The organism is Caballeronia sp. AZ1_KS37, assembly GCF_023631165.1.
Taxonomy (GTDB): domain Bacteria; phylum Pseudomonadota; class Gammaproteobacteria; order Burkholderiales; family Burkholderiaceae; genus Caballeronia; species Caballeronia zhejiangensis.
Map to the genome: position 1 here is coordinate 57,672 of NZ_JALQDP010000029.1, position 56,938 is coordinate 114,609.

The 56,938-nt window shown below is 63.4% G+C and carries 55 protein-coding genes (2 of these 55 only partly in view); 39 read left to right on the forward strand and 16 right to left on the reverse strand.

The window, feature by feature from the left end; translation table 11 throughout:
• Both NCS00_RS15765 and NCS00_RS15770 read left to right on the forward strand, forming a co-directional pair.
• Positions 1–1,368, forward strand: the 3' portion of a protein-coding gene (locus NCS00_RS15765) for a carboxyl transferase domain-containing protein (protein ID WP_250440465.1). 240 nt of this gene lie to the left of the window's left edge; the window shows 1,368 of its 1,608 coding nt (coding positions 241–1,608); its start codon lies beyond the left edge, outside the window; the stop codon is at positions 1,366–1,368.
• A 17-nt stretch (positions 1,369–1,385) separates the two neighbouring features.
• Complete coding sequence (locus NCS00_RS15770; protein WP_250440466.1) at positions 1,386–3,389, forward strand: acetyl/propionyl/methylcrotonyl-CoA carboxylase subunit alpha; 2,004 nt, start codon at positions 1,386–1,388, stop codon at positions 3,387–3,389.
• On the opposite strand, the gene NCS00_RS15775 is transcribed toward NCS00_RS15770, so the two are convergent.
• Entirely contained in the window at positions 3,379–3,906 is a 528-nt protein-coding gene (locus NCS00_RS15775) for an OmpA family protein (protein ID WP_167561848.1), read from the reverse strand. The genes NCS00_RS15770 and NCS00_RS15775 overlap by 11 nt on opposite strands.
• 174 nt (positions 3,907–4,080) lie before the next feature.
• Here NCS00_RS15775 and NCS00_RS15780 point away from each other — a divergent pair, with 174 nt between their 5' ends.
• Positions 4,081–5,169, forward strand: coding sequence for an AI-2E family transporter (locus NCS00_RS15780; protein WP_250440467.1), 1,089 nt, complete (start codon positions 4,081–4,083; stop codon positions 5,167–5,169).
• A 48-nt stretch (positions 5,170–5,217) separates the two neighbouring features.
• On the opposite strand, the gene NCS00_RS15785 is transcribed toward NCS00_RS15780, so the two are convergent.
• The 3 genes from NCS00_RS15785 to pcaH form a co-directional block, all read right to left on the reverse strand.
• Positions 5,218–5,523, reverse strand: a complete 306-nt coding sequence (locus tag NCS00_RS15785) for a DUF2288 domain-containing protein (protein ID WP_008353766.1) — start codon at positions 5,521–5,523, stop codon at positions 5,218–5,220.
• Between the two features lie 87 nt (positions 5,524–5,610).
• Positions 5,611–6,219, reverse strand: a complete 609-nt coding sequence (gene pcaG / locus NCS00_RS15790) for a protocatechuate 3,4-dioxygenase subunit alpha (RefSeq protein WP_250440468.1) — start codon at positions 6,217–6,219, stop codon at positions 5,611–5,613.
• 6 nt (positions 6,220–6,225) lie between these two features.
• Positions 6,226–6,927, reverse strand: a complete 702-nt coding sequence (gene pcaH, locus NCS00_RS15795; RefSeq protein ID WP_033536333.1) for a protocatechuate 3,4-dioxygenase subunit beta — start codon at positions 6,925–6,927, stop codon at positions 6,226–6,228.
• A 115-nt stretch (positions 6,928–7,042) separates the two neighbouring features.
• Here pcaH and pcaQ point away from each other — a divergent pair, with 115 nt between their 5' ends.
• Entirely contained in the window at positions 7,043–7,981 is a 939-nt protein-coding gene (gene pcaQ, locus NCS00_RS15800) for a pca operon transcription factor PcaQ (RefSeq protein ID WP_034471860.1), read from the forward strand.
• Between the two features lie 203 nt (positions 7,982–8,184).
• Positions 8,185–8,553: a response regulator transcription factor gene (locus tag NCS00_RS15805; RefSeq protein ID WP_250440469.1), complete on the forward strand. Its 369-nt coding sequence runs from the start codon at positions 8,185–8,187 to the stop codon at positions 8,551–8,553.
• 7 nt (positions 8,554–8,560) lie between these two features.
• Here NCS00_RS15805 and NCS00_RS15810 read toward each other — a convergent pair whose 3' ends face one another.
• Complete coding sequence (locus NCS00_RS15810) at positions 8,561–9,274, reverse strand: lysophospholipid acyltransferase family protein (protein ID WP_008353761.1); 714 nt, start codon at positions 9,272–9,274, stop codon at positions 8,561–8,563.
• Positions 9,275–9,427: 153 nt separating this feature from the next.
• Between NCS00_RS15810 and pip the strand changes: the two genes are divergently transcribed.
• Positions 9,428–10,417, forward strand: a complete 990-nt coding sequence (gene pip / locus NCS00_RS15815; protein WP_250440470.1) for a prolyl aminopeptidase — start codon at positions 9,428–9,430, stop codon at positions 10,415–10,417.
• Between the two features lie 12 nt (positions 10,418–10,429).
• On the opposite strand, the gene NCS00_RS15820 is transcribed toward pip, so the two are convergent.
• Positions 10,430–11,650 carry an EAL domain-containing protein gene (locus NCS00_RS15820; RefSeq protein ID WP_144403698.1) on the reverse strand — a complete coding sequence of 407 codons (1,221 nt, stop codon included), beginning with the start codon at positions 11,648–11,650 and terminating at the stop codon, positions 10,430–10,432.
• Positions 11,651–11,975: 325 nt separating this feature from the next.
• On the opposite strand from NCS00_RS15820, the gene NCS00_RS15825 reads away from it, so the two are divergent.
• The 3 genes from NCS00_RS15825 to NCS00_RS15835 all read left to right on the forward strand — a co-directional run bounded on the left by NCS00_RS15825 (position 11,976) and on the right by NCS00_RS15835 (position 16,853).
• The gene (locus NCS00_RS15825) at positions 11,976–12,398 is read left to right on the forward strand and encodes a hypothetical protein (RefSeq protein ID WP_008353757.1); all 423 of its coding nucleotides are present in this window, start codon (positions 11,976–11,978) and stop codon (positions 12,396–12,398) included.
• Positions 12,399–12,952: 554 nt separating this feature from the next.
• A complete protein-coding gene (locus NCS00_RS15830) occupies positions 12,953–13,729 on the forward strand; it encodes an N-acyl amino acid synthase FeeM domain-containing protein (protein ID WP_175979147.1) in 777 nt (258 codons plus the stop codon).
• Positions 13,730–13,883: 154 nt separating this feature from the next.
• Complete coding sequence (locus tag NCS00_RS15835) at positions 13,884–16,853, forward strand: putative bifunctional diguanylate cyclase/phosphodiesterase (RefSeq protein WP_008353755.1); 2,970 nt, start codon at positions 13,884–13,886, stop codon at positions 16,851–16,853.
• Between the two features lie 10 nt (positions 16,854–16,863).
• Here the strand turns inward: NCS00_RS15835 and NCS00_RS15840 are convergent, their stop codons facing one another.
• Positions 16,864–17,073 (reverse strand): hypothetical protein, encoded by a 210-nt coding sequence (locus NCS00_RS15840; RefSeq protein ID WP_008353754.1) that lies wholly within the window; start codon positions 17,071–17,073, stop codon positions 16,864–16,866.
• Between the two features lie 172 nt (positions 17,074–17,245).
• Here NCS00_RS15840 and NCS00_RS15845 point away from each other — a divergent pair, with 172 nt between their 5' ends.
• On the forward strand, positions 17,246–18,475 hold the full coding sequence (locus NCS00_RS15845; protein ID WP_250440471.1) for an ROK family transcriptional regulator: 1,230 nt from the start codon (positions 17,246–17,248) through the stop codon (positions 18,473–18,475).
• Between the two features lies 1 nt (position 18,476).
• Here NCS00_RS15845 and NCS00_RS15850 read toward each other — a convergent pair whose 3' ends face one another.
• A complete protein-coding gene (locus NCS00_RS15850) occupies positions 18,477–19,100 on the reverse strand; it encodes a LysE family translocator (protein ID WP_250440472.1) in 624 nt (207 codons plus the stop codon).
• 129 nt (positions 19,101–19,229) lie between these two features.
• On the opposite strand from NCS00_RS15850, the gene NCS00_RS15855 reads away from it, so the two are divergent.
• From NCS00_RS15855 to hutI, 3 genes are all read left to right on the forward strand, one after another.
• Positions 19,230–19,694, forward strand: coding sequence for an Lrp/AsnC family transcriptional regulator (locus NCS00_RS15855; RefSeq protein WP_008353751.1), 465 nt, complete (start codon positions 19,230–19,232; stop codon positions 19,692–19,694).
• A 155-nt stretch (positions 19,695–19,849) separates the two neighbouring features.
• Positions 19,850–21,526 carry a urocanate hydratase gene (gene hutU / locus NCS00_RS15860; protein WP_250435582.1) on the forward strand — a complete coding sequence of 559 codons (1,677 nt, stop codon included), beginning with the start codon at positions 19,850–19,852 and terminating at the stop codon, positions 21,524–21,526.
• Entirely contained in the window at positions 21,523–22,743 is a 1,221-nt protein-coding gene (hutI, locus tag NCS00_RS15865) for an imidazolonepropionase (RefSeq protein ID WP_008353748.1), read from the forward strand. Before hutU ends, hutI begins: the two co-directional genes overlap by 4 nt.
• A 65-nt stretch (positions 22,744–22,808) precedes the next feature.
• Here hutI and NCS00_RS15870 read toward each other — a convergent pair whose 3' ends face one another.
• Positions 22,809–23,060, reverse strand: coding sequence for a GlsB/YeaQ/YmgE family stress response membrane protein (locus tag NCS00_RS15870; RefSeq protein ID WP_008353746.1), 252 nt, complete (start codon positions 23,058–23,060; stop codon positions 22,809–22,811).
• 204 nt (positions 23,061–23,264) lie between these two features.
• On the opposite strand from NCS00_RS15870, the gene NCS00_RS15875 reads away from it, so the two are divergent.
• Complete coding sequence (locus tag NCS00_RS15875) at positions 23,265–23,753, forward strand: hypothetical protein (RefSeq protein WP_008353745.1); 489 nt, start codon at positions 23,265–23,267, stop codon at positions 23,751–23,753.
• 97 nt (positions 23,754–23,850) lie between these two features.
• On the opposite strand, the gene NCS00_RS15880 is transcribed toward NCS00_RS15875, so the two are convergent.
• Together NCS00_RS15880 and NCS00_RS15885 are read right to left on the reverse strand one after the other, a co-directional pair.
• Positions 23,851–25,665, reverse strand: coding sequence for an OmpA family protein (locus NCS00_RS15880; RefSeq protein ID WP_250440473.1), 1,815 nt, complete (start codon positions 25,663–25,665; stop codon positions 23,851–23,853).
• Between the two features lie 140 nt (positions 25,666–25,805).
• A complete protein-coding gene (locus NCS00_RS15885) occupies positions 25,806–26,042 on the reverse strand; it encodes a hypothetical protein (protein ID WP_008353743.1) in 237 nt (78 codons plus the stop codon).
• Between the two features lie 150 nt (positions 26,043–26,192).
• On the opposite strand from NCS00_RS15885, the gene NCS00_RS15890 reads away from it, so the two are divergent.
• Positions 26,193–26,489 (forward strand): YciI-like protein, encoded by a 297-nt coding sequence (locus NCS00_RS15890; protein WP_008353742.1) that lies wholly within the window; start codon positions 26,193–26,195, stop codon positions 26,487–26,489.
• A gap of 13 nt (positions 26,490–26,502) precedes the next feature.
• Here the strand turns inward: NCS00_RS15890 and NCS00_RS15895 are convergent, their stop codons facing one another.
• Together NCS00_RS15895 and NCS00_RS15900 are read right to left on the reverse strand one after the other, a co-directional pair.
• Positions 26,503–27,495, reverse strand: a complete 993-nt coding sequence (locus NCS00_RS15895; RefSeq protein WP_250440474.1) for a LysR family transcriptional regulator — start codon at positions 27,493–27,495, stop codon at positions 26,503–26,505.
• Between the two features lie 187 nt (positions 27,496–27,682).
• Entirely contained in the window at positions 27,683–28,948 is a 1,266-nt protein-coding gene (locus NCS00_RS15900) for a mechanosensitive ion channel family protein (RefSeq protein ID WP_250440475.1), read from the reverse strand.
• A 218-nt stretch (positions 28,949–29,166) separates the two neighbouring features.
• Between NCS00_RS15900 and NCS00_RS15905 the strand changes: the two genes are divergently transcribed.
• From NCS00_RS15905 to NCS00_RS15985, 17 genes are all read left to right on the forward strand, one after another.
• Positions 29,167–30,141, forward strand: a complete 975-nt coding sequence (locus tag NCS00_RS15905; RefSeq protein WP_250440476.1) for a MurR/RpiR family transcriptional regulator — start codon at positions 29,167–29,169, stop codon at positions 30,139–30,141.
• Positions 30,138–31,112: an isoaspartyl peptidase/L-asparaginase family protein gene (locus NCS00_RS15910; RefSeq protein ID WP_008353738.1), complete on the forward strand. Its 975-nt coding sequence runs from the start codon at positions 30,138–30,140 to the stop codon at positions 31,110–31,112. Before NCS00_RS15905 ends, NCS00_RS15910 begins: the two co-directional genes overlap by 4 nt.
• Complete coding sequence (locus NCS00_RS15915) at positions 31,109–33,001, forward strand: dipeptide ABC transporter ATP-binding protein (RefSeq protein ID WP_250440477.1); 1,893 nt, start codon at positions 31,109–31,111, stop codon at positions 32,999–33,001. Before NCS00_RS15910 ends, NCS00_RS15915 begins: the two co-directional genes overlap by 4 nt.
• A 49-nt stretch (positions 33,002–33,050) precedes the next feature.
• Complete coding sequence (gene gsiB, locus NCS00_RS15920; protein ID WP_008353735.1) at positions 33,051–34,601, forward strand: glutathione ABC transporter substrate-binding protein GsiB; 1,551 nt, start codon at positions 33,051–33,053, stop codon at positions 34,599–34,601.
• Between the two features lie 46 nt (positions 34,602–34,647).
• The gene (gsiC, locus tag NCS00_RS15925) at positions 34,648–35,568 is read left to right on the forward strand and encodes a glutathione ABC transporter permease GsiC (protein ID WP_008353734.1); all 921 of its coding nucleotides are present in this window, start codon (positions 34,648–34,650) and stop codon (positions 35,566–35,568) included.
• A 7-nt stretch (positions 35,569–35,575) separates the two neighbouring features.
• Positions 35,576–36,466, forward strand: coding sequence for a glutathione ABC transporter permease GsiD (gene gsiD / locus NCS00_RS15930; protein ID WP_008353733.1), 891 nt, complete (start codon positions 35,576–35,578; stop codon positions 36,464–36,466).
• Complete coding sequence (locus NCS00_RS15935) at positions 36,463–37,473, forward strand: DmpA family aminopeptidase (protein WP_250440478.1); 1,011 nt, start codon at positions 36,463–36,465, stop codon at positions 37,471–37,473. The genes gsiD and NCS00_RS15935 overlap by 4 nt, the downstream gene beginning before the upstream one ends.
• Positions 37,470–38,288, forward strand: coding sequence for a M55 family metallopeptidase (locus tag NCS00_RS15940; RefSeq protein ID WP_250440479.1), 819 nt, complete (start codon positions 37,470–37,472; stop codon positions 38,286–38,288). The genes NCS00_RS15935 and NCS00_RS15940 overlap by 4 nt, the downstream gene beginning before the upstream one ends.
• A gap of 57 nt (positions 38,289–38,345) precedes the next feature.
• Entirely contained in the window at positions 38,346–38,594 is a 249-nt protein-coding gene (locus NCS00_RS15945) for a hypothetical protein (protein WP_033536342.1), read from the forward strand.
• 32 nt (positions 38,595–38,626) lie between these two features.
• Positions 38,627–39,004, forward strand: a complete 378-nt coding sequence (crcB, locus tag NCS00_RS15950) for a fluoride efflux transporter CrcB (protein WP_008353729.1) — start codon at positions 38,627–38,629, stop codon at positions 39,002–39,004.
• A gap of 168 nt (positions 39,005–39,172) precedes the next feature.
• Positions 39,173–39,652 (forward strand): GNAT family N-acetyltransferase, encoded by a 480-nt coding sequence (locus NCS00_RS15955; protein ID WP_008353727.1) that lies wholly within the window; start codon positions 39,173–39,175, stop codon positions 39,650–39,652.
• Positions 39,653–39,774: 122 nt separating this feature from the next.
• The gene (hutH, locus tag NCS00_RS15960) at positions 39,775–41,304 is read left to right on the forward strand and encodes a histidine ammonia-lyase (protein ID WP_008353726.1); all 1,530 of its coding nucleotides are present in this window, start codon (positions 39,775–39,777) and stop codon (positions 41,302–41,304) included.
• Complete coding sequence (hutC, locus tag NCS00_RS15965) at positions 41,301–41,996, forward strand: histidine utilization transcriptional repressor HutC (protein WP_008353725.1); 696 nt, start codon at positions 41,301–41,303, stop codon at positions 41,994–41,996. The genes hutH and hutC overlap by 4 nt, the downstream gene beginning before the upstream one ends.
• A gap of 2 nt (positions 41,997–41,998) precedes the next feature.
• Complete coding sequence (locus tag NCS00_RS15970) at positions 41,999–42,571, forward strand: HutD/Ves family protein (protein WP_250440480.1); 573 nt, start codon at positions 41,999–42,001, stop codon at positions 42,569–42,571.
• Between the two features lie 31 nt (positions 42,572–42,602).
• Complete coding sequence (locus tag NCS00_RS15975) at positions 42,603–43,982, forward strand: formimidoylglutamate deiminase (RefSeq protein ID WP_250440481.1); 1,380 nt, start codon at positions 42,603–42,605, stop codon at positions 43,980–43,982.
• Between the two features lie 8 nt (positions 43,983–43,990).
• Entirely contained in the window at positions 43,991–44,797 is an 807-nt protein-coding gene (hutG, locus tag NCS00_RS15980) for an N-formylglutamate deformylase (RefSeq protein WP_250440482.1), read from the forward strand.
• Positions 44,798–45,115: 318 nt separating this feature from the next.
• Positions 45,116–45,439: a DUF4148 domain-containing protein gene (locus tag NCS00_RS15985; RefSeq protein ID WP_033536343.1), complete on the forward strand. Its 324-nt coding sequence runs from the start codon at positions 45,116–45,118 to the stop codon at positions 45,437–45,439.
• 178 nt (positions 45,440–45,617) lie between these two features.
• Here NCS00_RS15985 and NCS00_RS15990 read toward each other — a convergent pair whose 3' ends face one another.
• A complete protein-coding gene (locus tag NCS00_RS15990; protein ID WP_250440483.1) occupies positions 45,618–46,340 on the reverse strand; it encodes a TetR/AcrR family transcriptional regulator in 723 nt (240 codons plus the stop codon).
• A gap of 382 nt (positions 46,341–46,722) precedes the next feature.
• Between NCS00_RS15990 and NCS00_RS15995 the strand changes: the two genes are divergently transcribed.
• From NCS00_RS15995 to NCS00_RS16020, 6 genes are all read left to right on the forward strand, one after another.
• Positions 46,723–48,003, forward strand: a complete 1,281-nt coding sequence (locus tag NCS00_RS15995) for a Zn-dependent hydrolase (protein ID WP_008353719.1) — start codon at positions 46,723–46,725, stop codon at positions 48,001–48,003.
• An 87-nt stretch (positions 48,004–48,090) separates the two neighbouring features.
• Complete coding sequence (locus NCS00_RS16000) at positions 48,091–49,425, forward strand: NAD(P)-dependent oxidoreductase (protein WP_250440484.1); 1,335 nt, start codon at positions 48,091–48,093, stop codon at positions 49,423–49,425.
• Positions 49,426–49,446: 21 nt separating this feature from the next.
• Positions 49,447–50,733: an NAD-dependent dihydropyrimidine dehydrogenase subunit PreA gene (gene preA, locus NCS00_RS16005; protein ID WP_008353716.1), complete on the forward strand. Its 1,287-nt coding sequence runs from the start codon at positions 49,447–49,449 to the stop codon at positions 50,731–50,733.
• Positions 50,734–50,806: 73 nt separating this feature from the next.
• The gene (locus tag NCS00_RS16010; RefSeq protein WP_175979164.1) at positions 50,807–52,294 is read left to right on the forward strand and encodes an NCS1 family nucleobase:cation symporter-1; all 1,488 of its coding nucleotides are present in this window, start codon (positions 50,807–50,809) and stop codon (positions 52,292–52,294) included.
• Positions 52,295–53,037: 743 nt separating this feature from the next.
• Complete coding sequence (hydA, locus tag NCS00_RS16015; protein ID WP_250440485.1) at positions 53,038–54,501, forward strand: dihydropyrimidinase; 1,464 nt, start codon at positions 53,038–53,040, stop codon at positions 54,499–54,501.
• 129 nt (positions 54,502–54,630) lie between these two features.
• Positions 54,631–55,395, forward strand: a complete 765-nt coding sequence (locus tag NCS00_RS16020) for a CDP-diacylglycerol diphosphatase (RefSeq protein WP_250440486.1) — start codon at positions 54,631–54,633, stop codon at positions 55,393–55,395.
• Here the strand turns inward: NCS00_RS16020 and NCS00_RS33690 are convergent.
• On the reverse strand, positions 55,379–55,789 hold the full coding sequence (locus NCS00_RS33690; protein WP_502801582.1) for a hypothetical protein: 411 nt from the start codon (positions 55,787–55,789) through the stop codon (positions 55,379–55,381). The genes NCS00_RS16020 and NCS00_RS33690 overlap by 17 nt on opposite strands.
• Before the next feature lie 184 nt (positions 55,790–55,973).
• Here NCS00_RS33690 and NCS00_RS16030 point away from each other — a divergent pair, with 184 nt between their 5' ends.
• Positions 55,974–56,225, forward strand: a complete 252-nt coding sequence (locus NCS00_RS16030; protein ID WP_175979168.1) for a hypothetical protein — start codon at positions 55,974–55,976, stop codon at positions 56,223–56,225.
• A 148-nt stretch (positions 56,226–56,373) separates the two neighbouring features.
• On the opposite strand, the gene NCS00_RS16035 is transcribed toward NCS00_RS16030, so the two are convergent.
• Positions 56,374–56,938 carry the 3' portion of an aspartate carbamoyltransferase gene (locus NCS00_RS16035; protein WP_033537153.1) on the reverse strand. The gene runs 719 nt beyond the window's last position, so the window shows 565 of its 1,284 coding nt (coding positions 720–1,284); its start codon lies off the right edge, out of view — the gene reads right to left on this strand; it ends in the stop codon at positions 56,374–56,376.

Sequence of the window (56,938 nt, forward strand, 5' to 3'; positions counted from 1 at the left end):
ATGTACAACGATGACGCGCCCGGCGCGGGCATCATCACCGGCATCGGGCGCATTGCGGGGCAGGAGTGCGTCGTCGTGTGCAACGACGCGACGGTCAAGGGCGGCACGTACTATCCCGTCACCGTGAAGAAGCATTTGCGCGCGCAGGAGATAGCGGAGCAGAACCGCCTGCCGTGCGTGTATCTCGTCGATTCGGGCGGCGCGAATCTGCCGAATCAGGACGACGTGTTTCCCGATCGCGATCACTTCGGCCGCATCTTCTACAACCAGGCGAACATGTCGGCGCAAGGCATCGCGCAGATCGCCGTGGTGATGGGCTCGTGCACGGCGGGCGGCGCGTACGTGCCCGCGATGAGCGATGAATCGATCATCGTCAAGAATCAAGGCACGATCTTTCTCGGCGGTCCGCCGTTGGTGAAAGCCGCGACGGGCGAAGAAGTCAGCGCCGAAGATCTCGGCGGCGGCGATGTCCATACGCGTCTGTCCGGCGTCGCCGATCATCTCGCGCAGAACGACGCGCATGCGCTCGGCATCGCGCGCAGCATCGTCGGCAATCTGAATCGCGTGAAGACGCCGACGCTCGCATTGAAAGAACCGCTGCCGCCGCGCTATGACCCGCAAAGCGTCTACGGCGTGATTCCCGTCGATACGCGCAAGCCTTTCGACGTGCGCGAAGTGATCGCGCGCATCGTCGACGATTCCGCTTTCGACGAATTCAAGGCGCGCTACGGCACGACGCTCGTCTGCGGTTTCGCGCATATCTGGGGGCATCCGGTCGGCATCGTCGCGAACAATGGCATTCTCTTCAGCGAATCCGCCTTGAAGGGCGCGCATTTCATCGAACTGTGCGCGCAACGCAAGATTCCCCTCGTGTTCCTGCAGAACATCACGGGCTTCATGGTCGGCCGCAAGTACGAGAACGAAGGCATCGCGCGCAACGGCGCCAAGATGGTGACGGCGGTCGCGACCGCCAAGGTGCCGAAGTTCACGGTGATCATCGGCGGCTCGTTCGGCGCGGGCAATTACGGCATGTGCGGCCGCGCGTATTCGCCGCGCTTTCTGTGGATGTGGCCGAACGCGCGCATCTCGGTGATGGGCGGCGAGCAGGCCGCGTCCGTGCTCGCGACGGTGCGGCGCGACGGCATCGAGAAGAAGGGCGGCACGTGGTCGAAGGAGGACGAGGAAGCGTTCAAGGCGCCGATCCGCGATCAATACGAAGTGCAAGGGCATCCGTATTACGCGAGCGCGCGTCTGTGGGACGACGGCGTGATCGATCCCGCGCAGACCCGCGACGTTCTGGGCCTCGGATTGGCCGCGACGATGAACGCACCTATCGAAGAAACACGCTTCGGCGTGTTCCGCATGTGACCTCGGGATGTAACGCCATGTTCAACAAAATACTCATAGCGAACCGCGGCGAGATCGCATGCCGCGTCGCGGCGACGGCGAAGCGCCTGAACGTCGGCAGCGTCGCGGTGTATTCGGACGCCGATGCCAAAGCGAAACACGTCGATGTCTGCGATGAAGCGGTGCATGTCGGCGGATCGGCGGCGTCGGAGAGTTATCTGCGCATCGAGCGCATCGTCGATGCAGCGAAGAAAACCGGCGCGCAAGCAATTCATCCGGGCTACGGATTTCTTTCGGAAAACGAAGCATTCGCGAACGCGTGCGAAAAAGCCGGACTCGTGTTCATCGGACCGCCCGTCGAGGCGATCAGCGCGATGGGTTCGAAAGCCGCCGCGAAAGCGCTGATGCAATCCGCATCGGTGCCGCTCGTGCCCGGTTATCACGGCGACGATCAGGATCCGTCGCTGCTTCAGCGCGAAGCGGATCGCATCGGTTATCCGGTGCTGCTGAAAGCGAGCGCGGGCGGCGGCGGCAAGGGCATGCGCGTCGTCGAGAGAAGCGAGGATTTCGCGGCGGCGCTCGCGTCGTGCAAGCGCGAGGCGGCGTCGAGCTTCGGCAACGATCGCGTGTTGATCGAGAAGTATCTGCTGCGTCCCCGTCACGTCGAAGTGCAGGTTTTCGCGGACAAGCACGGCAACGCGGTCTATCTCTTCGATCGCGATTGCTCCGTGCAGCGGCGCCATCAGAAAGTATTGGAAGAAGCGCCCGCGCCCGGCCTCAACGACGAAACCCGTCGCGCGATGGGCGAGGCTGCGGTCGCGGCGGCGCGCGCCGTGAATTACGTCGGCGCGGGCACGGTCGAATTCATCCTGACGCAGGACGGCCAGTTCTACTTCATGGAGATGAACACGCGCCTGCAGGTCGAGCATCCGGTGACAGAGATGGTCACGGGCCTCGATCTCGTCGAGTGGCAACTGCGCGTGGCGGCGGGCGAGCCGCTGCCGTTGAAGCAAAACGAGCTAAAGGTGCATGGCCACGCGATCGAGGCGCGCATCTACGCGGAGAATCCGTCGCGCGGCTTTCTGCCGTCGACGGGCACGCTCAAGCACGTGCGCATGCCGCACGCGGTTGAGTTTTCGATCGATGGCGACGTGCGCGTCGATAGCGGCGTGCGTCAGGGCGATGCCATCACGCCGTTCTACGATCCGATGATCGCGAAGCTGATCGTGCATGGGCGCGACCGTCGCGACGCGCTCGCCCGCATGGCGCGCGCGCTGGCGGAATGCGAGATCGTCGGCTTGTCGACGAACGTCGAGTTCCTGCAGCGCATCGTGAAGAGCGAGCCGTTCGCGTCGGCTGATCTCGATACGGGCCTGATCGAGCGTCATCACGATGCGCTCTTCGCGCCGACGCACGTCTCGCGCAAGAAGGGGCTCGCGCTCGCATGCGCCGCGCTGCTCACGCGCGAGGGCGGCGAGGCGCACGGACATTCGCCGTGGGATGCGCTGTCGCACTGGCGCATGGCGGGCGGCTACAGCCAGGATTTGAACTGGCGCGCGCTCGATACCGACGAAACGCTCAAGGTCGTGTTCACGAAGAACGGCGAGAAGCGCCTGCGTCTCGACGATGCCAGCGCGCGCTTCGACTGGTCGCATAGCGGCGAGACATCGTTCGCGGTGCAACTCGACGATGCGCTGATCAAAGGCCACGTATTCACCGACGGCGACGTCTTCCACGTCTTCCACGAAGGCGCGGCGTTCCAGTTCGAATGGCAGAACCTGATGGCGCACGCGGGCGATGCCGAGCACGAAGGCCGTCTCACCGCGCCGATGCCCGGCAAGGTGATCGCGGTGCTCGTGGAAACGGGCGCATCCGTGACGAAGGGCGCGCCGCTGATGGTGATGGAAGCGATGAAGATGGAGCACACGATCGTGGCTCCGGCGACGGGCAAGATCGGCGAGATTCTGTTCGAGGTCGGCGATCAGGTCGCCGACGGCTCGCAATTGCTCGTGCTGGAAGTCGAGCAGGCCGCTAGCGCTTGACCTTGGCGGGCGCGCCGAGCAGCGTCTCTTCGCTCTCGGCGCGCACGAGAATTTCCACGCGGCGATTCAGTGCGCGCCCTTCACGGGTGTCGTTCGTCGCGATGGGCCGCAGATACGCCATGCCCTTCGTCGTGATGCGTTCGGCGGGCACGCCGCGCGCGATCAACGCCTGCGCGACGGCATCGGCGCGCGCCGCCGACAGTGCGCGGTTATAGGCGAGCGAGCCTTCGTTGTCGGTATGGCCTTCGATCAGCACGGGCCGCATGCTGCGCTTCAACACTTGCGCCGCGCGATCGAGCATCGGCGAATCGCTGCGGCGAAGCGTCGATTCATCGGTATCGAAGAGCGGCGTGTTCGGCAAGCGCATCTCCACGCCTCCCTTGACCGGCAACATCGTGATGCCGTATTGCGCGTTCAACCGGTCTTCCTTCGACCGATTGAGCCCGCTTGAACATCCGGCGAGCAGCGCGAGCGACACACATGCGCCCACCGTTGCGCGCGAAGCCATTGCCTTCATTGCATAGTCCTGCATCGAAATCGAGTCTCGATTATAGGGAGCGCGAAAGGTGCCTTCTGTAAATAACGTTGCCTGACTGCGCGCATCGAGTGGAATGATTCGTGCGTGATTACAATGCTGGCGAGCTTTCATGTTTCGCCGGTCATCGATCTCACGAACAGAGCCTCATCATCCATGCCGATCCAGCCGCGCAACGACCCGACCCCGGACTCATCCGAGCGCACGCGAAAGATGCAGCGCACCGCTTCCGCCGCGCTCTATGCCGTGCTCGTTCTGGTCGCGCTCTATACGGCGCGTACCTTCATTCCGGCGGTCGTCTGGGCGAGCGTGATCGCGATTGCGCTGTGGCCGGCTTTCGGCTGGCTCGAACGCCGGCCCATGTTCAGACGGCATCACAACGTGCTTGCTGTCGGGCTGACCGCGGCCATCGGCCTGCTTTTCGTCGTGCCGTTTTTCATCGTCGCGGCGCAGACGGTGAGCGAAGCGCGCGACATGCTCCACTGGTTCCACGAAGTGCTGCGCACCGGCCTTCCGATGCCCGCGTTCATCGAGCATCTGCCGATGGGTTCGCAACAAGTCGCGCGCTGGTGGCAGCAGAATCTCGCGACGCCGCTCGAAGCATCGCCCGCAGTGAAGAACCTGCATAGCGCGACGGTCGTCGCGATGACGCGGCACTTCGGCGGGCGCGTCGTGCATGGTTTCGTCATCTTCGGCTTCATGCTGATGACGCTCTTCTTCGTGTTTCTCGCGGGTTCGAAGCTCGGCGAGCAACTGCTCGCGGGTTCGCGCCGCGCGTTCGGCCCGGATGGCGCCGCGATCGTTCGCCGGATGGCCGAATCGGTGCGCAGCACGGTCGTGGGGCTCGTGGTCGTCGGCTTGGGGGAGGGCGCGCTGCTCGGCGTCGCCTATGCGGTGACGGGCGTGCCCCATGCGACACTGCTGGGCATGCTGACGGCCGTCGCGGCGATGCTGCCGTTCTGCGCGCCGATCGTCTTTCTCGGCTCGGCGCTATGGCTGCTCGCGCAAGGCTCGACCATCGCGGCGGCGTGCGTCGCCGTGTTCGGGCTGATCGTGGTGTTCGTGGCGGAGCACTTCGTGCGGCCGGTGCTGATCGGCGGATCGGCGCGGCTGCCGTTTCTGCTCGTGCTGTTCGGCATTCTCGGCGGCGCGGAGACGTTCGGGCTGATCGGCCTTTTCATCGGCCCGGCGCTGATGACGATTCTCGTCGTGCTGTGGACGGATTACGTCGACAACCGCAGTTAGCGCTTCAGCGCTTACTGCGGTGTCGCGAGGCAGCGCGACTGCATCCGTTCACCCGCGTTCCTGGACGCACACCCACGGCGACAGCACCACCGCCCACAATTGCGGATCGCGCGCGGCGACATCGGCGGCGGTCTCGGCCTGCATGCGTTCGACGAGTCCCGCCGAAAGCCATTGCGTGACCTGCTGCTTGTCGTCGTTGGCGATGGCTTCCGCGACGCTTACGAGATCGAGATCGCCCTTCACCCAGATGAGCTTGCCTTGCGCGAAAAAGCGCTCCAGCTCGGACCAGCCGATCTGGGCGGTTTCGGCGAGAAGCTTGACGTAGAGCGGGCTGGGCGTGGGAGCGTCGGACATGGAAAGAGTGCGGAGAAAAACGAAAGGCGTCCGACACTATAGCGCAGTGCCGGACGCCCTCGTTTCGAACGACTGCTGCGAGAAACTTTACAGATCGAAGAAAACCGTCTCGTTCGGGCCGCGCAGATGGATGTCGAAGCGATAGATCGTGCCCGACGAACCCGGCTTGGCCGACGCGCCCGCTTCGCGCTTCGCGACAAGCGTATGACGGCGCTCCGCCGGCACGCTCTGCAGCACGGGGTCCTTCGCGTTGGCTTCGGTTTCGTCCTCGAAGTAGATGCGCGTGTAGGTGTGCAGCAGCATGCCGCGCATCAGCACGATGACATCGAGGTGCGGCGCGGAATCGTCGGCGGTTGCGCCCGGCTTCACCGTATCGAAGATGAAGCGCAGCTTCGGATCCGTGCCCGTGCCGCAGCGCGCGAAACCGCGAAAGCCCGACTCCCGCGCTTCCTGCGCGCTCTGCACGTAGCGGCCGTTCGCATCGGCCTGGGCGATTTCGATCAGCGCGTCGTTGACGGGCTTGCCTTCCGCGTCGAACACGTTGCCGACGACGGCGATATGCTCGCCCGGCACTTCACGATCCGCCGCCGATGCGGTGAAGAGGCTCTTCAGATCGAAGTTGTACTGCTCGGGAACGAGGCCGTAAGCGAAGTACGGTCCGACGGTCTGCGAAGGGGTCTGTTTCAGCGTGGTCATGTTCGGTTACTCCGTCGGCGTTTGGTCCGGGCCGCGCAGCACGATGTCGAATTCGTAGCCGAGCGCGTAGTTTTCCTGCGTCGTGTCGATCGAAAAGGCCGAAACCAGACGCTTGCGAGCGTGCTCGGGAATGCCTTGGTAGATCGGATCGAGATCGAGCAGCGGATCGCCGGGGAAATACATCTGCGTGACGAGGCGCGAGCCGAAATATTCGCCGAAGAGCGAGAAGTGGATGTGCTGCGGACGCCACGCGTTCGGGTGGTTGCCCCACGGATACGCGCCCGGCTTGATCGTCATGAAGCGATAGCGGCCTTCGTCGTCGGTCAGGCAGCGGCCCGCGCCGAGGAAGTTCGGATCGAGCGGCGCATCGTGCTGGTCCGCCTTGTGCACGTAGCGGCCGGCGGCGTTCGCCTGCCACACTTCCACGAGCGTGTTGCGCACCGGACGGCCGCCTTCGTCGAGCACACGGCCCGTCACGATGATCCGCTCGCCGAGCGGTTCGCCGTTTTTCGCGGCGTTACGGGTGAGGTCGTTGTCGAGCACGCCCAAGTCTTCAGCACCGTAGACCGGCACGCGGCGGTTGCGCAGATTTTCCTTCAGCGGAATGAGCGGCAAACCGGGGCTGCGCAGGACCGACGACCGGTAACCCGGCGACAGATACGCGGGATGGGATTCCCAGTCACGCGGTGTGAGGATGGGGGAGGTCATGTCGACTGTCTCCTGTATTTGTGGAAGTTGAATAGGATGTTTCTGACGGCTACTTTATAGAACGACACAAGTTATGGAAAATGATGTTTCGTGCCATCTTGCATAACGGATCGTCATGGATACCGATTTCACCAACACCCGCGTCAAGTTCCGGCATCTCCAGTGTTTTCTGGCCGTCACGCAACTCGGCAGCGTGCAGCGCGCCGCCGATAGTCTGTCGATCACGCAGCCCGCCGTTTCCAAAACGATCGGCGAGCTCGAATCCATTCTAGGCGTGCGGCTGTTCGAGCGTGGGCGGCGCGGCGCGGTGCCTACGCGCGAGGGCCGGCTCTTCGCGCCGCACGCGAGCGCGTGCGTGGCGTCGCTGCGCGAGGGCGTCGACATGCTTCTGCGGGAACGTGGCGACGTGCCGGGATCCATTTCGATAGGCGTTCTGCCGACGGTCGCGCCGGTGCTGCTTTCGCCCGCGCTGACATCGTTCCGGCAGCAGTGGCCGGCGGTGTCGCTGTCCGTCTGGACCGATTCCAACGCGCTCTTGCTGGAAAAGCTGAAGGCGGGCGACGTCGATCTCGTCGTCGGACGCTTGTCCGAGCCGGAAGCGATGCACGGGCTGTCCTTCGAGCAGATTTATCGCGAGCCGCTCGCGGTGGTCGTGCGCCGCGAGCATCCGCTGACGCTCGAAACGCCGCTCACGCCCGCGCTGCTCGCGCGCTTCGTGATCGTCGTGCCGCCTTTCGGCACGCTGATCCGTCAATCGGCGGAAAGCGTGCTGACCGCGTTCGGCGCGCACGCGCTGACGGCGCTCGTCGAAACGTTGTCGGTGTCGCTTGGGCGCGCGCTCGCGATGAACAACGACGCCGTGTGGTTCGTGCCGGCCGGCGCGGTCGAGCAGGACATCGGCCTCGGACTGCTCGCCGCGCTGCCGATGCCCTTCGCGGGCACCGACGAGCCCATCGGCCTGATCCGCCGCAACGACGCCGCGCGCACGCCGGTGGAAGAAGCGCTCGTCGACGCACTGCGCGACGCCGGCCGCTCGCGCGCCGGGAGCAAATGACCGCCGACGCCGGGCGGCGCGCAAGTTGCTGAAGCAGCATTTACCGCGCAGATTTGGCGCGAAAGAAATACTATGACAAAAAGCTGCAGATAAGCGGTGACGGCAACCATCGGCCTTGGCGGCAGTCACTACCGATGTTGCCGGCAGCCTTTGTCCTGCACCTCCCGCCGCACAAACGCGCCGCACTCGAACAAGTTCGCAAGATGAAGACTGTACTGCTCGTCGACGACGACCCCGCCACCATCGAAGCCTGGACCATCTCTATGCAAGGCGAGGATTGCAATGTCTTATGCGCGTTCGACGGCAACAAGGCGTTGTCGATACTCGGCGAACAGAGCGTGGACATCGTCGTATCGGACTGGATGATGCCGGGCTTGGGCGGCGCGCTGCTCTGCCAGACGATGAAGAACGACGCGTCGCTCGCGCACATTCCTTTCCTGATGATTTCGGGGCATCCGAACCCGCCGGCGTTCGTCAGCTACGACGGCTATTTGCGCAAGCCCGTCGACGTGGGGACGCTGATCGCCGCGGTGAACCGCTTGTGCGCCGCAAAGAAACGTCCGCCGTATTGAGCGCCGTCTAGCGCAACACGGCGAGCGCATCGTCCATTTGCGACTGCGCGAGGCGGTTCAATTCCTGCGGAATCTGGCAGTCGAGCGGCAGGCAGGGCGTGACGATCACGCGGATATGCCCGCCGCGATCCGGCCACCCTTTCGCCGGCCAGACCTTGCCCGCGTCGTGGACGACAGGTACGACCGGCACCTTCGTCGCGCACGCGAGACGCACGCCGCCCGACGCCAGCTTGAGCGGCGCATCGTGCGCGACGCGCGTGCCTTCCGGAAAGATCACGACGGAATCGCCCTTTTTCAGCCGCGCGGCGCATTCGCGCGTCACGGCCGTATGCGCCTGACGGATCGAGCCGCGGTCGAGGCTCACCATGTCGAGCCCGCGCAGCACCCAGCCGAAAAACGGAATGTTCATGAGTTCGTGCTTGAACACGAAGCTGATGCGTCGCGGAAAGAGCGCCATGAACGAAAGCGTTTCCCACGTCGATTCGTGACGCGACAGGATGATGCACGGCCCGTCGGGCAGATGCTCCAGACCTTCGATCGAGCACGTCACGCCGGTGATGACGCGCATCATCACGACCATCGCGCGGCACCAGAGCTTCGCGAGCCGGTAACGTCCGTTGCGGCCGACGAACGGAAAGAGCGGCAGGATCAGAATCGACCAGACGATGCCGCTGCCCAGCAGATAGGTTGCAAAGAGCCACTTGACGAGGGTGCGTCGCATCGGGATTCGTGAATGACTGTGGGATGAACGGCGGGAATCCGCAAGCATAGCGTATCGGGTGAAACGCCCCGGATCGGCGTTTCGCGTCATGCGGCGTCATCGAAGCGATGCAACAATGGACCCCGACAAAACACACAGCAAGGAAACAGCGCAATGGAAAATCAGACGCCGGTGCAGTTCGACGAAGGCATGCTCGACGTGGGCGACGGTCATTCGATCTACTGGCGCGCGCAGGGCCCGCGCGACGCGCCGGTGATGCTCGTCGTGCACGGCGGCCCCGGCGGCGCGATGAACGTCAAATGGGCCGAGGTGCTGGAGCAGGACAAATGGCGCGTCGTGTTCTTCGATCAGCGCGGCTGCGGCAAGTCCACGCCGTTCGGCAAGCTGGAAGCGAACGGCATCGATGCGCTCGTCGGCGATATGGAAAAGCTGCGCGTCGCGTTACAGATCGAGCAATGGGCGATTTTCGGCGGCTCGTGGGGCACGACGCTCGGGCTCGCGTATGGCGTCGCGCATCCCGAGCGCTGCACGGGCTTTCTGCTGCGCGGCATCTTTCTCGCGCGGCGCGAGGACATCGACTGGTTTCTATGGGACGTGCGGCGCGTGTTTCCGGAAGCGCATCGCGCGTTCCTCGATGCCATCGAGGCGGCGTGCGGCCAGCGTCCCGCGAACGGGCAGGACATTTTGCGGATGACCGAAGCGCCGCTCGCGCGCTTCGACGAAGCCGGCACGCGGCTCGCGCGCGCGTGGACGCAGTACGAGACGACGCTTTCCGTCGTCAACAAGCCCGAGAAGGAACCGGCCGAGGAAGAGAAACGTCCGAGCGCGGAAGCGAACGCGGCGGCGATCTCGATGGCGTTGCTCGAACGGCACTACATGGCGAACGAGCTGCCGCCGATCCCGCTCTTGCCGCTCATCGCGCGAATTGCGCATCTGCCTTGCCGGATCGTGCATGGCCGCTTCGACATGGTGTGTCCGGCCGATCAGGCGCTCGACCTCGCGGCTCACTGGCCGGGCGCGGAACTGACCGTCGTGAATGCGGCGGGACACTGGACTTTCGAGCCCGGCAATGTCGCGGCGCTGCGCGCGGGCGCGGCGGCGCTGGCCGATGCGATCGCGCAGACGAAGCGCGCGACCGCCTGAGACGCTGAAGAGTCAGAGAATCGCGGGCGCCGCTTCGCTCAGGCGACGCCAGTCGAGATCGACGCCGATCACGACCGGTTTGGCGTTGCGCTGCGTCGCGATCGTCAGCGTCACACATAGCGACGTGCCCGTCACCGAGAGATACGGCGTGCTCGCGACGACCTGCTGCGGCTTCGCGTGCGCATCGACGAAATACGGACGATTGTCCCAGCGGCCCGTCGACGGATCGGCGATCGGCGCGAACCGCGCGGTCGGCGATCTCGCGGCCGCGCCCGCCAGGCCGGGCATGAACTCGCGGCCGCCCTGATCGAGGAAAAAGCAACTCAGCGTGCACGGCTGCGCGAGCAGGTCGGCGCAAGAGGCTTCGGCCGTCGCGCCCGACGCGAAACGCCGCGCCGCCTGCGTGAGTCCCGCGCGATAGGGCAGCAGAAGCAGATCGCCCGCGAGGCGCTCGGTGCGGCGCATCTGCGCGAGCGTGTCGAACACGTCTTCGAAAAGCGGCGTGACCGCGCCGCGCTCGGCGAGCCGCACCGACGGCATGCCGAGCAGATAGCCCTGGACGAAATCGACGTTCGAGCGCGCCGCCAGCATCAGATCCTTGTGCGTCTCGATGCCTTCGGCGACCACGAACATGCCCGACTCGTGCAGCAGATCGACGAGCTTCGGCAGCAACGCGTCGCGCATGTGAGCGCTTTTCGCCCGCACGAGACTGCGATCGAGCTTGACGATGTCCGGCCGCAGCGTCAGCAGCCGGTCGATGTTGGAATGCCCCGCACCGAAATCGTCGACCGCGACGAGAAAGCCTTGCGCGCGAAAGGAACGCGTCGCGCGCGCGATTTCCGCGACGTCCGTGCCGCCGGATTCGAGCACTTCGATCACCAGTTGCTCGGGCGCGAGACCGGATGCGCGCGTGGCCGCCGCGAGCCGCGCGGCATAGCCGGGATCGGTGAAGGTCGCCGGATTGATGTTGACGAAGAGCCAGTGCGCGGCGGGCAGCATCGGCGCCGCGTTGCGCAGATGCGTGAGATGGCTCATGCGGTCGAGCTCGGTCAGCTTGCCCGCGACGATCGCGCGCGCGAAGAGATCGAACGGTCCGACTAGCGCGCGGTCTTCGGCTTCGCCGCGCAACAGCGCCTCGTAGCCCACCTCGCGCTGGTGCGGCAGGCTGTAGATCGGTTGCAGATGCGTGCGCAGCGTGATGCCGTCGACGATCTCCGTATGTCCGGTCAGCACGTTCAGGGACGCTGTCGCGGCGGCCGCACGGCGGTGCCCGGAGACGGCATGCGGGAAGCGAGCGCCGGCGGACGAACGCACAAAGGAGCAGTCAGGTCGATGAACGGCACGGCAGTCACGCGTTTCGGTGGGGATGAGCGCAATATCGGCTGGTCGCGTGCAAACTTGAGCGCGATCCGTCCATGCGTCGGGCGGGCTTTGTCGTCTCCGGTTTGCCGCCGACGCCCGCGCGACCTATCTTTGTTGGTGCGATGCTACGATCCGCGTGCAACTTAAGCCGGGCCGTGCCCGTCGAAAGTCGCAACGAACCCCTTGAGAGAGATAGATGGCGCAACAGAAAACCAACCCCAAACTCGAGCAGGCGCTGACGCGCGGCGATCTCGCGATCCGCCAGGCCAACTCGGGCCGCGCCACCGCGGTGCTGCGCGCGCTCGGCAAGATGATCGTCGAGGCGTCGGCGACGATCGGCGTCGAGGCGCACGTCGTCATCCACGACGGCGACAAGATCTACGATCCGGCCGACGGCGTCTGGCCGCAGCAATTGCTCGTGTCGCTCGACGGTCCGGTCGAGGATAACGATCCGGACGAAATCCGCACCATCACGCTGCTCGCCGACACGCCCGCGACGATTTTCCGCTGCGAGTGGCAACGCGCCGACGGCAATATCGGGCGGCAGGAAGGCCGTCCGCTCGCGATGGTCGCGTTCATTACCGACGTGGATATCCCCTGGCTAGACGAAGAGGACTGATTTTTTAATTCGCTTCAGCGCGTTACATACTGCCGACACGATTATGTCGTGATAGAGCGGGCGTCCTTTCGGAAGGACGCCCGCTTTTTTTCGTCCTCCCCGATCGCCTTTCGGCAATCCCAAACTTTGCATTCTTTTGGTTTCGCAGAATCTGCGAAGAAAAATGTAAGCAAACGTTACCGAACCCCTTTTATTAAATGTTTTCCAGCGTTTACGCGATGCTCCGCGACTGTTCGCCGAACGCTATTCTCCTGAATGCCTCTCGCGTCGGCCGGTGGCTGCTTACCCTCGTTCTTTCACCCTCATCGGGCGCGCATATACCTTCCTGGCATATGCATATTTCGGTTTGCGGCTGCGGCCGACGATTGGCTTTTTCGCCGATTAGAGGCTTTCTTCCACTGAATTAGCCCAAAAGTTGCTGAGAAACAGCGGCAAGCGCGCACCCCCTTTTTCGACTTCGTGAGAGGCTCGACCCGCCCGTGTAAGGAACCCTCCAATAAACGTCCTCAACACGCGGCACCTTTCCAATCGCCAAGAAAAAATGGGGTTTACAAATGGAACGTCTGAACCTTGCCAACAATGCCGCCGCTAACCAGACCGAATCGGCGGTACGCCCGACTCTCACGGTCGTCCCCGCGCTTCAGAAAACGGAGCGCATGCCGTTTACTATCCGTATCGTCGAAGACGATGGCGGACTTCAGAAAGCCGTGAGCATCAGACGTTCGGCCTACGGGCGGCATCTGCCCGAATTCGCCGAAAAGATGACGATCGAGCCGTCGGACCGCGATCGCGGCACGGCGGTGCTTCTCGCGGAATCGAAACTCGACGGCGCACCGCTCGGGACGATGCGTATTCAGACCAATGCGTACGGCCCGCTCGCCGTCGAGCAGTCGGTGCGTCTGCCGGATCATCTGGCGACGAGCCGCCTCGCGGAAGCGACGCGTCTCGGCGTCGCGGGCGGCATGGTGGGGCGGGTGGTGAAAGTGGCGCTGTGCAAGGCGCTCTGGATGTTCTGCGAACTGCACGGGATCGACTACATGGTGATCACGGCGCGCACGCCGCTGGATCGGGAGTATGAGGCGATGCTCTTCAAGGATGTTTTCGGCGTCAACGAATTCCTGCCGATGTCGCATGTCGGCGGGCTGCCGCATCGCGTGCTCGCGAAGGACGTCGCAGCGGCGCGCCAGCGCTGGGAAGAAGCCCGTCATCCGCTCTTCAATTACATGGTGAACACGCATCACCCGGACATCGATTTGCATTCTGTAGATTTATCTTTTGACTGGGAACCGGTACGATGCCCAGACGCTCCGTTGATGGCTTACGGCAGGTAAAAGAAACGGACGATCGTATTTAGGACGGTAATAGCGAATAACCGGACCAAGAGCGGTCCGGTTGGCCAAAAGCGGCGGCGCGCGGGGCTTCGGCCTCCGCCGCTGTCTGCGCCGGCGCATTTCGCGCTGGGCGCAAACGGGGGTTTTTCCAAGAATGGCGTCGGTTATTCCAGCTTCCTTATCGAGATTCAGACGCACGGGCTCGTGGATCGACGACGCGCTGTACGCGGTCGCCGTTTACGCTGTGCCTTTTCTGATTTTGCTCGGTACGATCGCCACGCTCTATTTCCTTCCGCGTCAATACGAAACGCGCGGCGCGGTTCCGCTCCAACTGCGCGTCGTCGCCGATAAAGCCGCGATCATGAATCCCGGCGACGCGCTCGTGGCGCTTCGAGGCGTCACGCCGGTATCGCGCTACAGCACGCGTCTTTCGGAAAAGCCGGTCTGGTTCAGTTTCACCACGCCAAGCATGAGCGCGCATTCATCGACGGTCGTCGAATTGCCGTCGCGTCACGCGCAAACGCTTGCCTGCTGGAACGCGGACACGCTTGCGCCGCTCGGCGAGGCGAGCCGCGAATCCGTCAGCGGCCAGATGCGCGCGGTTAAAGCCGGTTTCTCGATTCACGTCGGGCGATTGAAAGAACCGGAAAACATTCTCTGCCGGGGCACATTTTCCGGACCCGCGCAAATCAACGCATTTACATGGGAATGGCAAGGCCTCCGTAATTCGGCGCTCGATTTTCAGGAAAGCTCCGGATTGATCGCCGGCGGTTTGCTGACGCTCGCGGTATTCGTCTTCGTGACGGCGCTCATCAATCACGAATGGACCTATGTGATTTTCGCGGTATGGCTCGTCGGCAATCTGCGCCTCTGCGCAAATGCGATGGGCTGGGACATGCAATGGCTCGGCCGCGTATTGCCGACCGAATACATTCAGCCATTGCGGCAAATCACCTTCGCGGCCTATTACCTGTTGACGGCCGCGCTCTTTCAACAGCTTTTCCGGCGCGAGTTGCGCGTGGTCGGTTATCGCTGGCTGCTGCGCGTCATTCAGTACGTCGGCATTGTGCTGCTCGCCGCCGCGATCGCGTTGCCGTATGAGCTTTTCATTCCGACGCTCTGGGTCATCGCGGGTTTCGGCATTTGCGTGCTGTTGTTCTTCCTCGCGCGGCTCGTGTGGATGGCGCGTTCGCGCACCGTGCTGTGGTATGTCGCGTCGCTCGCGATCGTGCTTTTCTCCACGTTCTCCGAAGTGCTCGGCGCGGCCTTCGGGCTGAAGGTGCTCGTCGGCGGCGTCAATACGGTGATGGCCGCGCTGTCGTCGAGCATGATGGCGGCGTTCGCGATCGCCGAGCAGATGCGCGCGGAACGCGATTTCCGCCGCCAGGCGCAGATGGAACTGCGCAACACCTACGAAGTCACGCCGATCGGCCTCTTCACGCTCGATTCCGACGGTCACTTCGTGCGCGCCAATCCGGCGTTGCGCGCGATGCTCGATCTGCAAAAGGCCGACTACAAGGTGCGGCACTGGAACGACTACTTCGAAGCCGGCGCGTGGGGCGCGCTGCAGGCGCTCGCGTCGAAGGGCAGCGACGGCGAACTCGAAATGGGCGGCTCGCCCGAACGCGGCACCGCCGAGCGCCGCTATCTGTTGAAGGCAATCCGCTCGAACGGCTGGATCGAAGGCTCGCTGCAGGACACGACCGAACGGTCGAAGGCCGTCGAGCGCCTGCGCTTTCTCGCCGAGCACGATTCTCTGACGGGCTCGCTCAACCGGCGCGGCGTCGAGAAGGCGATTGCCGCGCAAAGCGAAGAGACGCTGCCGTGGGCGCTGGCCTATGTCGATCTCGACCGCTTCAAGCTCGTCAATGATCTCTTCGGCCATCGCAGCGGCGACGAAGTGCTGCGCCAGGTCGCGGCCCGCACGCGCGCGCACTTCGCGCGCAGTTATCCGGTCGGACGCATCGGCGGCGACGAATTCGTCTGCGTGATGCACGACACGTCGATCGAAGACGCCATCGCGCAATGCCGCGAACTCATCTCCATTTTGTCGGATGCGCCGTATCAGGTCGGCAATCGCGCGTTTCAGGTGAAGGCGTCGATCGGTCTCGTCGAATGCTCGCAGGGCGTGCGCGTGCAGGACGCGCTCTCACACGCGGATCGCGCGTGCCGGGAAGCGAAAAAGGTCGCGCACACGCATCTCGTCACGTACCGCAAGGGCGCGGCGGCGTTCGAGGAGCGCGCGGAGGAACTGAAGCTCGTCGAGACGCTCGGGCGCAATCGCCTGCCGCCGGGACTTTTCCTCGTGATGCAGCCGATCATGTCGCTCACCAAGCCGACCGAATCGCTCAACTTCGAAGTGCTGCTGCGCATGCGCGCGCCCGATGGCGCAACGCTGCCTGCAGGCAAGGTGATCGTCGCGGCGGAGGAATCGGGCAACATTGCGGCGATCGATCGCTGGGTCATCTCGACGCTGCTGGACTGGATCGAAGCGCATCGGCATCAGCTCGGCAACACGCAGTTCATTTGCGTGAATCTTTCAGGCGGTTCGCTGAACGACGAGCAGTTCATGGAGGATATCTTCGCGCTCTTCGCGCGGCATCAGTCGATCGTGCATTACCTGTGCCTCGAAATCACGGAAAGCGTTGCGCTGCACGATCTGGAGAACACGCAGCGTTTCATCGCGCGCGTGCACGACATGGGCGGCAAGATCGCGCTCGACGACTTCGGCGCCGGCTACACGTCGTTCAAATATCTGAAGGCGCTATCCGCCGATGCGCTCAAGATCGACGGCGAATTCGTGCGCTCGATGTGCGCGCATCCGGCCGATATCGCCATCGTCGAGGCGATCGTCGCGCTGGCGCGCAATCTCGGCATGCGCAGCGTCGCGGAGTGGGTCGAGGACATCGATACCTTGCGCGCGCTGCAGGAGATCGGCGTGGACTATGTGCAGGGTTTCCTCGTCGCGCGGCCGCAGGACAGCTCGGCGATTCTCGCGGCGAGCTCGGCTGCGAGCTTCGTCAAGGATCCGGAAGTCATCGGTTTCGTCGAAAGCCTGTCGGAGCCGGTGCAGGCGACCGTCTTCGACTACGAATGGCACGCGCGCGCCTCGGGCACGCACTGAGCGGCGCGCGTCAAGCCGTCTTCATCTCGTTCAAAATCTTCGCCGCCGCGATGGGAATGCGCGTGTCTTCCCATTGCGCGAGCCATTGAATCTCCTTGCGCGTGAAATAGCCGGGATGGTTGCGCAGCGCGAACTGCAAAGAATCGACGATGTGATCGCGAATGATTTGCGGCGCGTTTTCGTCGTTGACGATCGCGTGAAGGGCTTCCAGGGTGCTCATGTTTTCGATAAGACGAGGTTGATCGGCGATGACGCTCTCCCGAACATAACCGACTAAAAATCCGGAAAAAATTCGGCGCGGATGTTTAAATAAAAGGACTCGAATTAATCCAGCGGGGACAAACACATGAATCGCTCACGGCGCGCACGCTCGCGCCACGAGGCACGCGCCGATGTCTGAGCGGCCCGCGCACAAAGCTTCGATGCACTCCATCGGCTCGAATCAACTGGGCGTGCGCCAGTTCAACGAGCGCATCGTCTTGCAGGCAATCCGCCTGCATGGCGCGCTGCCGAAGGCCGATGTCGCGCGCATGACGCGCCTGTCGATGCAGACGGTGTCGCTGATCGTCGATCATCTGATCGAAGACGGCCTGCTCGCTAAAGAGCCGCGTTCGCGCGTGCGCGGGCGCATCGGGCAACCGTCGGTGCCGATTTCGCTGCGCGCGGACGGCGCGTTTTCCATCGGCGTGAAAGTGGGGCGGCGCAGCCTCGACGTGCTGTCGATGGACTTCGCCGGCAACGTGCGCACGCGCGAAACGCTGGAGTATCCCTATCCGGATCCGCATACGCTGTTTCCCGCGCTGGAAGAGCGACTCGCGCGCGTCACCGCCGCGCTCGGCGACGACGCGCGCAAGATCGCGGGCATCGGTGTCGCGGCGCCGTTGTGGATCGGCGGCTGGCGCGATTTCTTCGACACGCCGCCCGACGCGCTCGCGGCGTGGGACGACATCGACATCCGCGCGCGCATCGAAGCGATGACCGCGCTGCCGGTCGAATTCGCGAAGGACACGACCGCTGCGTGCGCCGCCGAACTCGTGATGGGCCAGGGGCGCGGGCTGCGCGATTTCCTGTATGTGTTCATCGGGACGTTCATCGGCGGCGGGCTTGTCATCGATGGCCGATTGCACGCGGGACCGGGCGGGAATGCGGGCGCGATTGGATCGCTGCCGCTCGTCGGCGGAGGCGGAGGGAAAGGCAAGCGCGCCGGGCAGTTGCTCAACACGGCGTCGGTGTACGTGCTGGAAAAGGCGCTCGCCGCGGCGGGCGCGCCGGCCGCCGCGGCGCACGATGAGCGCGCGTGGTCGCCGGAGTGGCGCGCGCTGTCGGAAGCGTGGATGCGCGAGACGTGTCCCGCGATCGCGACGGGCATCGCGTCGTCGGCTGCATTGCTCGATCTCGAAGCCGTGGTGATCGACGGTGAAATCGACCGGAATCTGCTGCGCGAAGTCATTGGCCGCACCGATGCGGCGCTCGGCAACTTCGACTGGCAAGGCATGACGCGGCCGCGTCTCGTCGAAGGGCAGATCGGCCCCGACGCCCGCGCGATGGGCGGCGCGATCCTGCCGCTTTACGCGCACTTCGCGCCGAAGCACGAGCTCTTTCTGAAGCCGCTCGACGTCTGAATCATTCGAGCGAAAGGCGCGCCGCGAATGCGAGCAGCGCCGCGGAGAACGTCCAGCGCTGCACCGTCTGCGCTTTCGGATGACGGCGCAGCCAGCCGGAAATACGCACCGCGCCCGCCGCGAGCGTCAGGTCGAACGCGACGCCGACAACGACCAGCACGACGCCCAATTCCACCACTTGCGACCAGACCGGCCCCGTCTCCGGCCGCACGAATTGCGGCAGCAGCACGGAGCAGAACAGCAGCGCCTTCGGATTGAGGATGCTGCTCAGAATGCCTTTCGCGTAGGCAGAGCGCAGCGTGGATGCAGTGTGTCCGGATGCGGCTTCGAGTCCGAAAGCGGGCGAGCGGAAGATCTGGATCGCCACGTACGAGAGATATAGGCCACCCGCGATACGCACGCCGTCGTAAAGCCACGGCGCGCTGCGCAAAAGCGCTGCAACGCCGAGCGCCGACAGCGTGACGTGCGTCGCGCGTGCCGTGGCGAGACCGGCGGCGACGGCGAGTCCGCGGCGGAATCCGCGCGTGCCGCTCGTCTGCAGCACGAGCGCCATGTCCGGTCCGGGCAGCGCGTAGACGACCGCGAGCGCGCCGATGAAAACCCAAAGCAAGTGTGCCGAAACCATGATGCGCTCCTGTTCAGAAGGCTTTATCGTGCCACTTCGGAAAGAGCGATTTATGGTCTTTTGAGGCGATTTTGCGAGTCGGGTTGCAGCTTTCCTCTAAGATCAGAAGAGTTTAAAGGGGATGGCACCATGACCGAAATCGACCGCATCGATCGCGCGATGCTTGCTGCGCTCCAACACGACGGCCGCATGCCCGTCGCGAAACTGGCCGAGCGCGTCGGCCTGAGCGAAACGCCGTGCGCGCGCCGTCTCAGGCGTCTCGAAAGCGAGGGATTCATCGACGGCTATCGCGCCGTGCTGTCGCGCAAGGCGCTGGAACTGGGCGTCGTCGCGTTCGCGCAGGTGCGCTTCAGCGTGCACGACCGCGCGCTCTCGGATCGCTTCGAGCGCGAAATTCAGGGCATTGCCCGCATCGTGTCGTGCCACAACATTTCGGGGACGGCGGATTATCTGCTTCAGATCATCGCGCGCGATCTCGACGAATACGGCATCTTCATGCGCGACGTGCTGCGGACTTTGCCGGGCGTCACCGCCGTGGAATCGATGCTCTCGCTGCGTGAAGTCAAACGCGACAGCGGGCTTCCCCTGCCGTGAAGATTGTCTAGACAAGGAGCGACATCGCTCGAATGGGAAGCCTCGGGATTCCCCTAATACAACGTAAGTTGTATATACAAGAAGATGAAGTGAACTCGACGCGGGTTGTCGTTCGCGTCTGTCCACACTCACTTCTTGATGCGCAGGAGCAATCCGTGACTTCGACTTCCCGTTTTCGCGACACCGAGATCCGCGCGCCGCGCGGCACGCAACTCAGCGCAAAGAGCTGGCTGACCGAAGCGCCGCTGCGCATGTTGATGAACAATCTCGATCCCGAAGTGGCCGAGAATCCGAAGGAACTGGTCGTGTACGGCGGCATCGGCCGGGCGGCGCGCGACTGGGCGTGCTACGACAAGATCGTCGAAACGCTGAAGCGTCTGGAAGCGGACGAGACGCTGCTCGTCCAGTCGGGCAAACCAGTCGGCGTGTTCAAGACGCACGAAAACGCGCCGCGCGTGCTGATCGCGAATTCGAACCTCGTGCCGCACTGGGCGAACTGGGAGCACTTCAACGAGCTCGACGCGAAAGGTCTCGCGATGTACGGCCAGATGACCGCTGGAAGCTGGATCTATATCGGCAGTCAGGGCATCGTGCAGGGCACGTATGAAACCTTCGTCGAGGCCGGGCGACAGCATTACGGCGGCGATCTCAAAGGTCGCTGGGTGCTTACCGCCGGTCTCGGCGGCATGGGCGGCGCGCAGCCGCTCGCGGCGACGCTCGCGCTCGCGTGTTCGCTGAACATCGAATGTCAGCAGAGCCGCATCGATTTCCGTCTGAAGACGCGTTACGTCGACGAACAGGCGACCGATCTCGACGACGCCCTCGCGCGCATCCGGCGCTACACGTCCGAAGGCCGCGCGATCTCCATCGCACTGTGCGCGAACGCGGCGGACGTGCTGCCCGAACTCGTGCGTCGCGGCGTTCGGCCGGACTTGGTCACCGATCAGACCAGCGCGCACGATCCGCTCAATGGCTATCTGCCGAAAGGCTGGACGTGGGCGCAATATCGCGATCGCGCGCAAAGCGATCCGGCGGCGACCGTGAGGGCCGCGAAGCAATCGATGGCGGAGCACGTCCGCGCGATGCTCGCGTTCCGCGAACAGGGCGTGCCGACCTTCGACTACGGCAACAACATCCGCCAGATGGCCAAGGAAGAGGGCGTCGAGAACGCGTTCGACTTCCCGGGCTTCGTGCCGGCGTATATCCGGCCGCTCTTCTGCCGCGGCGTCGGGCCGTTCCGCTGGGCCGCGCTCTCGGGCAATCCCGAGGACATCTACAAGACCGATGCGAAGGTTAAGGAGATCATCGCCGATGACGCGCATCTGCATCGCTGGCTCGACATGGCGCGTGAGCGGATCAGTTTTCAGGGCTTGCCGGCGCGCATCTGCTGGGTCGGCCTCGGGCTGCGCGCGAAGCTCGGCCTGGCGTTCAACGAGATGGTGCGCAACGGCGAATTGTCGGCGCCGGTCGTGATCGGCCGCGATCATCTCGATTCCGGCTCCGTCGCGAGCCCGAATCGCGAAACCGAAGCGATGCAGGACGGCTCGGACGCCGTGTCCGACTGGCCGCTGCTCAACGCGCTGCTGAACACGGCGAGCGGCGCGACGTGGGTGTCGATCCACCACGGCGGCGGCGTCGGCATGGGCTTTTCGCAGCACGCGGGCGTCGTGATCGTCTGCGACGGGAGTCGTGAAGCCGATGCACGCATCGCGCGCGTGCTGCACAACGATCCGGCGACGGGCGTCATGCGCCATGCCGATGCCGGTTACGACATCGCGATCGAATGCGCGCGCGATCAAGGCCTCGATCTGCCGATGATCGACAAGCGATGAAGAAGCTCTGGCAACACTGCCACGCCGCGACGATGGCCGGCGGCAAGTATTCGGTCATCGACGACGCGGCGATCCTGACCGATGGCGCGCGCATCGAGTGGATCGGACCGCGCGCGGCCGCGCCGGATATCGGCGAATGCGAACGTGTCGAACTCGATGGCGCGTGGGTGACGCCGGGTCTGATCGACTGTCACACGCATCTGGTTTTCGGCGGCGATCGCAGCGGCGAATTCGAGGAGCGGCTCGAAGGCGTGAGCTACGCGGAGATCGCGGCGCGCGGCGGCGGCATCGCGAGTACGGTGCGCGCGACGCGCGAAGCCAGCGAAGACGCGCTGTTCAAAGCGGCGAAAACACGCGCGCTCGGCCTGCTGCGCGAAGGCGTGACCACGCTCGAAGTGAAGTCAGGCTACGGGCTCGATCTCGCGAACGAGCGGAAGATGCTCGCCGTCGCGCGTCGTCTCGGCGAAGCGCTGCCGCTGACCGTGCGCGCGACCTGCCTCGCCGCGCACGCGTTGCCACCCGAGTACGCGAATCGCGCGGATGACTATATCGCCCATATCTGCGATGAGATGCTGCCAGCGCTCGTCGAAGAAGGCCTGGTCGATGCCGTCGATGCGTTTTGCGAGCACATCGCGTTCTCGACGGAGCAAGTCGAGCGCGTGTTCCGATGCGCGCGCGATCTGGGCGTGCCAGTCAAAGTGCACGCGGAGCAGTTGTCGTCCCTGCATGGATCGTCGCTGGCGGCGCGGTATCGGGCGTTGTCGGCGGATCACCTCGAATACATGACCGAGGACGACGCCATCGCGATGGCGCAATCCGGCACCGTCGCCGTGCTTTTGCCGGGCGCGTTTTACATGTTGCGTGAAACGCAGTTGCCGCCCATCGACGCACTGCGGCGGCATCGTGTGCCGATCGCGCTCGCGAGCGATCTGAATCCGGGAACGTCGCCCGCGCTTTCGCTGCGCATGATGCTCAACATGGCCTGCACGCTCTTTCGCCTGACGCCCGAAGAAGCGCTCGCCGGCGTGACCTTGCATGCGGCAAAGGCGCTCGGCTTGCACGCGACGCACGGATCGCTCGAAGCGGGCAAGACCGCCGATTTCGTCGCCTGGCGCATCGGCAGGCCGGCCGAGCTTTCGTACTGGCTCGGCGGCGCGCTCCCGAACCGCGTCGTGCGGGGCGGTGCGGAGGTCGATATCGAGCGCATCGCCCGATGAAACAAACGCCTCGTCCGAACCGGAACGAGGCGTTTCACCAAGAAAAGAAACGATGAGGCGCGGCGTTACGTGCGCTTGCGGATCATTCCCCAGACGACGAGCAGGATGATTGCGCCGATCACCGAGGCGATCCAACCCGCCGGTTGTCCCGGCTGATACCAGCCGAGCGCCCGGCCGACGTACCCCGCGATCAGCGATCCGGCGATGCCGAGGACGATGGTCATGATCCAGCCCATGCTGTCGTCGCCCGGCTTCAGTGCGCGTGCGATGAGACCGACGACGAGTCCGACGATCAAAGTACCGATAAATGCAAGCATGCGGTCGCTCCTTGACTAAGTTTTACGGCGTTTTGATTGCGTTTGCGGAAGGATTCCGGACGATCCGGTACATCCAAAGTAGCACGGCGCAATGCGTTTGGGTATGACACTGGCCGTTCGGCTAACCCGTGGAGCACGAACGATGCCGCGTCCCGCCCCAAGGTAAAATTCGTCGCATTGCCTCTCTGCATGCGTTGCTACGATATGACCGATTCCGAATTCCCCTCCACCGACGAAGCCATCCACGAAGACCGCCTCTGGCGCGACGACGGCTGGACCGCGCGCGTCATCAAGAACGAGGACGACGACGGCTGGGCCGTCGAGATGATTCAGGCGGGCGAGGCGGAACCCGCGCTCGTCGGCCCGTGGACAATGGGCCGCGACAAGAAAAATCCGAAGCCGCTCGATGCAGGCGCGTTCCGCACGCTCGTCAAGACGGCGTCGGAAGTCTTGCGTCGCCATGAACAGCAACGTCATGCGATGTTGAACAAGAACGTCACCATCGACGTGCGGGGTGAGGACATCACCGTCACGCTGGAGATCGTTCCGGATGAAGACGATCCCTACGCCAATCTCAAAGCCTTCGATGCGTACGGCGCGCAGCTCGCGTTCGTGCGTGTGTCGCCGGCGTTCAAGCTCAGCAAGGCGAGCGCCGAACGCTGGGCCGAGAACGATTTCGCCAAGCCGAACTGAATCGGCTGCAGACCGCGCATGGCGCGGGCACAAATAGAAACGCCGTCGCGCTTTCGTGCGACGGCGTTTGAAGAAATCTTGCGAGTCGAAGCGGCGCTCAGCCCTTTCTGACGACGAACTCGATTCGGCGATTCGCGAAACGTCCGCTGGCAGTATCGTTGTCGGCGATCGGATTGGCGTCGCCGTAGCCCGCTGCCGTGAGCGATTGCGGCGGCACGCCGTTACGCACGAGGAAGCCTCGGACCGCCTGAGCGCGTTCCTTTGACACTTCCAGCTTGGCCGCCGCTCCGCCCTGGGCATCCGAATAACCCGCGATTTCGAGATTCACCATCGAACCCTTGGCCGCGCAGTTCTTGAGCAGCTGCGCCGTCTCGCCGAGCGTGGCGTAGGCGCTTTCCGGCACCTGCGCACTCGAGCGCTCGAAATTGACAACCTGAAGGTCGAGCACGCGCGTCAGCTTGTCGCCGGAGCAAGGCGTGTCCGTGGCGAGCAGGCTCTTTAGCGCGCTGCGAAAGGATCGTGTCGCCGTGGCGACCGCGCCGTCCACGTCGAACGCCGCGACCTGGAACATGCCGCCGAGCGAGCTTCTCATCCTATCGACCCAGCCGAGCTTCGCGTTTGCGGCCGCGCCGCTCAGTTCCACCTTCGAGCCGGTGATCTTGGCTTCCGCGCCGGGCACGGCCATGAGCGGGAAGAAGTCGCTCAGACGCGAAAGCCAGGCTGCCGGGCGTGTTTCGGCAACGACGGAAATATCAGCCGTGTAGGCTTTGCCGAAGCGAGCCGTCAATGCGTCGATGAGATGCTTCTTCTCTGCTTCGGTGCCGACCGTCGCCTCGATCGCCGGGACGCCCGCCGAGTTGACGCTGAACAGCAACTGCGCGTCTTTCCATGAAGCCGGCGCGGCTTTCATTGCCGAGGCCGATTGCGGTGCCGCCGCCGTGTTGGCCGACGCATCGATGGATGACACGGCCGGCGTTTCATCGCTGACCGGCGAGACCGATGGCGTCGCGGAGGAAGCCTGCGTCGACGCATCGGCGACCGGCTGCGTGGCTGGCGCGGCGCTCAGATCGACGCTTTCGCCATGCGTGAAGCCACGGTAATAGACGAGCGCGAGGATGACGGCCAACACAGCGAAAAGCAGCCAGATCCACTTGTTCGAACGCTTCTCCGCCGGCTTGCGAACCGGTGCGCGCATCGGCGGCGGCGAGGGGGGCAAGGACGGCGCGGGCTTGGGCGCCGGGGCGCTTTGCGTGACGGCTTTCACGACGGGTTCGGGCGCAAGCGCTACCGCGACGTCGCCGTCGATGCGCGGTTCGAGGCTCGATGCGACGGTATCGAGGCGCGGCGTGATGCAACTGGTGAAGCCTTCGGTGTTGCCAACGCCGATGGCCGTCGCGACCGCGTTCGACATCGACGAATTGATCTCGCCGACCTGATCGCGCAGGAGCTTGGGCACCTGCGGCAGTCCCCACTGTGCAAGCAGGAAGTGGCGTTTCATGACGCCGAACAGCACGGCCGCCACGATGCCCGCGAGCGCCGACGTCGCTTGCGTCGGAACGCCGGTTTCTGCCGAGACGGCGTCGGTCAGGGCATCGACACGCTGGCCCGTCGCGAGCGCGGCAAGCGAGTGCCCGGTGGTTTCGAGCTGCTTGAGCCCGCCGGTGGTGGCGATCAGCTTTGAGAACTGTTCCGCGATGTAGGCGTTGGTCTCCGGCTGCATGATGACGGCGTAGACCGACTGCGAGCCGGGCACGAGCGTCGCCCGGTCCATGAGCGAGGCGACGAGTCCGGGCGCGATGCGCGCCGCGAGTTGCCGGACCATTTGCCCAGGTATGCCGAACTGCTGCGACAACTGCTCCGCGACGTTTTCCGAGATCGCGGCGTTGACCGCCTGGACCAGATTGATGCTCATCGACTGAATTTCCTTTCTACATGAGCGCTTAACGCAAGCGCAGAAGCGCAGCGGATTCTATATGCACAGTTATCCTAAAAAGAATCGTGCAAACTTCTTTACAAAAACGGTGCTTCGATGCGACTTGCCTTACGCTTTTTTTAGCGTGCAAGCGGGCTCATTTGCGAGAAAAATTTGAGAATCCGCTTGCAGGCGATGCCGAGCCACGACGGTTCGGCGGGCGCGGTTTCCGCGCTTTTCACGGAAAGCGCGACGAGCGACAGCATGGAATGAGACTGGATGAGCGTGCGATACGAAGCGTCGAGCGGCGACGTCCACGCGCACGAGCGGCAATCGTGCTTCGCGCACATATTGCAGGGAGGTTGATCGCGGTTCATGGCAGAGTCCTTTACAAGTATCCGCTCATGATCTTCGATACGGGATCGCAAGGCGATCAGAGCCTTCCGATTGAACTCTTGGTTTTATTTTCGGAAATAGGACAAACTAGCTTGATAAATCCGGCACTGTTCGCACCAAAGGAGATGGCGATGCACTACCTGTTGATTTACGAACTTCGGTCTGACTATCTGGAGCGCCGCGCGCAGTTTCGCGATGAACATCTGGCGCTCGCGTGGGCGGCGGTCGAACGGGGCGAAATCGTGCTCGCCGGGGCGCTCGATGCACCCACCGATCGCGCGATGCTGCTGTTTCACAGCGAATCGCCCGCCGCCGCCGAAGATTTCGCGAAGAACGATCCTTACGTGACGAACGGGCTGGTGGAGCGTTGGGAAGTGCGCAAGTGGAACACGGTCGTGGGCGCGAACGCAGCCACGCCCGTGCGATAGCGCGACGCGAAGATCACGCGTCGGCGGTTTCTTCCTCCGGCCGGTCCCGCCGCGAGGAACCGCGCCGCTGCGCCGAGCGATACAGGCTCGTCAACGTATCGTCGATCTGTTGCGAACGCTCGAAGAGCGTCGCGAGCCAGTCGACGAACGCGGATACGCGCGGCGTCGCCTGACGGCTCTTCAGGAACGCCACCGACACCTTGAGCGGCGGCGATTTCCATTGCGGCAGCACTTCGCGCAACTGTCCCGAGCGCAGATAAGGCTGCGCCGCGATCCGCAGCGGCTGAATGAGCCCGAGCCCTTCGACGCCGCACGCGAGGTACGCGTGCTCGTCCGCGACCTGAACGAAACCGCGCATCTTCATCGTGACGGCTTCGCCGTCGACAGCGAAATCGAAATCGGCCGGGCGCCCGCTTTTCTCGGCAAGACAGTTCACCGCGACGTGCTGCGCGAGCTCGTCGAGCGTTTCCGGCGTGCCGTGCTTCTCCAGATACGCGGGACTCGCGCACGTCACCTGTTCGAGCGTGCCGAGCCGGCGCGCGATCAATCCGGAATCGGGCAATTCGCCGAGCTGCACGCTGCAATCGACGCCTTCGCCGACGAGATCCACATTGCGATTGCCGATGCCGATCGACAGTTCGATCTGCGGATAGCGCGCGTGGAACTCCGGCAGGGCGGGCACGACGATCGACGTCGCGACGGTATCCGGCATTTCGACGCGCAGCCGTCCGCGCAGGCGCTCTTCGCCCGCGCCGAAACCGGATTCGAGCTCGTCGATATCGGCGAGAATTTGCGCGCAGCGCTCGTAATAAGCGGCGCCGTCGACGGTGAGATTCAGGCGCCGCGTCGTGCGTGCGAGCAATTGCACGCCGACTAGCGCTTCGAGTTGTTGCACGGTCGTCGAAACACTCGCGCGCGGCATGCCGAGCGACTCGGCGGCGCGCGTGAAACTGTTCGTATCGACGACACGCGTAAAGACACGCATGGCATGGACGCGATCGATCACGTTGAGTTTTCCTTTTATGACGATTGAATGGCGATGCGCGAGAAAAAACGACTTCACCGCGGCTGCGAAACCGCGGAAAAAAGGCGCATCGGCGATGGTTGAATCGTACGGACGGGAAGCGTCAACGTGAATACACAAAAATGGCGGATTCTTGCCTGATTCTTTTCGACGGCGAATCCTGCGCGCGTCACAGCATCGGCATTTCGCCGCGCAGGCGGCCCGCGACGCCCGAGAAGTCGCTGCCCGACGGCGCCTGATAAAGCCGCAGGCCCATCTCGGGAAGGATCGAGAGCAGATGATCGAAGACGTCGCCCTGAATGCGCTCGTATTGCGTCCACGCGGTCGTCGCGGTGAAGCAATAAACCTCGACAGGGATGCCGTCCGATTGCGGCTCCATCATTCGCACCATGATCGCCATGTCCTGGCGAATCTCCGGATGGCGCTGCAAAAACGCAAGCCCGTACGCGCGGAACGTGCCGATGTTCGTGAGCCGCCGCCGGTTCGCGGGCTCGTTCGCGAGTTCGCCGAGATTGCGGTTGGTTTGCTCCACCTCGGTCTGCTTCTGTTCCAGATAATCGTGCAGCAGGCGAAAGCGTTTCAGGCGCGCAGTCTCTTCCTCGGTGAGAAAGCGCACGCATTGCGCGTCGATACGCATCGTCCGCTTGATGCGCCGCCCGCCCGATTCGAACATGTGCCGATAGTTGCGATAGCTCTCCGAAAAGAGCTTGTAGGTCGGCACCGTGGTCACGGTGTTGTCCCAGTTCTGCACCTTGACGGTGTGCAGCGCGATGTCCTTCACGAAGCCATCGGCGGCGGCTTGCGGCATTTCGATCCAGTCGCCGATGCGCAGCATGTCGTTCGACGTCAGTTGCGTGCTCGCGACGAGCGACAGCAAGGTGTCCTTGAACACGAGCAGCAGCACGGCCGAGAGCGCGCCGAGACCGGAGAGCATCCAGAGCGGCGAACGGTCGATCAGTATCGACAGGACGAGCACGCCGCATACGAGCGCGAGTCCGAGCTTGCCGATCTGGATGTAGCCTTTGATCGAGCGTGTCTGCGCTTCCTTGCTTTCCGCATAAACGTCCTGCCACGCGGACAGGGCGCTGCCCGCGGCGAAGAACATGCAGATCCACGCGCCGCCGTGCGCGACGCGGCCGATGATCGTCGCCCAGTGGCCGATGCGCGGCACTTCGTCGATGCCGAGCGCGACCGTCGCGAACGGCACCGCATACCAAAGCCGGTGATAAGCGCGATGCTTGATGAACGCGCGGTCCCACTTCTGATGCCCCGCGAGCACGAGCAGGCGATGCGCGACATGGAGCACGATGCGGGCCACGACCCATTGCACGAAGAGCGCGATCATTGCGAGCGCGACGAGACCCGCGACCGTTTGCGCCCACGGATGAATGGCGAGCAGATGCGGCAGCGGATCGGGCAGGAAATCGAAATTCATAGGGATCGTGGAGGACTGAAGACGCGCGATCTTGCATCGCGACGCACTCCGTATTGTGCATGATCGTGCGCGTTCGAGGCATCGGATGCGGCCGAGTTGCGGGCCGTGGCGCGCCTTATCGAAAACCCGAGTTCGATGAAAATGAATTTTTTTTGGCCGGATTTTCGAGTAAATATACTTTCATCGCGTTCAATCGCCATGAGGGCGCAGCGCATTTCATGTCCCGTTCACTATCGGTCCGTGCGCCGGCGAGCGCCGACGATCTGATCTCCGCGCGCATCGCGGCGGCCATGCCGACGCTCACGCCGATCCATCGGCGCATGGGGGCGTTCGTGCTCGCGAACCTGTTCCGCTCGGCGACGATGCGTATCGACGAACTGGCGGGCGCGGTGGGCGCGTCGGTGGCGACGGCGAACCGTTTTGCGCGCGCGCTCGGCTTCTCCGGCTATCCCGCGTTTCGCGAGGCGCTCGTGCGCGGCTTCGAGGCGACCATCGCGCCGGTCGAGCGCTTGCGCACCGCGCTCGAATCGCCGGCGAGCGGCGCCGAAGTATTCGATGCATCGCTTGCACAGGCGGCGGCGAATCTGCGTCTCGCGCAAACATCCGTCGATGGCGCGAAGGCCGAAGCGATCGTCGATACGATTCTCGCCGCGCCGCGCGTCTTCGTGATCGGCTACGGCGCGAGCGCGTTTCTCGCCGGCCTGATGGAGCACGGTCTCACGCCGTATTGCGCGAACGTGCAATCGCTCGCGCTGATGGGCGGGCCGTCGCACGCGGCGCGCAGGCTTTTCACGGCTTCGCGCGGCGATGTGCTCGTCGCGATCGCGTTCCCGCGCTATGTCGACGACACCATCACGCTTGCGCGGCTCGCGCGCGATCACGGGTTGCGCGTGGTCGCGTTGACGGACAGCGCCGCGTCGCCGCTTGCGCAGGTCGCCGATCTCGTGCTCGCGATCCGCGCCGAACGCAGGCTCGCGGCGAATTGCGATACCGCCGTGCTCGCCGTCATCGAAGCGCTGTGCGATGCGGTCGCGCATCGGGCGAAGCGTTCGGTGGAGGCGGCATCGGGATTGACCGAATTCGTGTTGCCGTGGCTCGTCGCCCCGGCGCTCGCCAAAGATGCGCACGCCGCTCATACGACGCGCCGCACGACCGCGAAACGACACACTCACAGGGAACCGCGCGACTCATGAAGGTCACACCAGTCATTGCGATTCACGGCGGCGCGGGCACGCTCCTGCGCAGCGCGATGAACGCCGAAACGGAAGGGCGCTATCTCGCCGCGCTCACCGATATTCTCAGCGCGGCTCAGCGCGTGCTCGCCGATGGCGGCAGCGCGCTCGACGCCGTCACCGAAGCCGTGCGTCTGCTCGAAGACTGTCCGCTCTTCAACGCGGGGCACGGCGCGGTGTTCACGGCGGCCGGCACGCACGAACTCGACGCCTCCGTGATGGACGGCGCGACGCTCGAAGCGGGCGCGATCAGTTGCGTGACGCGCGTGAAGAACCCGGTGCTCGCCGCGCGCCGCGTGCTCGACGCGAGCGATCACGTCATGTTTACGGGCGCCGGCGCGGAAGCCTTCGCGCAGTCGCAGGGTCTCGAATTCGTCGATCCGTCGTACTTCTACACGGAAGCGCGCTTTCAGCAATGGCAGAAGGCGCGTGGCACGTCCGGCACCATGCTCGATCACGATGCGATGACGAAATTCGCCTTCGATAACGGCCCGGACGATCCTATCGATCCCGACAAGAAGTTCGGCACGGTCGGCGCGGTCGCGCTCGATTCGAACGGTCATCTCGCGGCGGCGACGTCGACGGGCGGCATCACGAACAAGCAGGCGGGTCGCGTCGGCGATGCGCCCCTGATCGGCGCGGGCTGCTATGCGAACGACGCGACGTGCGCGGTTTCGACCACGGGCACGGGCGAGATGTTCATCCGCATGCTCGCGGCGTATGACGTGTCGGCGCAGATGGAATATCGCGGCGTGTCGCTGGAAGAAGCATCGAACGATGTCGTGATGAACAAGCTGCCGCGCATCGAAGGACGCGGCGGACTCGTCGCCGTCGATGCGAAAGGCAACGTCGTGCTGCCGTTCAACACGGAAGGCATGTATCGCGGATTCGCGCGCGTGGGCGAAGCGCCCGTCACGGCGATCTATCGATGATGACGCTGCCCGAAGCGTGCGTCATCGACGTACACGGCCTGTCCGTGAATTTCCGCTCGCGCTCGCGCACCATCGAAGCGGTGCGCAACATCTCGTTTAGCGTCGACCGCGGCGAGACCCTTGCGATCGTCGGCGAATCGGGCTCGGGCAAGTCGGTCACGTCGCTCGCGCTCATGCGTCTCGTCGAGCATGGCGGCGGACAGATCGTGTCGGGCAGCATCGCGTTTCGCCGGCGCAACGGGCAAGTGCTCGATCTCGCGAAAGCATCGTCGGCGACGATGCGCGGCGTGCGCGGCGCGGACATCGCGATGATCTTCCAGGAGCCGATGACATCGCTCAATCCCGTGTTCACGGTCGGCGACCAGATCGCGGAAGCGATCGCGTTGCATCAAGGCAAGAGCCGTTCCGATGCGCGCGCCGAGGCATTGCGTCTGCTCGATCTCGTGCGGATTCCCGAGGCGAGGCGCGTGTTCGCGCGCTATCCGCATCAGTTGTCGGGCGGCATGCGCCAGCGCGTGATGATCGCGATGGCGCTCTCGTGCAAGCCCGCGCTCTTGATCGCCGATGAGCCGACGACCGCGCTCGACGTGACGATTCAGGCGCAGATCCTGCAACTCGTGCGCGGCTTGCAGGACGAGATGAACATGGGCGTGATCTTCATCACGCACGACATGGGCGTGGTCGCGGAAGTGGCCGATCGCGTGCTCGTCATGTATCGCGGCGAGAAGGTGGAAGAGGCGCCATCGGACGCGCTGTTTCATGCGCCGAAGCATCCGTACACGAAAGCGCTGCTCGCCGCCGTGCCGACGCTCGGCGCGATGCGCGGCACCGATCGTCCCGCGAAATTCCCGATCCTCGAAGTCGAGTCCGCCGACATCGCGCCCGACGATGCGAGCGCGTTGCGTCCGTCGGAAGCGGTCGAGAGGGAGAAGCAGCCCGCCGTCGATGAAGCCATGGAACCGATACTGCGCGTGCGCGATCTGGTCACGCGCTTTCCGGTGAAGAGCGGCCTCTTTGGCCGAACGACGGCGGCGGTGCACGCGGTCGAACGCGTGAGCTTCGACTTGCGGCCTGGCGAAACGCTTGCGCTCGTCGGCGAATCGGGTTGCGGCAAATCGACGACGGGACGTTCGCTGCTCAGGCTCGTCGAGAGCCAGAGCGGTTCCATCGAATTCGATGGGCGCGATATCAGCAAGCTCGAAGGTCACGCGTTGCAGGCGCTCAGGCGCAATATCCAGTTCATTTTTCAGGACCCGTTCGCGTCGCTCAATCCGCGTCTGACCGTGGGCTTTTCGGTGATGGAACCGCTGCTCGTGCATGGCGTCGCGAGCGGAAGACAAGCACAGGCGCGGGTCGACTGGCTGCTCGACAAAGTGGGCTTGCCGCCCGAAGCCGCGCAACGTTATCCGCATGAATTCTCGGGCGGTCAGAGGCAGCGCATCGCGATTGCGCGCGCGCTCGCGTTGAACCCGAAAGTCGTGATCGCCGATGAATCCGTGTCCGCGCTCGATGTCTCCGTGCGCGCGCAGATCGTCAATCTGATGCTGGATTTGCAGCGCGAACTGGGCGTCGCGTATCTCTTCATTTCGCACGACATGGCGGTCGTGGAGCGCGTGAGTCATCGCGTGGCGGTGATGTATCTCGGGCAGATCGTCGAGATCGGGCCGCGCGCGGCGGTGTTCGAAATGCCGCGTCATCCGTACACGCGCAAGCTGATGAGCGCGGTGCCGGTCGCCGATCCGTCGCGTCGGCACGCGAAGCGCATGCTCGCCGCCGACGAGATTCCAAGCCCGATCCGCAAGCTCGGCGATGAGCCGATCGTCGCAAAACTGGTTGCTGTCGGACCTGATCACTTTGTCGCCGAGCATCACGTTGGCGGCGCTTACTAAAAGCAATTCGAAGAGCACCTCGAAAAGCACTTCAACAAGGAGTCCAACGATGCCGTCCTTCAAATTGCGCGCGATGCTCGCAGCAAGCGCGTTCGCCACATTGACCGTTCTCGCGCCGGTCGCTGCGCACGCGCAAAGCACCGCCGTGATGGCCGTCGCCTCGACCTTCACGACGATGGATCCGTACGACGCCAACGACACGCTCTCGCAAGCCGTGGCGAAGTCGTTCTACGAAGGCTTGTTCGGTTTCGACAAGGACATGAAGATTCGCAACGTGCTCGCGACGAGCTACGAGGCGAGCCCCGACGCGAAGGTGTACACGATCCATCTGCGCAAGGACGTGAAGTTCCAGGACGGCACCGACTTCAACGCCGATGCGGTGAAGGCCGTCTTCGACCGCGTGACGAATCCGGACAACAAGCTGAAGCGCTACAACCTCTTCAACAAGATCGAGAAGACCGAAGTGGTCGATCCGTACACCGTGAAGATCACGCTGAAGATTCCGTTCTCGGCGTTCATCAACGTGCTCGCGCACCCGTCGGCGGTGATGATCTCGCCGACCGCGCTGCAGAAATACGGCAAGGACATCGCGTTCCATCCGGTCGGCACGGGGCCGTTCGAGTTCGTCGAATGGAAGCAGACCGACGACCTGAAAGTGAAGAAGTTCGCGGGCTACTGGCGCAAGGGCTTGCCGAAGATCGACATGATCGACTGGAAGCCCGTGGTCGATAACAACACGCGCGCCGCGCTCATGCAAACGGGCGAAGCGGACTTCGCGTTCTCGATTCCGTTCGAGCAGGCCGCGACGCTCAAGTCGAGTCCGAAGGTCGATCTGATCGCGGCGCCTTCGATCATTCAGCGCTACGTGAGCATGAATACGCTGCAGAAGCCCTTCGACAATCCGAAGGTGCGCGAGGCGATGAACTACGCGATCAACAAGGAAGCGCTCGTCAAGGTCGCGTTCGCGGGTTATGCCGTGCCGTCCGAAGGCGTCGTGCCGCCGGGCGTCGACTACGCGACGCCGAAGCTCGGACCGTGGAAATACGATCCCGCGAAGGCGCGCGAGCTGTTGAAGGAAGCCGGTTATCCGAACGGCTTCGAAACCGTGTTGTGGTCCGGCTATAACCACACGACCGCGCAGAAGATCATCCAGTTCGTGCAGCAGCAACTCGCGCAAGTGGGCGTGAAGGCATCGGTCGAAGCGCTCGAAGCGGGGCAGCGCGTGCAGCGCATCGAGAGCGCGCCCGATCCGAAGACCGCGCCGGTACGCATGCTCTACATCGGCTGGTCGTCGTCGACGGGCGAAGCGGACTGGGCGATCTCGCCGCTCCTGAGCGGCGGCTCGTTCCCGCCGAAGCTCTTCAACACGGCGTACTACAAGAACGATCAAGTCGATGACGATCTGCAAAAAGCGCTCGCGACGACCGATCGCAACGAGAAAGCGAAGCTCTACGCCGATGCGCAAAAACGCATCTGGGCCGATGCACCGTGGATCTTCCTCGTCACGGAAAAGGTCGTGTATGCGCGCAGCAAGCGCTTGTCGGGCGCATACGTAATGCCGGACGGCTCGTTCAACTTCGACGAAATCGCAATCAAGTGATGGACGACGGCCGGGCTTCATCGCCCGGCCTTATCTGACGAACACGATGCTCAACTTCATCGCCAAACGCCTGTTCGGATTGCTGCCGACACTCTTCATCGTCGCAGTGCTGGTGTTCTTCTTCGTGCACATGCTGCCGGGCGATCCCGCGCGTCTCGCAGCAGGCGCGGAAGCCGACGAAGCCACGGTCGCGCTCGTGCGCGCCGATCTCGGCCTCGACAAGCCGCTGCCGCAACAGCTCGTGAGCTTCTTCGGCAAGGTCGTGCACTTCGATTTCGGCATGTCCACGCGCAGCAAGCGGCCCGTGTCGACGGAAATTGCCGAGCGCTTCATGCCGACCTTGTGGCTCACGCTCGCGAGCATGGTATGGGCCGTGATCTTCGGCATGACCATCGGCATCGTGTCGGCGGTGTGGCGCAATCGCTGGCCCGATCGACTGGGCATGACGCTCGCGGTGTCGGGCATCTCGTTTCCGGCCTTCGCGCTCGGCATGCTGCTGATGGAAATCTTCTCGGTGAAGCTCGGCTGGCTGCCCATCGTCGATGACGGAACGTGGAAAGGCTACGTGCTGCCATCGATCACGCTGGGCGCGGCGGTGGCCGCCGTCATGGCGCGCTTCACGCGCGCGTCGTTCGTCGAAGTGCTCGGCGAGGACTTCGTGCGCACCGCGCGCGCAAAGGGCGTGCATGAGCCGATGGTCATCGTGAAGCACTGCCTGCGCAACGCGATGATTCCCGTCGTCACGATGATGGGCCTGCAATTCGGCTTTCTGCTCGGCGGCTCGATCGTCGTCGAGAAGGTGTTCAACTGGCCGGGCCTTGGCCGCCTGCTCGTCGATGCCGTCGAGATGCGCGACTATCCCGTGATTCAGGCAGAGGTGCTGCTGTTCTCGCTGGAGTTCATCGTGATCAATCTGATCGTGGACGTGCTGTACGCGATCATCAATCCGACCATTCGCTTCAAGTGAGGACGCGATGAGCGTGACAGCCGAAAGCGCGACAACCGCGCCGCAAGAGATCCGCACGCCGTGGACCGAGTTCTGGCGCAAGTTCAGGCGGCAACACATCGCGATGATCGCGGCCGTGTTCGTGCTGCTGCTGATCGTGATCGCGATCATCGCGCCGTACATCGCGCCGTATGACCCGGAAAACTACTTCGACTACGACGCCCTCAACGCCGGTCCTTCGGCTGCGCACTGGTTCGGCGTCGATGCTCTGGGCCGCGACATTCTGAGCCGCATACTCGTCGGCAGCCGCATATCGTTGACGGCGGGATTGCTCTCGGTCGTGCTCGGCGCGGTGATCGGCACGTTCTTCGGCTTGCTCGCGGGCTACTACGAAGGATGGTGGGACCGCATCGTGATGCGTATCGCGGACGTGCTGTTCGCGTTTCCCGGCATTCTGCTCGCGATCGGCGTCGTCGCGATTCTCGGTAACGGCATGGTGAATGTCGTGTGCGCGGTCGCGATCTTCAGCATTCCCGCGTTCGCGCGGCTCGTGCGCGGCAATACGCTCGCGCTGAAGCATCTCACGTATATCGAGGCGGCCAAGAGCATCGGCGCCTCGGACTGGACGATACTCGCGCGGCACATTCTGCCCGGCACGATTTCATCGGTGGTCGTGTACTTCACGATGCGGATCGGCACGTCGATCATCACGGCCGCGAGCCTGTCGTTTCTCGGACTCGGCGCGCAGCCGCCGACGCCCGAGTGGGGCGCGATGCTCAACGAAGCGCGCGCCGACATGGCGATGGCGCCGCATGTCGCCATCTTCCCGAGTCTCGCGATCTTCTTCACGGTGCTCGCGTTCAATCTGCTCGGCGACGGCCTGCGCGACGCGCTCGATCCGAAGCTCGACCGGCCATGATGCACATCGGCTCGCTCGTCGCGGGGCCGCGCGGCACGATCGCGGATGTCGCGGGCGTGACGGTCGGTCATTGCACGCTTGCGCAAGGCGCGGTGCAGACCGGCGTCACGGTGATTCGTCCGCATGACGGCGACGTGTATCGCCACAAGGTGCCCGCTGCGGCGTGCGTCATCAACGGGTTCGGCAAGAGCGTCGGGCTCGTTCAGGTCGACGAGCTTGGCGTGATCGAAACGCCGATCGCGCTGACCAACACATTCGGCGTCGGCACGCTCGCCAATGCGCAGATTCGCGCGGCCATTGCTGCGAATCCGCGCATCGGACGCGAAGACCCGAGCGTGAATCCGCTCGTGTTCGAATGCAACGATGGCTATCTCAACGACATGCAGGCGCTCGCGATTCACGAAGCGCACTACACGAGCGCACTCGATGCGTGCAGTGTCGAGTTCGAGCGCGGCGCGGTCGGCGCCGGGCGGGGCATGTCGTGCTTCGAACTGAAGGGCGGCATGGGTTCGGCTTCGCGTGTGGTGCATATCGGCGGCGACGCTTATACGACGGGCGCGCTCGTGCTCGCCAATTTCGGCAAGCTGCAGCAATTGATTGTCGAAGGCGAAGCGCTCGGTCGCAAACTTCAATCGAGCGTCGATGAGAAGCCCGAGCAAGGATCGATCATCATGTTGATCGCCACCGATGCGCCGCTCGATGCACGTCAGTTGCGCCGTCTCGCGATGCGCGCCGCCGCCGGTCTGGCACGCACCGGATCGGTCTTCGGACACGGCAGCGGCGACATCTCGCTCGCCTTCACGACCGCGTACACCGTGCCGCACGATGCAGACTTCATCGCGATGCCGCCGCTCATCAACGACGCGCGTCTCGATCCGCTGTTTCAAGCCGCCGCCGATGCCACCGAACAGGCGATCCTCGATGCGCTTTACAGCGCGGAAACGGTCGCCGGGCGCAACGGTCATCGGCGCATCTCACTCAAGGACGCATTGAGAACACGACCATGAAAGTGCTGATCTCGGTGGATATCGAAGGCATCGCGGGCGTGTTTCATCCGGAGCAGACGCGCGCCGGCAACACGGAATACGAACAGGCGCGCCGCTGGATGTCGCGCGAAGCCGATGCGGCCGCGCAAGGTGCATTCGATGGCGGCGCGACGCACGTCTGGATCAACGATTCGCATGGCGGCTTTCGCAATCTGTTGCCCGATCTCATCGATCAACGCGCGCGGCTCGTGCTCGGCAAGCCGCGCACGCTCGGCATGATGGCGGGACTGGAAGCATCGCCGGAAATCGTGTTCATGATCGGCTATCACGCGCGCGCGCAAAGCCGCGGCATTCTCGCGCACACGATCAACAGCGCGGCCTTTGCGCGCGTCATGCTCGACGGCGAGGAAGTGGGCGAGGCCGGACTCTATGGGCGGCTTGCCGAGGAACGCGGCGCACGCGTCGCGCTGCTGACCGGCGACGACGTGTTCGGCGCCGAAACGCTGCCCGCATTCCCAGGCGCGCGCTTTCTCTGCGTGAAGACGGCGCACGGCTATTCGAGCGGTGTCACCGAAACGCCCGCCGCAGCGTGCGAGGCGATCCGGCTCGCCGCGCGCGAAACGATCGAAACGTCTTCCGGACATGCCCTCCGTCCGGCGATCACGGAACACCGCTGCGAGTTGCGCGCGCAAACGAGCGCATTCGCCGATCTCTTCTGCCAATGGCCGACGCTCGAACGCATCGATGCCGTGACGCTCGCTTTCGATGCGCCTTCGATGGAGCATGTCGTGCGGATACTCAATTGCCTTTCGGCAATGTCTTTCATGATACGGTGAGTGGTTGAACCAGGCGCTTCGAGTATCGTTAGAATGGCGTCTTTCGCGAGACCGCTCATGGTTTCGACTTGCTTGCAGACGACGCTCATGCATACCGTGAAGCTTGAACATAACGACGACGAAGTCCTCGATCCCGCCGATCCGCAACTTGTCGTGCGCGGCTCGCTCTTCATCGACGGTCACGATGCCGGTTGCTGGGAAGAGCGGCGCGACGGCACATGGGCGGCGCATGTGCGGCACAAGGGCGGCTGGATCGTCGAGACGAGCCGTGGCGCGCTGATCGAGCGGCTCGCCCGCGGGGCATAACGCAGTTTCTTCGAACTGATTTAACACATTTCATGTATCTGTCGATCATCGCCGTGGGGCTCGGCGGCGGGCTGGGCTCGTTGCTCAGATGGGTCCTCGGCTTGCGCCTGAATGCGATTTTTCCGAATCTGCCGCTCGGCACCTTTGCGGCGAACGTCATTGCGGGCTACATCATCGGCGTAGCGGTCGCTTTTTTCGCGCGCTTTCCCGATATTTCGGTGGAATGGCGCCTGTTCATCATCACCGGATTGATGGGCGGCCTGTCCACGTTTTCCACGTTCTCGGCCGAAGTGGTCGCGCATCTGCAGCAAGGGCGGCTCGGCTGGGCGCTCGGGGAGATCGCGATTCACGTTGGCGCGTCGCTCGTGATGACCGCGCTCGGCATCGCGACGGTGGCCGTCGCTTCCTGAAGGACCCGATCGGCGGCGCGGCATCGGCATCCGTCTTTTTATCGATTTGAACGTTTGCGCGCGCCGATTCCGCTCATTCCCGTAAAGTTTTTTTTCCCGCGTTTTGAACGCTAGACCCTCGCTGCTTCGGCAGCGGTTTTTTCTTTTGACAGTAACGAAGGTGATGAAATGCCAGGCCTGCCGCTCATCGAAGTCAGACCGTATCGTGCGAGCGATCTCGACGGTGTAATCGATCTGTTCCAACGCGCCGTTCGCGAAACGGCATCGGCCGACTATAACGAAGCGCAGATCGCAGCCTGGTCGCAAGCCGATCGCGACGAATGGGAACTCGCGCGCTTGAGCCGCCCGACTTGGGTCGGACTTGTCGACGGCGAACTCGCGGGCTTCGCCGATCTCGAGAAGAACGGTCTTATCGACATGATGTTCGTCGATCCGATACATCAGCGCAAAAGCGTGGCGACGTCGCTGCTCGCGCGCATCGAGGCCGAAGCGGAGGTGCTCGGCCTGACGACGCTGCATACCTATTCGAGCGTCACGGGGCGGCCTTTCTTCGAATATTGTGGTTTCACGATGCTGCTGGCGCGCGCCGTCGTCGTGCGGCAGCAGCGCTTTGTCCAGTTCGTGATGGAGAAAGTGCTGGATCTGTGAAATCTGTATAGACAACACGCGTCGATCTTCCGGGGCGAGCCTAGTGAAATCCCGGATAACCCCTTGTTTCGTCCTTTCTGCGCGATTAGACTTGAGTCTAACTTGTATAGACAGGACGAACCATGATCACGCTTACGCCCGGAAAACTGACGCTGCCGCAACTGCGCCGCATCGCGCGAGGCTCGGACCCGCTTCTGCTCGATCCGGCCAGCTTCGACGCGATCGATGCCAGCGCGCGCGCAGTCGCCGCGATCGCCGCGAAGGGCGATCCGGCTTACGGCATCAATACGGGCTTCGGGCGGCTCGCCAATACGCACATTCCGGCCGATCAGCTGGAACTGCTGCAAAAGAATCTCGTGCTGTCGCATGCGGTGGGCGTGGGCGAGCCGATGTCGCGTCCGGTCGTGCGGCTTTTGATGGCGCTCAAGCTGTCGAGTCTCGGGCGCGGCCATTCGGGCATCCGCCGCGAAGTCATCGACGCGCTCATCACGCTCTTCAACGCCGACGTCCTGCCGATCATCCCGATCAAGGGTTCGGTCGGCGCATCGGGCGACCTCGCGCCGCTCGCGCATATGTCGACGGTGCTGCTCGGCATCGGCGAAGTCACGATTCGCGGTGAGCGCGCCAGTGCGCTCGACGGTCTGGCGGTCGCGGGCCTCAAGCCGCTCACGCTGCAGGCGAAGGAAGGTCTCGCGCTGCTGAACGGCACGCAGGCGTCGGCGGCGCTCGCGCTTTACAACCTTTTCGCGATCGAAGATCTGTTCCGCACCGCGCTCGTCGCGGGCGCGCTGTCCGTCGATGCAGCCGCCGGCTCGGTCGTTCCGTTCGATGCGCGCATCCATGAACTGCGCGGTCATCGCGGGCAGATGGAAGCCGCATCGGCGTATCGCACGCTGCTGAAGGGCTCCGGCATCAATCTGTCGCACGCGGATTGCGACAAGGTGCAGGACCCGTACAGCCTGCGCTGCCAGCCGCAGGTGATGGGCGCGTGCCTCGACCAGATGCGCCACGCGGCGGATGTCCTGCTGATCGAATCGAACGCCGTCTCCGACAACCCGCTGATCTTCCCCGATACGGGCGAAGTGCTCTCGGGCGGTAACTTCCACGCGGAGCCGGTCGCGTTCGCCGCCGACAATCTCGCGCTCGCCGCAGCCGAAATCGGCGCGCTCGCGGAACGCCGCATCGCGCTTTTGATCGACGCGACGCTCTCGGGCCTGCCGCCGTTCCTGGTGCGCGATGGCGGCGTCAACTCCGGCTTCATGATCGCGCACGTGACGGCGGCCGCGCTCGCATCGGAGAACAAGACGCTCGCGCATCCGGCGTCGGTCGATTCGCTGCCGACGTCCGCGAACCAGGAAGACCACGTCTCGATGGCGACGTTCGCCGCGCGCAAGCTCGGCGACATCGCCAGCAACACCGCGAACATCCTCGCGATCGAACTGCTCGCGGCGGCGCAAGGCGTCGATCTGCGCGCGCCGCATCAGACGAGCGCGCCGCTCGCCGAAGTGATGAAGACGCTGCGCGCGCACGTGCCGCACTACGACCTCGACCATTACTTCGCGCCCGACATCGCCGCGATCGCGACGCTCGTGCAGCAAGGCGCGATCGCGCGGCACAGCCCGTTCTCGTTCGCGTCGGAACAAGCTGAATGAGCACGCCCGCGTATCAGGAGATCAAGGACTACATTCTCCAGCGCATTCATATCGGCGAGTGGAAGGAGGGCGACCAGGTGCCTTCCGAAAACGAGCTTGCGCGCGAATTCAAGGTCGCGCGCATGACCGTGAACCGCGCGCTGCGCGAACTGACCGCCGAACAGGTGCTGACGCGCGTGCAAGGCGCGGGCACCTTCGTCGCGCAGCCGAAATACGCGTCGACGCTCGTCGAGATTCGCAGCATTTCGGATGAAATCGTCGCGCGCGGTCACACGTATCGCGCGCAGGTGCTGCATTTGGGCGCGTCGATCGTCGATGAAGCGCTCGCCGCCGAAATGCATCTCGCGCTCGGCAGCCCGGTGTTTCATTCGCGCGTGCTGCATTTCGAAAACGACGAGCCGGTACAGATGGAAGAACGTTACGTGAATCCCGCGCTGGCGCCGGAATACGCGCGCCAGGATTTCACGACGATCACGCCGAACCAGTATCTGATGACCGCCGCGCCGCTGCAGCGCGTCGAGTATCGGATCGAGGCATCGGTGCCGTCGGCGGAAATTCGGCTCGCGCTCGCGATGGCCGAGCACGAGCCGTGTCTGCTGCTGCATCGGCGCACGTGGTCGCGCGATGCGGTGGCGTCGGTTGCGAATCTCTGGCATCCCGGCGACCGCTACCAATTCACCGGACACTTCTGAACGTGACGATCATTCGTGCCGATTCGCTGACGCCCACGCCGTGGAAGAACGGCGGCGGCATCACGCGCGAGATCGCGGCGGGGCCGCAGGGCGTGTCGCTCGATGCGTTCGCGTGGCGTCTGTCGCTCGCCGACGTCGCATCCGACGGCGCGTTCTCGAAGTTCGAGGGCGTCGATCGCGTGCTCGTGCTGCTCGACGGCGCGGGCATGCGTCTGACGGAAGCGCACGGCAACGTGCATGTCCTCGATGCGCCGCTCGCAATCGCGCGCTTTGCCGGCGAGACGCCGATTCACGCCACGCTCCTCGCCGGCCCGACGCGCGATTTCAACTTGATGGTGCGCCGCGATCGCGCGCGCGCAACGGTGAACGCCGGGCGCGCGTCATGCTCGCTCGCGTTCGAACACGACGTGACGTTTCTGTTCTGCGTGCAAGGGCGGCTCGACATCAAGTTCGCCGACGACACATGCCATACGCTCGAAGCAGGCGACACCTCGCGCATCGATGGCGCGAGCGCGCTCGAATGCGCGGTTCAGGATGGCGCATCGTGGCTGCATATCGGCATCGACATGATGTAGACGCGCATCGACATAACAACGGAGACAAGCGATGAACGCATTCTTCGCGGAGCACGCGCGCCTCGCCGATGGCTGGCGTCGCGACGTGCTGCTCGAATGGGACGACGCCGGCACGCTCGTGCGCGTCACGCCGGACAGCGCGGCGCCCGCGGGCGTCGAGCGCGCGAAAGGACCGATCCTGCCCGGCATGCCGAACCTGCACTCGCACGCGTTCCAGCGTGCGATGGCGGGCCTCACCGAGTATCGCGCGAGCGTCGCCGATACGTTCTGGAGCTGGCGCGATCTCATGTATCGCTTCGCCGCGCGGATCGGCCCGGAATCGATCGCGGATATCGCGCACTGGCTTTACATCGAGATGCTGAAGGCGGGCTACACGTCGGTGTGCGAGTTTCACTACGTGCATCACGCGCCCGATGGCGCGCCGTACGCGAATCGCGCGGAACTCGCGGAGCGCGTCGTCGATGCGGCGGAGCGCGCGGGCATCGGCATGACGATGCTGCCGGTGCTCTACGAATACAGCGGCTTCGGCAAGAGCGCGCCGCGCGACGATCAGCGGCGCTTTCTCAATACGCCCGATTCGCTGCTCGGGCTCATCGACGCACTCGCGCGCTCGCGGCCCGAAAACGGCGCGCGGCGTTACGGCGTCGCGCCGCATTCGTTGCGCGCGGTGTCGGGCGAATCGCTCGCGGCGCTCATCGAGGGAATCGATGCGCGCTTTGAGCGCGCGCCGGTGCATATCCATATCGCCGAACAGATGGCCGAAGTGGACGCCTGCGTCGCGGCTACGGGGCATCGTCCGGTGGACTGGCTGCTCGAACATTTCAACGTCGATGAGCGCTGGTGCCTCGTGCACGCGACGCACGTCGATGCCCGAGAATGCGCGCGTCTCGCGGCGAGCGGCGCGGTCGCGGGTCTGTGTCTCACGACCGAAGCGAATCTCGGCGACGGCGTGTTCCCGTCGCGCGATTATCTCGACGCGGGCGGGCGCATCGGCGTCGGGTCCGACAGTCATGTCGGCGTCGACTGGCGCTCGGAGCTGCGTCTGCTGGAATACGGGCAGCGCCTTTGCCGCCAGCAACGCAACGTGCTGGCGTCGCCGACGCAAAGCCGTCCGGCCGATCGTCTTTTCGATGCCGCGCTCGATGGCGGCGCGCACGCGACGGGACGCGCTGTCGGTGCGCTCGCGCAAGGCTTGCGCGCCGACTGGCTCGTGCTCGACGACGCGCATCCGGGCATCGGCGGACATGCGAGCGACGCGTGGATGTCGAGCGCGGTGTTTTGCGAGCATGGCGAGACGCCGATCCGCGATGTCTTCGTCTCCGGCCGCAAGGTGATCAACGCGCGCCGTCACGCCGACGAAGACGAAGCGCTCGCGCGTTATCGCGCCGCCTTGCGCGGCTTGCTGGATTGAGGTCTCACATGAACGGCTCTTCGATCTTCACGCTGGAACGCGGCAACGCGCCGCTCTTGATTTCGATTCCGCACCGCGGCACGCAGATTCCCTGCGCCCTCGCCGACGAGATGACGCCCGTCGCCAAGCTCACCGAGGATTGCGATTGGCATCTCGAACGCCTCTATGCGTTTGCGCGCGATCTGGGCGCATCGATCCTGACGCCGCACTACGCGCGCTATGTCGTCGATCTGAACCGCCCGCCCGACGACGCGAATCTCTATCCCGGCCGCGACACGACGGGGCTCTGTCCGGTCGATACCTTCGACAAGGCGCCGCTCTACAAGCCGGGCCACGAGCCGTCGCGCGATCAGATCGATGCGCGCCGCGCGATGTACTGGCAGCCGTATCACGATGCGCTCGCCGGCGAGCTCGATGCGCTGCGGCGGACGCACGGCCGCGTGCTGCTATGGGAAGCGCATTCGATCCGCTCGGTCGTGCCGCGCTTTTTCGATGGCCGCCTGACCGATTTCAACTTCGGCACGGCGGATGGCGCGTCGGCGGCGCCGGGGCTGGCGGAACGGCTTGCGAGCATCGTCGAGCGCGACGGCCGGTACACGACGGTGGCCAACGGGCGCTTCAAGGGCGGCTATATCACCCGGCGTTACGGGCGGCCCGAAGAGGGCGTTCACGCGGTTCAACTGGAGCTTACGCAGGTCAGCTACATGGAAGAAACGCCGCCATTTGCTTACGACGAAGACAAGGCGAACGCGATCGAACCGCTGTTGCGCGAGCTCGTATCCGCCGCGCTTGCCTATGTGACCGCGGCTTGCTGACTGTCAGCCGGATGACGAATTGCTGGCGTCGGCGTAATGGCCGGATCCGCAGCGATCTCGCGTGCGCGCGGCGGACGTGAAAATTACGCTGGAAAAACAGTAACTTAAGCAGGGTCCGCCACGCGATCCCGCGCACGCCGCGCAACACGGAGCGAAAGGCATTGTTGCGGTCCGGACAATTATGTTTCCTTGAAATTGGGGTTTCCCCTAAGTCCGTGGCCTCCTACACTGTGTTCAAGCGAAACGAAATCAGAAAACGCTTAAAAAGCTTCCGATTCGGTTTCGATTTCAAAACAAGACTACTGGAGGTTCATCATGATCAAGGCATTCGTTCCCGCACTCGTCGTCGCTGCTGCTTTGGCTGCCCCGACTTTCGCTTCGGCACAAAGCAATGCGCCGGTGACTCGCGCTCAAGTCCGCGCTGAACTGGTTCAACTGGAAAAGGCTGGCTACAACCCGTCGGAAGACCGCGTGAACTATCCGCAGAATCTGCAGGCCGCTCAAGCACGCGTGAACGCTGAAAATGGCGCGAACGCTTATGGTCCTTCGACCGCTGGCACTTCGCAATCGGGCGTAGCTGCTCCGGCCGCACGCGCCAACGTGTCGATGTCGGATCGCAACTCGGTCTACTTCGGTCACTAATCGAAGGTTGATGCAGCAGGGCAGTAGATGTGGTGAGCAGTAGCGGTTGAAGTAGCAGCAAGCATCAGAAAGTGCAGTACTTGCGAGAATGCAGTAGTAGTGCGTAGTAAAGCAGTACGGCAGCAAGAAGCAAGAAGCAAGCAGTGAACGCCGGCCGCCATCGAGCGGCCGGCGTTTTTTATTGCGCGTCGTCTTTCTCTTCGATGCGCGGCGACACCGCCCCGCACGCGCGAATCACGAGTCGCACGACTTCTTCCGTCTGTTCATCGAAGGCCTTGCGTGTGAGCGCGCGCTTGCCTTTCAACGCGCGTATCTGCGCATCGAAGTCGGCATAGTGCTGCGTGATCGCCCAGATCATGAACATGAACGTGTCCGGCTCGACCGGCGCGAGCAAGCCGCGCGCGATCCAGCTTTCGATGACGATGACGCGTGTATCGAGCCAGGGCTTCACGCGTTCGTTGAGAATGTCCTGCATGTGATGCGCGCCGTGGATGATCTCGCTCGCCCACACCTTCGAGCCGAGCGGCCTGCGTCGCGACAGGTCCATCTTTGCGCGCACATAGCCGCCGATCGCTTCCACGGGATCGTCGCTGCATTCGAAGGTATCCGCCGCGCGATGCCAGTCCTCGAACAGATCTTCGAGCACGCGCCGATAGAGCGCGAGCTTTGTCGGGAAGTAGTAATGCAGGTTGGCCTTCGGCAAGCCGGCGCGTTCGGCGATCATCGCCGTGCTCGCGCCTTCGAGTCCTTTCTCCGCGAACACTTCCTCGGCGCAAGCGAGAAGCTGCGCTTCGTTGCTCTCGCGGATTTGCGCCTTGCTACGCCGTGAAGGCGGCGCAGTGTCTTCGTTTCCGGCGATGCCGTTCGCCGCGTCGTCGTATCTCATCGTCGAGTTCTTCATCGTCGAATTCTTGGGCCGTGTGCCGCATCGTGCCTGATTCGCGTCATTCGTGCCATTCGCATGTTTGGCGCTGCATCGCGTCGAAAAAGCCATTGCACCCAATAGCTGCCGATGCTGCATCGCAATGGCACGCTTATCGCTTTATTTGCTCGGTGTTTGCCCGCACACGAAAGACGTTGATTTGCTTATTTTAATCGGCTACAACCTGTCCAACTGGACAGGATTTGAAGAGCGCTCGGTTTATCGAAGAGGCGTGTCGTTCGCATCATTCATCGCATAAGAAAAACGTGCACCGGGCGCGTGCAGCATCGCACCGCAAACGTCCGGCATGCACGAAACGAAGTCACTCACATACGAAGTCCGATCGTAAGGAGCGAGGCGAATGAACGTCGTAACGGATGCAATCAGAGAAGCTGGTCTCGATACGTCCATCAAGGTGAACGGTCAGCGTCTATGGGACAGCCTGATGACGATGGCCAAAATCGGCGCGACACCGAAGGGCGGTGTCTGCCGTCTCGCGCTGACCGATCTCGATCGCGAAGGGCGCGATCTCATCGTGAGCTGGGCGAAGGCAGCGGGCTGCACGGTGAGCGTCGATCAGATGGGCAACGTGTTCATGCGCCGCGCAGGACGCAATCTCGACGCGCTGCCGGTGGTTACTGGCTCGCACGCGGATTCACAGCCTACGGGCGGGCGCTTCGACGGCATCTACGGCGTGCTTGGCGGACTCGAAGTGATCCGCTCGCTCAACGATCGCGGCATCGAAACCGAGCATCCGATCGAAGTCGTCATCTGGACCAACGAGGAAGGCTCGCGCTTCGCACCGGCGATGGTTGCGTCGGGCGTGTTCGCGGGCGTGTTCTCGCTCGATTACGGTCTGTCGCGCAAGGACGTCGATGGCAAGACGATCGGCGAAGAACTCGAGCGCATCGGTTATGCGGGCGATGTGCCGTGCGGCGGCCGCAAGCTGCACGCGGCGTTCGAGCTGCATATCGAGCAAGGGCCGATACTCGAGGCCGAAGACAAGACGATCGGCGTCGTCACCGATGCGCAAGGTCAGCGCTGGTACGAGATCACGCTGACGGGCCAGGAAGCCCACGCAGGCCCGACCCCGATGCCGCGCCGCAAGGATGCGCTCCTCGGCGCATCGCGCGTGGTCGATCTCGTGAACCGCATCGGCCTCGACAACGCGCCGCTCGGGTGCGCGACGGTCGGCATGATGCAAGTGCATCCGAACTCGCGCAACGTGATTCCGGGCCGCGTGTTCTTCACCGTCGATTTCCGTCATCCCGACGATGCCGTGCTCGCGCGCATGGATGCCGCGTTGCGCGAGGGCGTGGCACGCATCGCGGGCGAGATCGGTCTGGAGACCGCGCTCGAACAGATCTTCTACTACGAGCCCGTCAAGTTCGACGCCGCGTGCGTCGCTTCCGTGCGGGCGGCGGCGCAGCGCTTCGGCTATTCGCATCGCGACATGGTGTCGGGCGCGGGCCACGATGCGTGCTATCTCGCGCAGGTCGCGCCGACGTCGATGGTGTTCGTGCCGTGCGTCGATGGCATCAGCCACAACGAGATCGAAGACGCGACGCAGGAATGGATCGAGGCAGGCGCGAACGTGCTGCTGCACGCAATGCTGGAGCGCGCGTCGGAACCGGCTTCATAAGCGACGTTTTCTGTTGTTACGTTCAGCACTGTCCGCGTCGATCGAACGCGGACGGCGGGCACTCGTACGTCCTCACAAGGAACGCGCATGACCATGAAATCGACCGGCGATATCGCGAGCCATCGCCTCACGCAGGAACAGCTCGCATGCGAATTCGCGGATGTCGCGCCGCTCCTCGACGCCACCGCCGCCGCTGCCGCCGCGAGCCGCTGCCACTACTGCTACGACGCGCCGTGCGTCCAGGCATGTCCGACGAGCATCGACATTCCAGGCTTCATCCGCAAGATCGGCAACGGCAATCTGAAGGGCGCGGCCGTCGATATCCTGTCGGCCAATCCGCTCGGCGGAATGTGCGCGCGCGTGTGCCCGACGGAGATTCTTTGCGAGGGTAGTTGCGTACGCAACCATCCGGGCGACGAGCCGGTGAAGATCGGCGCGTTGCAGCGTCATGCGACCGATTGGGCGATGGCCAAAGGCGTCGCGTTATTCGAACGCGCGCCGGAAACCGGGCGCCGCATTGCGATCGTCGGTGCGGGACCGGCGGGACTCGCGTGTGCATATCGGCTTGCCCTTGCGGGGCATCGCGCGGTGATCTTCGATGCGCGCGAGAAGCCAGGCGGACTCAACGAATACGGCATTGCTGCGTACAAGACCGTCGAGGATTATGCGCAGCGCGAAATCGAATGGCTGTATTCGATCGGCGGCATCGAGATCAACATAGGTCGGTCGCTCGGCCGCGACTTCACGCTCGACGAGTTGCGCAAGCAATACGACGCAGTGTTCATCGCGTTCGGCCTTGCTGGCGTGCGCGAGCTGGCGCTCGAAGGCGAAGCGCTCGAAGGCGTGATGAACGCGGTCGATTTCATCGAGCAAGTGCGCGAGGCAGATGATCTCGCGAGCGTGCCGGTCGGGCGGCGCGTCGTCGTGATCGGCGGCGGCAACACCGCGGTCGATGCGTGCGTTCAAAGCCGCAAACTTGGCGCGACGAACGTGACGATGGCGTATCGGCGGGGCGTCGAGAACATGAGCGCGACGTGGGCCGAACGTGAGTTCGCGCAGACGAACGGCGTGAGCATCGTCACGCACGCGAATCCGGTGCGATTGGTCGGCGATAACGGGCAGGTGACGGGCGTCGAGTTCGAACGCGGCGGCGAGCGCTTCGTGATCGAAGCGGACATGGTGCTGAAGGCGATCGGGCAAACGCTTGTTCCCGTCGGAATCGATCGCGAGTTATTGACGCTCGATGGCGGGCGCATCGTCACCGACGAGAACCGTCAGACGACGCTCGCGAAAGTCTGGGCCGGCGGCGATTGCGCGACCCATGAAGGACTCGATCTCACCGTGCAGGCCGTACAGGACGGCAAGCTGGCGGCCGCGTCCATCGACGCGTCGTTCGAACTGACTGCGATCAAAGCCGCCTGAGCCAAAAGGAGAACCACGAACATGGCCGATCTGACTTGCAACATCGCCGGCATCACGTCGCCGAATCCTTTCTGGCTCGCGTCTGCGCCGCCGACCGACAAAGCCTACAACGTCAACCGCGCTTTCGAAGCGGGCTGGGGCGGCGTCGTGTGGAAGACGCTCGGGCTTGATCCGCACGTCGTGAACGTGAGTTCGCGTTACGGCGCGGTGCAATGGAACGGACAAAGAATCGCAGGACTGAATAACATCGAACTGATTACGGACAGACCGCTCGACGTGAACTTGCGCGAGATCGAACAGGTGAAGCGCGACTGGCCCGATCGCGCGCTTATCGTCTCGTTGATGGTTCCGTGCAACGAGAAGGACTGGAAGTGGATTCTCACGCAAGTGGAAGACACGGGCGCAGATGCGGTGGAACTGAACTTCGGTTGTCCGCATGGCATGAGCGAACGCGGCATGGGCGCGGCCGTCGGACAAGTGCCTGAATATGTCGAAATGGTGACGCGCTGGGTGAAGGAAGGCACGAAGCTGCCGTGCCTCGTGAAGCTCACGCCGAACATCAGCGATATTCGCATGGGTTCGCGCGCCGCGTTCAAAGGCGGCGCCGATGGCGTGTCGCTCATCAACACGATCAACTCGATCGTTGCGGTCGATCTCGATCAGATGGCGCCGATGCCGACCGTCGACGGCAAGGGCACGCACGGCGGCTATTGTGGTCCCGCCGTGAAGCCGATCGCGCTGAACATGGTCGCCGAAATCGCGCGCGATCCGCAGACGCCGAATCTGCCTATCTCCGGCATCGGCGGCATTTCATCGTGGCGCGATGCGGCGGAATTCATGGTGCTTGGCGCGGGCAGCGTGCAGGTGTGCACGGCCGCGATGCACTACGGCTTTCGCATCGTGTCCGATCTCGCCGATGGCCTCTCGAACTGGATGGACGAGAAAGGCTACGCAACGCTCGATGACATTCGCGGGCGCGCCGTGCCGAACGTCACGGACTGGAAGCATCTCAATCTCAAGTACGACATCAAGGCGCGCATCGATCAGGACAAGTGCATCCAGTGCGGGCTGTGTCATATCGCTTGCGAGGACACATCGCATCAGGCGATCCTGAAGGAGAAGGACGGCAAGCGTCATTTCGAAGTGGTCGATTCGGAATGCGTCGGCTGCAATCTGTGCATGCACGTTTGTCCTGTCGAGCAGTGCATCACGATGGAACGCGTCGATGCGGGCGAATATGCGAACTGGACCACGCATCCGAACAATCCCGCGCGCATCGATGCGGAAGAACCCGCGAAAGCGGCATGAACATAGACATAACGTAGCGCTCGTCGTCGTTGAATCCCCATGATCAACCGCACACTCAACCGGAGTGCATCCGATGAATCAGACAGCGCATGACGTCGAGACGAGCAGCTTGTATAACGATGACCTCGCACCGACCGGCCCCGCACAGCGCACGTGGAAGTGGTATCACTTCGCGGCGTTGTGGGTCGGCATGGTGATGAACATTGCGTCATACATGCTGGCCGCGGGTCTCACGGACCAGGGCATGTCGCCGTGGCAGGCGGTGTTGACGGTTCTGCTCGGCAACATGATCGTGCTCGTGCCGATGTTGCTGATCGGCCATGCGGGCGCGAAGCACGGCATTCCGTATGCGGTACTCGTGCGCTCGTCGTTCGGCACGCAAGGCGCGAAGTTGCCGGCGCTGCTGCGTGCGATCGTCGCGTGCGGTTGGTACGGCATTCAGACGTGGCTGGGCGGCAGCGCCATCTATACGCTCTTGAATATCCTGACGGGAAACGCATTGCATGGCGCGGCGCTGCCGCTCATCGATATCTCGCTCGGACAACTTGCGTGCTTTCTCGTGTTCTGGGCCTTGCAGCTCTACTTCATCTGGCACGGCACCGATTCGATTCGCTGGCTCGAAAGTTGGTCTGCGCCGATCAAGGTTGTGATGTGCATCGCGCTCGTGTGGTGGGCGACGAGCAAGGCGGGCGGCATCGGTTCCATGCTTTCGGCGCCGTCGCAGTTCGTCGCGGGCGGCAAGAAGGAGGGGCTTTTCTGGGCTACGTTCTGGCCGGGGCTCACGGCGATGGTCGGCTTCTGGGCGACGCTCGCGCTGAACATTCCCGACTTCACGCGCTTCGCGCGCACGCAACGCGATCAGGTGATCGGGCAATCGATCGGCCTGCCTGTGCCGATGGCGCTGCTCTCGGTGATCTCGGTTGTCGTCACGTCGGCGACGGTCGTGATCTACGGCAAGGCGATCTGGGATCCGATCGATCTCACGAGCCGCATGACGGGCATCGGTGTGGGCGTGGCACTGATCATCCTCACGCTCGATACGATGTGCTGCAATCTGGCGGCCAATCTCGTTGGACCGGCTTACGATTTTTCGAGCCTTTGGCCGAAGGGGATTTCGTATCGCGCGGGCGGCATGATTACGGCGACGATAGCCATCGTCATGATGCCTTGGAAGATTCTCGCGACTACGCAGGGTTACATCTTCACGTGGCTCGTGGGCTATTCGGCGCTGCTCGGTCCGGTCGCGGGCATTCTGATGGTCGATTACTTTTTGATTCGCGGCACGCGGCTCGATCAGCGCGAACTCTTCGATGAAGACGGTGAGTATTCGTATAGCGGCGGATGGAATGTGGCGGCGGTGGTGGCGCTTTTGGTCGGCGTGCTGCCGAATCTGCCGGGTTTTTTGCACACTGCGTTTCCGGGTTCCTTTCCTAACGTGCCCGCGTTTTTCAATACGCTCTATACGTATGCGTGGTTCGTTGGTCTCGTGCTGGCTGCCGTTGTGTATGGATCGTGGATGAAGTTGCGCGGTGGCGCGCGGGCCAGGGTTTTGAGTGCTTGAGTTTTTCGCTTTCGCTTTTGCTTTTGCTTTTGCTTCGCCGGATCCCGTTTTCTTTGTGGTCTATGAGCGTTGCCCCTGTGCGGGGCGGCAGTCACTTTCTTTGCTGCTGCAAAGAAAGTAACCAAAGAAAGCAGCTCGTTAAGGCCCGCGGTCACACGCAATTTGGGTAGTTCTCTCGTTGCAGATGGCACTCGCCTAAAGAGTGCCATCGAAGGACTCACCGGGCTTGGATCGCGCACGGTCTGACAAGCTAGTTTTCCAAGGGCGCTGGATCAGCACGAAACAGCTTCGGCACAGCGCTACGCGCTGCCGCCGGGTCTGCAAGGGAAACCAACGTGAGGAACACGCGGCGTGGTCAGAGGGAAGGGTAAGTAGAGAAGCACTCGCGGACCCGATTGGCCGTTCGGCCGCGAAGCGGGCTGGAGCTATTTGGTGCTGAACCAGTTTGTTGTGTGGTGCGATGACACAGACCGTGCGCGAGCCAAGCCCGATGGGGCCTATGAGGGCACTCTTTAGGCAGCCCACGATGGACGAGAGGACTACCCAAATTGCGTGTGACCGCGGGCGTATCGGGAGCTGCTTTCTTTGCTTACTTTCTTTGCAGCAGCAAAGAAAGTGAGTGCCGCCCCGCACAGGGGCAGTGCTAATAGACCGACACGAACAAAGGATTTCACGAGAGCGGAAGCGAACAAGCAACGCAACGCAACGCAACGCAACGACAACCCCCCCGGAGGGACACTTCAATGCCAACATTGATCCGCGGCGGCACCATCATCGACGCTGACCGCACCTACCGCGCCGATGTTCTCTGCGCAGACCCGCAAGCCGGTGGCACGATCCTGGCGATAGGCCTCGACATAGAGGCACCGTCCGATACGCACACCATAGACGCCGGCGGTCAGTACGTCATGCCGGGCGGCATCGATCCGCACACGCACATGGAACTGCCCTTCATGGGCACCACCGCGAGCGACGATTTCTATACCGGCACCGCAGCGGGATTGTCAGGCGGCACGACGAGTATCATCGACTTCGTGATTCCGAGCCCGAAGCAACCACTCATGGATGCGTTCAAAGAATGGCGCGGCTGGGCTGAGAAAGCATCGGCGGACTACGGCTTTCACGTCGCGGTGACGTGGTGGGACGAGTCGGTGCATCGCGACATGGGCCTGCTGGTTCACGAACACGGTGTGTCGAGCTTCAAGCACTTCATGGCCTACAAAAACGCAATCATGGCCGACGACGAAGTGCTCGTGAACAGCTTCACGCGCTCGCTTGAACTCGGCGCGCTGCCGACCGTGCACGCGGAAAACGGCGAGCTCGTCTTTCAGTTGCAGAAGCAACTACTTGCGAAAGGCTTCAGGGGACCGGAGGCGCATCCGTTGTCGCGTCCGCCCGAAGTGGAAGGCGAGGCGGCCAATCGCGCGATCCGCATCGCGCAAGTGCTCGGCGTGCCGCTCTATATCGTGCATGTGTCGGCGAAAGATGCAGTCGATGTCATCGCCAAGGCGCGCAACGAAGGACTGCGCGTGTTCGGTGAAGTGTTGCCGGGCCATCTGGTGATCGATGAATCGGTGTATCGCGATCCCGACTGGACGCGCGCCGCCGCGCACGTGATGAGCCCGCCGTTTCGCACGAGCGAGCACCGCGAAGCATTGTGGCGCGGGCTGCAATCGGGACAGCTTCATACGACGGCGACGGATCATTGCGTGTTCTGCGCATCGCAGAAGGCGATGGGCCGCGAGGACTTCACGAAGATCCCCAACGGTTGCGGCGGCGTGGAAGATCGCATGTCGGTGCTGTGGCATCACGGCGTCAACATGGGACGTCTCACGCCGAACGAATTCGTGCGCGTGACATCGACGAACGCGGCGCAAATCTTCAATCTCTATCCGCGAAAGGGGGCGGTGCAGATAGGCGCGGACGCAGATCTCGTCGTATGGGATCCGAACGCGACGCGCACGATCTCCGTAAAGGCGCATCATCAAAAGGTCGATTTCAACGTCTTCGAAGGCATGCAAGTGCAGGGCGTCGCGACGCACACGCTCACGCGCGGCGCGCTCGCGTGGACCGACGGCGATCTGCGCGCGGAACGCGGCGCGGGACAGTATCTGAAGCGTCCGCCGAACGCGTCGTACTTCGAGGCGGCGCGCGTCGCCAACAAGCTGAAGGAACCGCATCCGGTGAATCGCACTGAATCGGCTTGATTTGGGCATCGGTCGACGAAGCTCCGCGTTGCATTCGACGCGGAGTTTTGTCACGTTTCGCGGCGTGGTCACGCGCCTGCAAGCATAATCCGGCAGGCTATCGATTTTTTGCGCCGCCCGATCATGCCGATGAAAATCACAAAGAAGCTACGCCGCCTCGCCGCGCCCGGTTTGCTCTGTCTGCCGCTCGCGTGCGCGGCAAATCCCAACGCGCTGTGGGAAATCGTCCACGACTACTGCGAGCCCGCCGCCGAGGGCGCGCAGGTCCGGCAGAAATGCGCGGACGTGAATCTGGCGGGCGGCTATGCGGTGCTGAAGGATATCGTCGGCGTCGCGCAATATCTGCTGATTCCGACCGCGCGCGTGACCGGCATCGAAAGTCCCGAACTGCTCGAGCCCCACGCGCCGAATTACTTTCGCGACGCATGGAATGCGCGCGGCTATGTCTTTCGCGCGTTGCGCCGGACGCTGCCGCGCGACGAAATTTCGCTCGCGATCAACTCGGCAAGCGGGCGCACGCAGAATCAATTGCACATTCATATCGACTGTCTCGCGTCGGATGTCGCCCAGACGCTGCGCGAACTGGGACCGGGCATCGGCACGGCGTGGAAGCCGCTGCCGGTGAGATTGCGCGGCCATGTGTACAGCGCGATGCGTATCGATGATGCTGATCTCGCGCATACGGATCCCTTCAAGCTCGTCGCGCCCTATGCCGCAAGCCGCGGCCAGACCATGGGCGAACAGACGCTGCTGCTCGTCGGCGCCGTGCGTGGCGATGGCGCGCATGCGTTCTTTCTTCTCAACGATCACGTTCAGCCAGGCAACTGGGCGTCATCCGAAGAGCTGCAGGATCATACGTGCTCGTTGGCCAATCGGTCTATAGAAAAGCCGTGAGGTTTTCAGAAGAATGAAGTGACGCAAATCGTTCGGAGTTCGGATGAATCGCAATCCGCAAATCAGAACTTTCGCGCCTTGTCACTTCTACTTCTGGGAACCACAATGAATGCACTTCGACATCACGTTTGACCCGTTGAAGGACGCGATCAATCGGCTTCAGCATGGTGTGTCGCTGGAGCTTGCGAGGGAGATTGCGTGGGACGATGTCGCGCCGAAGGTTGATGGTCGTCGCGACTATGGAGAGGTACGCGAAGTCGGTTTCGCGCCTATTCGAGGCCTCATGGTTTGCGTAGCGTTCACGCAGAGAAACGAAACGCGGCGCATCATCAGTTTGCGCCGCGCCAGCAGAAGAGAGATAAATCGGTATGCAACAAACGTATAGAGGATTCATCCTTCCTACGCCCGAGGAAGAGGCGGCGATTCAGCGCGGCATCGAACTCGATCCGGATACGTGGAATCTGTCCTACGAAGAGTTTGAGCGACTGGAATCATCCGCCGCTTATCATCGTCGGCAGTCGATGTCTGGCGAGCTTCCGGCCGCATGACCCTCATCCCGCGTCGCGCGTGTTCATCCGATGCGCAAACACACGCGGCGCGATCCCTTCGACACGCGCTTCCGGCAAGACGCGCTTCAACGTTCGCAAGGTGAACGCAAGGTCTTCGCTAGCAGTATCGAATTCGAGCCGCAGTTCGCAGCCTTCACGCTGCGCCTGACTCACGTAGATGCCAAGCGGCGAATGAAACAACGCGCGTATGCGTTCCCGCGACGCTTCGCTATCCGCGAAATGCGCAAGCGCCAGAACCCGCACACGTTGACATGCACCTAACCCATCATCCTGCAATTTTCGACGGCTGACCGCCCACGCAAGCGACATATCCATGGCCGTTGCTCCATCACGTTTCCCTTGTGTAGAAGGATACGGCGGCTCGCGTCAACGTCACGCAAAGACATGTGCGCCGCGTGTAAAAAACGTATCAATCGAAGCCATGAAAGACCGCATCGTCCGGACCGATGGAAGCAGGCGACTTCCATGCCGCATCGCGCATCGAGTGACGCACCTGATGCTCGACGCCGAGCAGCACCGCGAAAATCGCCATGCGAACCGCAATGCCGTTGTCGGTCTGACGGAAGATCGCGAGGCGCGAGTCGTGATTCAGGTCGGTGGCGAGATCGTTCGCACCGGGGCGGCTGTCGCGCGGCAGCGGATGCATGATGAGCGTGTCGCGTCCGCATACATCGTCGACGAGCGCCTGGTTGATCTGGAAATCCGGCGTATAGCCTTCGATGGACTCATCGGCGAAACGCTCTTTCTGGATGCGCGTCGCGTAGACCACGTCGGCGCCCGCGAGTCCCGCGCGCAAGTCGCTCGTCTGTTCGATCACATGATCGCCGCGCGCGATGCGCTCGATGATATGCGCCGGCATCTCCAGCGAACCCGGCGACACGAGCGTAAATTTCAGTCCTTTGTAAAGCGAGAGCAGCTTGGCGAGCGAATGCACGGTGCGGCCGTACTTGAGATCGCCGACCATCGCGATATGC

Coding starts and splice junctions, on each gene's coding strand:
- NCS00_RS15785 (WP_008353766.1), bottom strand. CDS start 5,523: ATGTCCGACGCTCCCACGCCCAGCCCGCTCTACGTCAAGCTTCTCGCC.
- hutI (WP_008353748.1), top strand. CDS start 21,523: ATGAAGAAGCTCTGGCAACACTGCCACGCCGCGACGATGGCCGGCGGC.
- NCS00_RS15910 (WP_008353738.1), top strand. CDS start 30,138: ATGAAGGTCACACCAGTCATTGCGATTCACGGCGGCGCGGGCACGCTC.
- gsiB (WP_008353735.1), top strand. CDS start 33,051: ATGCCGTCCTTCAAATTGCGCGCGATGCTCGCAGCAAGCGCGTTCGCC.
- pcaH (WP_033536333.1), bottom strand. CDS start 6,927: ATGACCTCCCCCATCCTCACACCGCGTGACTGGGAATCCCATCCCGCG.
- NCS00_RS15890 (WP_008353742.1), top strand. CDS start 26,193: ATGCACTACCTGTTGATTTACGAACTTCGGTCTGACTATCTGGAGCGC.
- hydA (WP_250440485.1), top strand. CDS start 53,038: ATGCCAACATTGATCCGCGGCGGCACCATCATCGACGCTGACCGCACC.
- NCS00_RS16010 (WP_175979164.1), top strand. CDS start 50,807: ATGAATCAGACAGCGCATGACGTCGAGACGAGCAGCTTGTATAACGAT.
- NCS00_RS15780 (WP_250440467.1), top strand. CDS start 4,081: ATGCCGATCCAGCCGCGCAACGACCCGACCCCGGACTCATCCGAGCGC.
- NCS00_RS15840 (WP_008353754.1), bottom strand. CDS start 17,073: ATGAGCACCCTGGAAGCCCTTCACGCGATCGTCAACGACGAAAACGCG.
- pcaQ (WP_034471860.1), top strand. CDS start 7,043: ATGGATACCGATTTCACCAACACCCGCGTCAAGTTCCGGCATCTCCAG.
- NCS00_RS15805 (WP_250440469.1), top strand. CDS start 8,185: ATGAAGACTGTACTGCTCGTCGACGACGACCCCGCCACCATCGAAGCC.
- pip (WP_250440470.1), top strand. CDS start 9,428: ATGGAAAATCAGACGCCGGTGCAGTTCGACGAAGGCATGCTCGACGTG.
- NCS00_RS15775 (WP_167561848.1), bottom strand. CDS start 3,906: ATGAAGGCAATGGCTTCGCGCGCAACGGTGGGCGCATGTGTGTCGCTC.
- NCS00_RS15770 (WP_250440466.1), top strand. CDS start 1,386: ATGTTCAACAAAATACTCATAGCGAACCGCGGCGAGATCGCATGCCGC.
- NCS00_RS15955 (WP_008353727.1), top strand. CDS start 39,173: ATGCCAGGCCTGCCGCTCATCGAAGTCAGACCGTATCGTGCGAGCGAT.
- NCS00_RS16020 (WP_250440486.1), top strand. CDS start 54,631: ATGAAAATCACAAAGAAGCTACGCCGCCTCGCCGCGCCCGGTTTGCTC.
- NCS00_RS15830 (WP_175979147.1), top strand. CDS start 12,953: ATGGAACGTCTGAACCTTGCCAACAATGCCGCCGCTAACCAGACCGAA.
- hutH (WP_008353726.1), top strand. CDS start 39,775: ATGATCACGCTTACGCCCGGAAAACTGACGCTGCCGCAACTGCGCCGC.
- NCS00_RS15945 (WP_033536342.1), top strand. CDS start 38,346: ATGGTTTCGACTTGCTTGCAGACGACGCTCATGCATACCGTGAAGCTT.
- gsiD (WP_008353733.1), top strand. CDS start 35,576: ATGAGCGTGACAGCCGAAAGCGCGACAACCGCGCCGCAAGAGATCCGC.
- NCS00_RS15870 (WP_008353746.1), bottom strand. CDS start 23,060: ATGCTTGCATTTATCGGTACTTTGATCGTCGGACTCGTCGTCGGTCTC.
- NCS00_RS33690 (WP_502801582.1), bottom strand. CDS start 55,789: ATGAATCCTCTATACGTTTGTTGCATACCGATTTATCTCTCTTCTGCT.
- pcaG (WP_250440468.1), bottom strand. CDS start 6,219: ATGACCACGCTGAAACAGACCCCTTCGCAGACCGTCGGACCGTACTTC.
- NCS00_RS15975 (WP_250440481.1), top strand. CDS start 42,603: ATGAACGCATTCTTCGCGGAGCACGCGCGCCTCGCCGATGGCTGGCGT.
- NCS00_RS16000 (WP_250440484.1), top strand. CDS start 48,091: ATGACCATGAAATCGACCGGCGATATCGCGAGCCATCGCCTCACGCAG.
- NCS00_RS15885 (WP_008353743.1), bottom strand. CDS start 26,042: ATGAACCGCGATCAACCTCCCTGCAATATGTGCGCGAAGCACGATTGC.
- NCS00_RS15835 (WP_008353755.1), top strand. CDS start 13,884: ATGGCGTCGGTTATTCCAGCTTCCTTATCGAGATTCAGACGCACGGGC.
- NCS00_RS15810 (WP_008353761.1), bottom strand. CDS start 9,274: ATGCGACGCACCCTCGTCAAGTGGCTCTTTGCAACCTATCTGCTGGGC.
- hutG (WP_250440482.1), top strand. CDS start 43,991: ATGAACGGCTCTTCGATCTTCACGCTGGAACGCGGCAACGCGCCGCTC.
- NCS00_RS15915 (WP_250440477.1), top strand. CDS start 31,109: ATGATGACGCTGCCCGAAGCGTGCGTCATCGACGTACACGGCCTGTCC.
- NCS00_RS15935 (WP_250440478.1), top strand. CDS start 36,463: ATGATGCACATCGGCTCGCTCGTCGCGGGGCCGCGCGGCACGATCGCG.
- NCS00_RS15905 (WP_250440476.1), top strand. CDS start 29,167: ATGTCCCGTTCACTATCGGTCCGTGCGCCGGCGAGCGCCGACGATCTG.
- NCS00_RS15850 (WP_250440472.1), bottom strand. CDS start 19,100: ATGGTTTCGGCACACTTGCTTTGGGTTTTCATCGGCGCGCTCGCGGTC.
- preA (WP_008353716.1), top strand. CDS start 49,447: ATGGCCGATCTGACTTGCAACATCGCCGGCATCACGTCGCCGAATCCT.
- NCS00_RS15990 (WP_250440483.1), bottom strand. CDS start 46,340: ATGAAGAACTCGACGATGAGATACGACGACGCGGCGAACGGCATCGCC.
- NCS00_RS15880 (WP_250440473.1), bottom strand. CDS start 25,665: ATGAGCATCAATCTGGTCCAGGCGGTCAACGCCGCGATCTCGGAAAAC.
- NCS00_RS15940 (WP_250440479.1), top strand. CDS start 37,470: ATGAAAGTGCTGATCTCGGTGGATATCGAAGGCATCGCGGGCGTGTTT.
- NCS00_RS16030 (WP_175979168.1), top strand. CDS start 55,974: ATGCGCAAACACACGCGGCGCGATCCCTTCGACACGCGCTTCCGGCAA.
- hutC (WP_008353725.1), top strand. CDS start 41,301: ATGAGCACGCCCGCGTATCAGGAGATCAAGGACTACATTCTCCAGCGC.
- NCS00_RS15845 (WP_250440471.1), top strand. CDS start 17,246: ATGTCTGAGCGGCCCGCGCACAAAGCTTCGATGCACTCCATCGGCTCG.
- crcB (WP_008353729.1), top strand. CDS start 38,627: ATGTATCTGTCGATCATCGCCGTGGGGCTCGGCGGCGGGCTGGGCTCG.
- NCS00_RS15900 (WP_250440475.1), bottom strand. CDS start 28,948: ATGAATTTCGATTTCCTGCCCGATCCGCTGCCGCATCTGCTCGCCATT.
- NCS00_RS15855 (WP_008353751.1), top strand. CDS start 19,230: ATGACCGAAATCGACCGCATCGATCGCGCGATGCTTGCTGCGCTCCAA.
- gsiC (WP_008353734.1), top strand. CDS start 34,648: ATGCTCAACTTCATCGCCAAACGCCTGTTCGGATTGCTGCCGACACTC.
- NCS00_RS15825 (WP_008353757.1), top strand. CDS start 11,976: ATGGCGCAACAGAAAACCAACCCCAAACTCGAGCAGGCGCTGACGCGC.
- NCS00_RS15875 (WP_008353745.1), top strand. CDS start 23,265: ATGACCGATTCCGAATTCCCCTCCACCGACGAAGCCATCCACGAAGAC.
- NCS00_RS15995 (WP_008353719.1), top strand. CDS start 46,723: ATGAACGTCGTAACGGATGCAATCAGAGAAGCTGGTCTCGATACGTCC.